Below are 45,161 nucleotides of genomic sequence, written 5' to 3' on the forward strand. Positions count from 1 at the left end.
AGCAGCCGGTCCAGCGGCTCGCCCTCGCCCAGCCCGCGGGCGTGCAGCAGCGTCTCGGCCTCGACGGCGTCGAGGCTCACCCCCCGCTCGGCACGGACCAGCGCACGGCGCAGCGCGGACTCCGTCGGCATCGGCGGCACGGGGGTGGACGTGGGACTCACGGTCGGTGACTTCAGATGTCGGTGACTCGGATGCCGGCGTGGGCCTTGTACCGGCGGTTGATCGACACGAGGTTGACGGTGAGGGCCTCGACCTGACGGGCGTTTCGCAGCCGGCCTGCGTAGATGCCGCGCATCCCGGGAAGGCGGTCGGCCAGGGCCTGAACGGTGTCGGTCGCCTCCCGCACGTCTCCGACGACCAGGACGTCGGTGTCGAGCGACGGCTTCGACTGGTCGAGAAGCAGCACAGCGGAGATGTGGTGAAAGGCGCCCACGACCTGGCTGTCCGGCAGGAGGGCGGCGGCCTGTTCGGTCACACTTCCTTCAGGGACGTCGAGCACGAAGGCGCCGAGCTCGTCGAAGCCCATCGGGACCACGCAGTCCACGACCACCTTGCCGGCCAACGGAGCCGCCAGCGGAGCCAGTGTGGCTGCGTGCCCCGCGAAGGGAACGGCAACGATCACCACGTCCGCGGCATCGGCGACCTCCGCGTTCGAGCCACCGCTCACGGACACATCGGCTCCGGGCGCCATCGACCGGCCTCGCGACGCCGTGTCGTCGGCCACCTCGATCGCACGATCAGCATCACGGGAGCCGAGCAGCACCCGCTGACCGATCGCGGCGAGCCGGACTGCCAATCCGCGGCCCTGGGGGCCGGTGCCGCCTAGCAGTCCGACTGTCAGGCGGGCGGTGTCCACGGTGGTGCCGCTGGCGGGCGCGGTCGGAGCAGGGGCGGGCTGTGCCATGACAGATCCGTTCGAGTCGTGGTCGTGGGGCCAGCCGGCGAAGTCAGCCGGCTGGACTGGGTCGATGGGGACGGTGCTGCAATGAGCAGCGGGCTGGCGATCTGCCCAGTTGGTGGACGCGGGATCTGCTGTCCACCCCGGAGGAACGGGTGTCTCGGTTGGTTGACCGCTGTGGCGTCGAGCGCGGTCGGCGTGCCCGATGTCGGGGGCGAGCGCTGACAGAGTCAGCCGGCCACGGTGCTCATGCAGCGCCGGATGTCCTCGAGAGAGCGCTCGACCTCACCGGGCTGCGCGGACGTCAAGCGGAACACGATGCGGTCGGCGCCGGCGCTCGCGTACTCGTCGATGGCGGCCGGTTCCGTCGGGACGCCGACGGCGATCACCGGGAGCCCGCTTCCCTCGGCCGTGAACTCGCGGATACGGGCCGGGATGCCGGGGAGGGCAAGGGGTGCCCAACCATCGCCGTACTCACGCGCGCGTTCCTCCGATCCCGGAGAGTTGCCGCCGAAGAAGAGGGGCACTCCGCCGGGCTGCACCGGCTTGGGCCAGGACAAGATCCTCTCGATGTTGACGAAGGCGCCGTGGAAACTCGCTTCGTCCTGTCCCCAGATCTCACGCATCGCGAGCATGCGCTCCCGTACCAGGTCAAAGCGCGTCTCGGGGTCCACGCCGTGGTTGCGCATCTCCTCGATGATCGTGCCGTGGCCGACGATGAGGTCGAGGCGGCCGCCGGAGAGGACGTCGATGCTCGACAGCTCCTTCGCGGTCGTGATGGGGTCACGTTGCGCGACCTGGATGATCCCTGACGACACGCGCAACCGTGTTGTGGCGAGCGCAGCGGCAGTCAATGCGATGAGCAGGTCGAACAGCCGGGCCCAATCGCGCGGCAGCTCCTGGCCGTCGGGCGGGAACGCTTCACTGGCCGGGATGTGGGAGTGCTCACCGAAGTGGAGCGCGTCGATTCCCGCTTGCTCGACGAGCACGGCGACCTCGTCCGGTCGCAGCGTCTCGTCGGTGCAGGACGCGTACACGCCGATCTGCATCGTGTCTCCTTCGGGATGGTGGTGGGCCGAGAGCCGCACGGTGCCGGTGGACGGGCGGGGTGATCCGTCAGGTACGGGGATGGCGTCGCCGGCACCGTCCGGATCTCACCTGTCTGTGACAGCTCCGATGAGGACGCAAGCGAGCTCGGCGGGCTGGTCGGTGCGGTTGCTCCAGCCGTGGTGGGTCGCGTTCTGGACGAGGACGTCGCCGGCCTCCAGCCGGGTCTCGGCGCCGTCGTCCAGCCGCAGGTAGACCTCGCCCTTGACGACGAAGATGTAGTCGATGGTGGGCGTCAGGTGCATGCCGTCGGCCTCGAAGGTCTCGGCCAGGCCGGGGGAGTGCGTGGCCTGCTCCGCGCCGTAGGTGGCTCCGTCGAAGTCGGGGCCGGCCATCGTGCTGTCCGGCGGAAGAGTGAGCAGGATCAGGCGGGTGCTCCCGGGCGCCGGGATCATCGTGTCGACCTTGTCCGTCGGGTCCTCACCGGTCCGGCTGACCGGCACGGAGGCCTCGGTGGCCCAGCCGAGCGACGAGACGAAGCCCGGCCAGCCGTCGAAGTGGTGGGTGCGGGGCGGGGTGCCGTCGCTGACGACGACCGAGCGGCCCTGAGCGTCGTGGCCGGTGACTACTCTGCGCATGACTTCCTCCGTTTGGTGGGAGTGGAGAGGGACGATCTGGTGGTGCGGCTCGGCGGGTGTCAGACCCTGCGGACCCACGCGACGACCTCGGCGAGCGCGTCCGTGAGCAGTTGCGGGGGGCCCTCGAAGTAGTGGCCGGAGCCCTTGACGGCGAGGAGCTTTCGGGCGGGATGGTGCGCCGCGTCGTACAGCGCCTGCGCCATGGACGGGAAGCAGCCCTTGTCGCCGGTGGCGTAGGCGACGAAGACCGGCACCGACACCTGCTGCAGGCAGTCCGGGCCGTGTGCGTTGGTGTCGGCCACCGACCACTGGGACAACCAGGACCGCAGAGTGCTGAAACTGCCCAGGGTGACCGGCCGGAGGTTGGCGGACTGCGGGTCGCCCCACAGCGTGCCCGGCTCGCGGTCCGACGGGTCGAGGCTGGTGTCCACGAATCGCGGATCCGCACAGGTTCCGTGGACGCGGAAAGGCAGGTCGGGCACCGCGCCGCCGAACCGGTCCTCGAGCTCGGCGAGCTGTGTTCGAACCCAGGCCGTGATTCGCTGCATCCGTGCGGCTTGCGCCGTGCGATAGTCGCTCACCCAGCCGCGGTCGAGCGGGAGGTCCCGTCCTGCGAACAGGTCCAGCTCGGGGTCCCGGCGGAACGGGTCGTCATCGTCGATGATGGCCGGGTCCAGCCACCCCGACAGCAGGTCGGCTCGCCCGGCGTGCGCGTTGAGCATGACGAGGGCGTCGACCGGTGGCAGGGTCGCCTGGGTCAGGTCGGTGCCGCCTCCACCGGGAGCGTCCTGCACGGTCGGTTTCTCCGCCTGGGACTGATAGAACGCCGACAACCCTCCGCCACCGGAATTGCCGACGAGGACGACCTTGCGATAACCCTCGACCTCGCGGAGGTGCTGGATCACCGACCCGAGGTCGGCGACGCAGTTCTCCAGCACGACCTGGGTGTCGTTGCCGGCATAACGGGTCACCGCGCCGACCGCGTCGACGCCGAGTGACGCTGTCGGAGCCAGTGCGTAGTGGCCGACGAAGTTCGAGCTCGGGTGGCAGTACACGAGCACCGTGTCGGTGATTCCGGCGTCGGGGTTCGCGCGTTCGCGGCCGCACCACAGCAGGCCGGAGGCGCGGGCGATACCGGAGTAGACGTCGCCTCCCATCTCGTCCTGCATGGGGACGGGCAGGAGCTCACGCACTGCCGTTCTCCTCCAGCGTGGCCCAGGTGAACGGGTACTCCGCGTCGAAGACGGAGCGGGCTGCTGCGGAGACGAGCAGTGGACGGTGCGTGTCGACCATGACCTGGTACTCGTCGGCGCGCTGGAGACCGATGGATCGCTCGACGTTGCCCGGGTGGGGCCCGTGGATGAAGCCGGCGGGATGGACGGTGATGGACCCGATCCCGACGCCCGTGCCCCGGCGGGTGTTGGCCGCGCCCTTGGCGTAGAAGAGGACCTCATCGCTGTCGACGTTGGAGTGGAACGGCGGGATCGGCACCGCCTCGGGGTGGTAGTCCAGCAGCCGCGGCACGAAGTTGCACATCACGAATCCGGGCGCCTCGAAGGTCTGGTGGGCCGGCGGGGGCTGGTGCAGGCTGCCGGTCACCGGTTCGAAGTCGAAGATCGAGAAGGCCCAGGGGTACATGCCGCCGTGCCACCCGACGACGTCGAACGGGTGGTGCTTGTGCACGTGCCGGGTGAGGCCGGTCCGCGTGCGGACCACGACGGGAATCTGGGTGCCCTCGCCCCGGACCAGCTCCTCGGGGCGACGGATGTCCAGCTCGCAGTACGGCGTCCCCTCCAGGAACTGCCCGCCGGCGGAGAGGTAGCGCGACGGCGGGTTGATGTGCCCGACCGCCTGCACGAACAGCAGGCGCAGCTCCTCACCGTCTGCGACCGTCCAGCGGTGGATGGTCGAGGTAGGAACGATCGCGTAATCGCCCTCGGAGAGGTCGAGCTTCCCGAAAGTGGTCTCGAGGACGCCACGGCCGCTCTCGACGTAGGCGAGCTCGTCCCCGACGCTGTTCTTGTACAGGGTGCTGTCCTGGGTCGCGACCGCGTAGTAGATGCGCACCTCGTCGTTGCCCAGGAGCAGAAACCGGTCGAGGACGGCGTCGCCCTTCCCCGGCAGTTGGTGCGGCTGCAGGTGCAGCGGGGTCATCGGGTCGTTGGGGACCAGTTCATCGTCCGGGGCGTCCACGCGCTCGATTGCGGTGATCGCGCTCGGCGGGTTGCGGTGGTACAGCAGTGAGGTGTCGCCGACGAAGCCCTCCTCCCCGATGAGCTCCTCCCAGTAGAGCGAGCCGTCCGGCTGCCTGAAGACGGTGTGGCGCTTGCGCGGGACCTCGCCGACACGGGTGAAGTAGGGCATCTCCGTAGGTCCTTCGTCTCTCGGTGCGAGTGGGTCAGGCGGGCTGGAGGGACGTGGTGGGCAGGTCGTGGCGCATCTCCGCGGCGCGGAGGAAGGTGCGGAGTTCGCGCGGGATGTCGGGCCCGGCGGGCTGGTACAGCACGGCGGTGGCTCCGGCGTCCTCCAGGCGGCGCAGGATGGCGGCGATCTCGGTCGCGGTGCCGGTCATCGTGCCTCGGCGGATCACCTCGGCGGTGAGGAAGCGACGATCGATCTCGTTGGGCTGCATCAGGTGGCCGCGGTACACCTCGAGGTGGCGGCGCTCCTCGGGGAACTCCGCGATGGCGGCGGTGTAGCCCTCCACCTCGGCCAGGCCGGCCAGCGGTCCGTACTGGCCCATGTGCAGCGCGAGGGACGCGCCAGGGCCGGCCGCCTCGACGGCCCGAAGGGAGTCGACGGGCTCGTCGTCCTCCAGGACCGTGCCGTAGTAGGTGAGCTGGCACGGCCCGGTGACGGGGACCGGGTTGTCGCCGTGGGTGGGGTTGGTGACCACGCCGGCGTTCTGGCGGGTGGCGCAGGCGAAGCCCTTGGGGCCGTGGGCGCCGATCCAGATGGGCACCTCGATCGGGAGGCTGATCCCGGACGCCGGACTGTGCATGAGGCTGACCAGCGTGCCGTCGACCTCGACCTCGCCGCCGGCGAGCAGGGTGCGGAAGTTCTCGACGTACTGCTCGAGCTCGGCCCACTTCGCGGGCTTCTTGCCGAGATACGCCGCACTGGTGAACCCGGCGCCGATGCCCGCGTCGATCCGTCCTGGTGCCACCGTCGCCAGGTGCGCGATGAGTGCGGCGTTCATCGTGATGTGCCGCAGGTGCGGCGTCATCACCGAGATCCCCAACCGGATGCGGCTGGTCCTGGCCGCGGCGAGGCCCAGGGTGATGCCGGTGTCGGCGTAGGACAGCGGCACGTCGTAGACCCAGGCGCGCTGGTAGCCGAGCTCCTCGGCGATGGCGATGTGGTCCGGTGTGTCGATGGCCGGAGCGAAGACAGCGTTGATCTCCATCACGGTTCTCCTCTGTGACTGCGGTGGGTGGAGGGGGATGCGGCGCTCAGGCGCGCCAGGTCACCGGAACTGAGAGCGGGCCGCGGAACACCCATCCGTGCAGCCGGACGGCATCCGCATCGGTCAGGGTCAAGCCCGGCAGTCGGTCGAACAGCGCCGGCAACCCCACCTCCCCGATCGAGGCGCGAGCGACCCAGGTGCCGAGGCAGAAGTGCGGCCCGCCACCGAACGCGAGATGGGGCTTCACCTCGCGGCGCGTGTCGAACTCGTCGGGCCGGTCGAAGATGCGTTCGTCCCGGTTGGCCGACGCGATCACCACGCCGAGCCGGTCACCGGCGTGGAGCGCGACGCCGCCGAGCTCGACGTCCTCGGTGACCTGCCGCGGGTACATGCCGATGGGCGAGACCCACCGGACGGCTTCCTCGAACACCGCCTTCCACGGCGTGGTCCCGCCGAGGACGTCGGTGAGCTGGTCGGGGTGTGAGAGCAGGGCGCAAGCCGCCACCGCGAGGACGTCGCGTGGCTCGTTCACCCCGCCGCCGATGAAGATCTTGACGTTGGTCCGGATCTCGTCCGGGTTAAGCCCCGCCTGGAGCATCGCCGAGATGACGCTCGAGTCGGGGTGCTCGCGCACGTAGGGGAGGACTTCGGTGATCGCGGCGTCGACGGCTTGCACGGCTCGGTCGTTGCGGGCCCAGACGGCCGGGGCGTCGGCGTAGTTGCCGCAGGCGTCGATGATCGCCTGGGACCACTGCAAGATGTCGGCCGCAGTCGCGTCCGGCAGCCCCAGGAGCGTCCCCAGGTTGGTCGCGGCGAGCGGCGCGGCGAAGTCGGCGACCAGGTCGGCCTCCCCGTGGTCGACGAACGCCGAGATCAACGCTTCGGTGTTCTGGCGGAACCTCGGCAGCCACTCGGTCTTGACCGCACGGGGCTTGACCGGGGTCTCGGCGGCCTTGCGCAGCCGCTGGTGCGCCTCCCCGTCCTGCCGCAGCAGGGCCAGCGGCCCGATCGCCCGGATCATCAGCGAGTCCTGCTCGACGGAGCTGAAGACCTGCTGGTCGCGCTCGACCGCCATCACGTCGTCGTAGCGGGTGACCAGGTACCGGTCCGCAGCCGGCACCCACGCCACCGGAGCGGTGTCGCGCAGATGCCGGTAGATCGGGTACGGGTCCCGAGCCAAGTCGGTCAGGTTGATCTCGCGTGCGACCGACGCAGTCGTCATCGGGACCTCCAGGGGTTGTTCAGCTGCGTGCCAGGCGGGGATGTCGCAAGACAGTGACAGCGGCCACATCGCTATGTAAATGTCAGGATTCCGATGGAGGTCATAAGGGAATCTGAACGCTCGGGCGTTGGGCCGACCTCCTCGAGGCGAGGATCCGTCAGTGGTTGTGCGCATCTCGTTCAGGCAGCTGGAGTACCTGGTGGCCGTCGCCGACGCGGGCTCCATCACCGGGGCAGCAGCCGTCTGTGGTGCGTCGCAGGCGGGAGTGTCGTTGAGCCTGAGCGACCTCGAGAAGCGCCTCGGCGTCCAATTGCTGATTCGGCAGAAGGCCAGAGGCGTGAAGCTGACGGCCGCGGGAGCGCGGGTGGTGGCGGAGGGTCGGCGCCTCGTCGAGGCGGCGGAGGAGCTGCAGGCCTCCGCCGCCGCGGCGGAACACGAAGTGAGCGGCACCCTGGGGATCGGCTGCTACACCAGCCTGTCCCCGTTCTTCATCCCGCCTCTCCTCGACGAGTTCGCGGGCCGCTTCCCGGCTCTCGACGTGCACGTCCTCGAAGGGACCGCGGATGACGTGCTCGCGGCCCTGCGCGACGGCCGGTGCGAGCTGGCCTTGCTCTACGCCGAGGACTGCGACGCCGGGCTCACGATGGTGCCCGTGCGGACGAGTCGCCCCTACCTCATTCTCGCCGCGGACCATCCACTGGCCGTCCGGGACGCGATCCACCTCGCCGACATCGCCGACGAGCCGCTGATCATGTTCGACGTGCCGAGCGCGCGGAACGCCGTCCGGATGCTCGAGGCCGTCGGCCTGACCGCCCGAGTCCGGCATCTGAGCTCGAACATCGAAGTCGTCAGAGGCCTCGTTGCCCGGGGGGTCGGCTACTCCATCCTGGTTCAGCGGTGGCCGGCCGACCTCAGCTTCGAGGGGCGCCCGATCGCCTGCAGATCCATCGCAGACCCCACACCCGAGCGCAAGGTCGTGCTGGCATGGCCGGACGGCGTGCGGCTGACTCGACGTGCCCATACCTTGATCGATTTCTGCCGCACGACCATGGGAAGCGCGAGCAGACTCACGCACACGGATTGAGCAGCTCGACCGGGACCAGCAGCCCCTTCCCGAACAGGATCTGGCCGTGCGGGGTCAAGAGGAATGCCCATGCCGGCATTGGAAACGCATTTCTGGCCGATGCGCCGCGCGCGTGGCACCTTGCCCAGACGTTGGGGCGCAGGCCCCTGACTCCCCTCACGGTGGCGAACGCCCCGTCGACGATGGCGTCCGGGTGGTCTCACTGTTGCTGGACCTGACGGTCAACACCGTGGTGAGCCGGATCGTCCTCGCGCGCGCAGGAACGTCCGGTCACCACGCCTGACCTCGCCGCCCACAGCGTCGGATCAGCGACCGCGACGGTCACGGAGTCCGGGCCGCCTGCTGGTCGAGAGGCTCGTCCGTCGGCGCGGCCACCTCCGGCGTCTCGTCCGCAGTTCGGTGGAGGCGCCTCGCGGTCGAGCGCAGGAAGGCGACCACGGCGGCCGCGCGGCGGCTCAGCTGATCCTGCTGCGGCCACGCGACGACGACGCGGTAATCGGGCACGTTGCTGTTGAGGGGCACGCACGCGAGGGGTAGCCCCTCGAGGCTGACGTCCATCGGCCAGCGCTGCAGCATGGTGGTGTACCCCAGGCCCCGCGCCACCAGAGAGCGGACCACCTCGATGTTCGGGGAACTGTGCACGATCCGGGGGGTGACACCGACCTCTCGCAACAGATGCTCCGCGTTGCTGGGGCTCGGTCCCAACGAGTACTGGATGAGCGGCTCGTCGCCGAGGTCCTGCAGCGTCACGCCGTCGCGATTCGCCAGTGGGTGGTCGGCGGCAAGCAGGACGTAAGGCCGCAAGGTCCGGATGGTCTCTGTAGCGAGTCCGGGGCCAAGGCCGGTGTCATACGTCAGCGCGAGCTCGCACATCCCGTTCATCAGCGCGCGGCGGAGGTCTTCCTGCGCTCCCTCCACCACAGACAGCTCAACCGCCGGGTGCTCGACCGCGAAGGCGCTGTAGAGCGACGGCAGGTACAGCGGCGCCATCGTCGTGTAGCAGCCCAGGGAGAGCGAGCCCCGAAGCTCCGCTCCGGGCTCCCGGGCACGGCTCTGTACGTCGGTCGCGGCCGCGAGCACTCGCCGCGCGTCGGCCACCACCCCGGCGCCGGCCTCGGTGAGGGAGACGCCGTGTCCTGGCCGCCGAGCCAGCAGCTGCACGCCGAGACGGCGCTCGAGGTCGAGGATCCCGATCGAGATCGCCGCCTGCGATACGTGCTCCGCATCCGCCGCGGCGGTCATCGAACCCGCATCGGCGACCGCCACGAGGTAGCCCAGCTGGCGCAGCGAGAAGTTGGGAACCATAAAGACCGCCTAAGCCAGGGTTCGGACAGTGTCGCTGGTCACCGGCCGTGGCCGGTGTCACCTTCGTAACAGGCGCCTGTGGTTCCCATCACGAATGTCCCGGCCGCCCCGATCCGTCCGCTCGTCCGTGTGCTTCTCGCCGCGGGTCCGTCAGGAGATGCCCATGCCCACGATCGGCTACGTCCAGCCCGACGGGTCCCGGCGCGAGGTGCAGGCCCCGGCCGGCACGAGCGTCATGAAGAACGCCATCCTGAACGACGTCCCGGGCATCGTTGCCGAGTGCGGCGGTTCGCTCATGTGCGCCACGTGCCACGTCTACGTCGATCCCGCTGACGCGGAGCGCCTCCCGGCCCTCAGCGACGACGAGGACGAGATGCTCGACGTCGCCGCGGCCGAGCGCCGCGAGACCAGCCGGCTGTCCTGCCAGCTGACGGTCGACGAGACGCTCGACGGCCTGACCGTCCACGTTCCCGAGGCGCAGGCATGACCCGGGTCGTCGTCATCGGAGCGGGCCAGGCCGGGATCGGCGTCACCGAAGCACTCCGGGCCAAGGGCAGCAGCTCCCACCTCACGGTCGTCGGGGGCGAGGACGAACTGCCTTACGAGCGCCCTCCGTTGTCGAAGGACGTGCTGCTCGGCAAGGTCACCGTCGACGACGTGCGGCTCCGCAGCCGGGACTGGTACCGGACGCACGACATCGATCTACGGTTGTCGACGTGGGTCGAGCGCATCGACCGCGACAGCCGCACCGTCCTCCTCGACGACGGCCGGACCCTGGAATACGACCACCTCGTGCTCGCCACCGGCAGCCGCCCTCGTCGTCTGCCGGTTCCGGGAGCCGACCTGGACGGCGTCCTGAACCTGGCGACGCCGAGCGACAGCGCGCAGTTGCGGGACCGGCTGTCCCGCGCGCACGACGTCGTCGTCATCGGCGCCGGGTTCATCGGCCTGGAGGTCGCCGCGGCCGTGACCGCGTCCGGTCTGCGACCCGTCGTCGTCGAACTCGCCGACCGTGTGCTGGCACGCGTGGCGGGCCCGGTCCTCAGCGCTCACGTTGCGGCCCGCCATGTCGACCGGGGGGTGGACCTGCGCCTCGGCACCGGTGTGACCGAGCTACGGGGCGCCGAGGGACAGGTGACCCATGTCGTGACGTCGACCGGGGAGGTCATCCCCGCTGATCTGGTAGTCGTCGGGGTGGGGTCGGTGCCGGCGGACGGTCTGGCCGCCGACGCCGGCTTGGAGTGCGGCGACGGCGTGGTGGTCGACGAGACCCTGCGCACCAGTGATCCGGCGATCTCAGCCATCGGCGACTGCTGCCGGTTCCCGCTGGGGGATCAGCCGACCCGCCTGGAGTCCGTGCAGAACGCCGCCGATCAAGCTCGCCACGTGGCCGCCAGGCTGGCGAGCGCCGCTCCCTTCTGGGCGCCCTACCGGGAGGTGCCGTGGTTCTGGAGCACCCAGGGAGATCTGAAGCTGCAGATGGTCGGGGTGCCGGAGAGTCAGGACGACGAAGTGGTGCGCGGTGATCCCGGCGGCGGACGGTTCTCGGTCTTCCGCTACAGCGGCGACGACCTCACCTGCGTGGAATCGGTGAATCACGCGGCGGGTCACCTGATCGGCAGGCGTCTACTCGCCTCGGGCCACTCGCCCACCCGCGAGCAGGCCGCGGATCCCGGCTTCGATCTCAAGGCCTTCGCCGCCGCTGCCAAGCCCCCGGCGCGGACTCACGAGAGCGCGGTGACCTGGTGATCGATCCGACGAGGAGCGACCGATGAGCACGACGACCCAACCTCCGGCCCGGGAAGCCAGCGCAGATCCCGACCTGGCGGCACTCGTGACCCGCACCCGGCAGTTCGTACGCGACGTCGTCTTGCCGGTGGAGGACCAGCACGACGGTGACGTGACCTCCGCGGGCGGCGACGTCCTGCGCCGGCGACTGCAGGAGGGAGCGCGGGAGCGCGGATTGCTCGCCCCCCACGCACCCGTGGAGTACGGGGGCCTGGGACTGTCGATGACTCAGCGGGCGCGGGTGTTCGAGGCCGCTGGGTACTCGCTGTTCGGCGCCCTGGCGATCAATGCGGCTGCCCCGGACGAGGGCAACATGCACCTGCTCGCCCACGTGGCCACCTCCGACCAACGGGAGCAGTACCTCGCCCCACTGGTGAGCGGCGAGGTCCGGTCGGCCTTCGCGATGACCGAGCCCGCGCCCGGGGCCGGCTCGGATCCGACGGCGTTGGCGACGACGGCCACCCGAGTGACGGCAGGGTGGCGCATCGACGGTCGGAAGACCTTCATCACCGGCGCGGACGGAGCCGGCTTCTTCATCATCATGGCGCGCACCGGGGGAGAGGTGGGCGACCGAGGCGGCGGCACGATGTTCTTGGCACCCGCCGGTACACCGGGTCTGCATGTGGGCCGCCACGTCCCGACCATGGACCGCTCGATGGTCGGTGGGCACTGTGAGGTCGCCTTCGACGGGCTGGTCGTGCCTGACGAGGCAGTGCTCGGAGAGGTCGACGAGGGTTTCCGCTACGCCCAGGTACGGCTGGGGCCCGCCCGGATGACCCATGTGATGCGCTGGCTCGGCGCCGCCGTCCGTGCGCACGAGGTCGCCGTTGAGTACGCCGCCGCCCGCCGCGGCTTCGGCAGCGCCGTCGCCGACCTCGGCATGGCTCAGCAGATGATCGCCGACAACGAGATCGACCTCGCCGCCACCCGTGCGCTGCTCGATGGCGCTTGTACCGCACTCGACGCCGGTTCCTCGGCGTCCCAGGAGACCTCGATTGCGAAGGTGTTCGGTGGCGAGGCCATCGATCGGGTGGTTGATCGGGCGATGCAGCTGTGCGGGGGACTGGGGGTGTCCGCCGATCTGCCGGTGGCCCGGATCGCCCGGGAGATCCGCCCCTTCCGCGTGTACGACGGCCCGTCGGAGGTGCACCGCTTCGCGATCGCCAAGCGCGCGGTGAAGGCCGCACGGTTGCGGGCGTCGTCATGACCGGGACCGCAGGCCTGGACCTGGCTCAGTTGCACGCCCACCTCGCCGCTCGAGGAGTCGAGCCGTCGGGAACGCTGCGGGCGGACCTGATCGCGGGAGGCCGGTCCAACCTCACGTACGCCGTGACCGACGGGACGTCACGCTGGGTGGTGCGCCGGCCCCCGAGGGCGGGGGTGACCGCGTCGGCGCACGACATGGCGCGGGAGTTCCGGGTGACCAGTGCCCTGCACTCGACCGCGGTCCCGGTCGCCCGCTCCATCAGCCTGTGCGAGGACGAGAGCGTGCTCGGGGCGCCGTTCACCGTCGTCGAGTGGGTGGACGGCGTGGTGATCCGCGACCGCGAGGATCTGACAGCCCTCTCCGACGACGAGGTGCAGCGGACCACTGCTGCGCTGGTCGAGGTGCTCGTCAACCTCCATGCGGTGGACGTGGCCGCGGTCGGCCTCGAGGACTTCGGGCGCCCGGCGGGCTTTCTGGCGCGGCAGGTGGCCCTCTGGCGTCGGCAGTGGGACCGGACCCGGACCCGCGACTTCCCCGACCTGGAGCGCTTGCACGCTCGGCTGGCCGACAGCGTGCCGGCAACCTCCGAGGCCACCGTCGTGCACGGGGACTACCGCATCGACAACGTCATCCTCGACCGGAATGACACCGGCACGGTGCGGGCCGTCGTCGACTGGGAGCTGTCGACGCTGGGCGACCCCCTGACCGACGTCGCGCTGATGTGCGTCTATCGCCATCCGGCACTGGACGTCATCCTCGGCATCCCCGCGGCCTGGACCAGCCCCCGCCTGCCGTCCCCGGATGCGCTGGCCGAGAGCTACGCGCACGGCTCCGGACGCGACCTCGGCAACTGGCCGTTCTACCTTGCCCTCGCCCACTTGAAGCTCGCGGTGATCGCCGAGGGCATCGCACACAGGGCCCACGCCGGCGCCGACGCCGGCCGGGACGCGAGGGGTGCCGCGGAGGCGGTGCCCGAGCTCGTCGCCGCAGGGCTCCGCGCCCTCGACACACGCCGCAGCATCCAGCGGAGCGTTCCTGCTCCGGAAGTTCCTGACCGCTTCGCCGACGACCCGGCGTTCGCGGTCCACGAGGGCGGCAAGCTGAGCGTGCGCGGAACGCGGCCGATCACCTCGATCGCCGACCTGGCGCTCACCTACACCCCCGGCGTGGCCCGGGTGTCCAGCGCCATCGCCGCCGAGCCCGAGCTCGCCCGCCGGTTCACGTGGGCTCCGCGGGTGGTCGCCGTCGTCTCCGACGGGACCGCGGTGCTGGGCCTCGGCGACATCGGGCCGTCCGCCTCGTTGCCCGTCATGGAGGGCAAGGCCTGCCTGTTCAACGAGTTCGCCGGGCTGGACGCCGTCCCCATCGTGCTCGACACCAAGGACCCCGACCTGATCGTGGAGGTCGTGGCCGCGCTGGCGCCGTCGTTCGGTGGGATCAACCTGGAGGACATCAGCGCGCCCCGCTGCTTCGAGATCGAGGCCCGGCTGCGCGAACGGCTGGACATCCCGGTCATGCACGATGATCAGCACGGGACGGCGATCGTCGTCCTCGCCGCGCTGCGCAACGCCGCGCGGGTCACCGGCCGGACGCTGGCCGATCTGCGGGTCGTAGTCGCCGGCGCCGGCGCGGCGGGGATCGCCTGCACCAAGATCCTGCTGGAGGCAGGCGTGGGCGACATCTCCGTCGCCGACTCCCGCGGGGTGTTGCACACCGGGCGCGAGGACCTCACCGAGATGAAGCGGTGGGCCGCGGAGAGCACCAACACCTCCCGGCTCGCCGGGACGATGGTCGGTGCGCTGGGCGGTGCCGACGTCTACATCGGCTTGTCCGGCGGGACGGTGCCGGAGTCGGCGATCGCCTCGATGGCGGAGGGCTGCATCGTCTTCTCGCTGGCCAACCCGATCCCCGAGGTCGACCCCGAGATGGCCGCCCGGTACGCCGCCGTCGTCGCCACCGGGCGCAGCGACCTGCCCAACCAGATCAACAACGTGCTCGCCTTCCCTGGCGTCTTCCGCGGGGCCATCGACGCGGGCGCGACCAGCATCACCGAGGAGATGAAGCTGGCGGCGGCCACCGCGATCGCCGACGTCGTCGGCGACGACCTGCGTCCGGACTACGTCGTGCCGAGCCCACTCGACCGCCGGGTGGCCACTGCCGTGGCCCAGGCCGTGGCCGCCTGCTCTCGCGAGCAGGCCGTCACCCCCTGAGCGGTGCCGGAGTCGCAACGGCAGGTCACGGGCCGCGTCGGCTCCAGCCACACCTTCGATCAACTCAGGAGAGAGGACACCACGATGTCGGAGCGCTCGAGGATCGTGATCCTGGGCGGTGCCCGGACACCGGTGGGCAGCTTCGGCGGCGCGCTGAAGGAGGTACCGGCGCACGAGCTGGGTGCGGCGGCCACCCGGGCGGCGCTGGAGCGCACGTCGGTGGCCCCCGATGACGTCGACGAGGTCGTCATGGGCTGCATCGGCCAGGTCGGCGCGGACGCCTACAACGCCCGGCGGGTCGCGCTGGCCGCCGGGCTGCCGACCCGGACACCGGCGCACTCCGTCAACCGGCTGTGCGGCTCCGGCCTGCAGGCGGTGTGGTCGGCGGCGATGCAGCTCCGCTGGGGCGCGGCCGGCATCGCCGTGGCCGGCGGGGACGAGTCGATGTCGCGGATGCCGTTCTACGACTTCGGCGCGCGCACCGGCTGGCGGCTGGGGGACCGGACCCTGGTCGACGGCACGGTCATGATGCTCACCGACCCGTTCTCCGAGGTGCACATGGGCGTGACCGCCGAGCGGGTCGCGGAGAGGTACGGCGTCAGCCGCGCCGAGCAGGACGAGTTCGCGCTGGAGTCCCAGCGCCGGGCCGCCACCGTCGAGGCGAAGGCCGCCTTCGACGAGGAGATCGTGCCGGTGACCACCGGCGGGCGCCGGCCGACGACCGTCGCGGCCGACGAGCACCCCAAGCCCGGCACCACCGCCGAGGCGCTGGCCGCGCTGCGGCCGGCGTTCGAGAAGGGCGGCACGGTGACGGCGGGCAACTCCTCGGGCATCAACGACGGCGCCGCCGCCCTGGTGCTGACCACCGAGGAGGTCGCCCGGGAGCGGGGGGCGACCGGGCTGGTCGCGCTGGAGGCGGTGACCACCGCCGCGCTGGAGCCGGAGCTGATGGGTTACGCCCCGGTGCTGGCGCTGCGGGCGCTGTTCGAGCAGACCGGGACCACCCCGGCCGACATCGGCACCGTGGAGCTCAACGAGGCCTTCGCGGCGCAGGCCGTCGCCTGCATCCGGGACGCCGGTCTGGACCCCGAGCGCACCAACCCCTACGGCGGGGCCATCGCCCTAGGCCACCCGGTCGGCGCCACCGGGGCGATCCTGACCCTGCGGGTGGTGCAGGACCTGCTGCGCCGCGACCTCGAGCTCGGCGTCGTGTCGATGTGCATCGGTGGCGGCCAGGCGCTGGCCGCGCTCGTCCGCCGAGTTGCCTGACCGCCCTTCAGCGGTCGGGGCACTGGCCGATCGGCGGGGGCCACATGGCCCGTCGCACGCCCGTCGTCCCTCCCACCTTTCGCAGAGGAGCTCCCGGTGACCATCGCAAGCAGGACCCGCCCGCAGTCGACACACACGGGCATCCGCGTCCATGACCTCCAGGACGTGGAGGCGCACTACACCGGCGACGGCACCTCCGGCCTCGAGGGGGCCACCTTGGGATCGCGGATTCCGGTGCGTTGCCTCCGGCTGTCGACGAGTCTCCGGAGGCCGGCATGACGGTGGCCGCGCAGCCCGTCGGGCAGCCCACGACGGAGGGCGCCTGGCCCATCGCCACGGTGGGCGTCGTCGGGTGTGGCCTGATGGGATCGGGCATTGCCGAGATCTTCGCCGGGTCTGGCCGCCGGGTCGTGGTCACCGAGGTGGACGCACGTGCGGCACAGGTCGGGCTGGGGCGCATCGAGGCATCCCTCGATCGTGCCGTGGCAGCGGGCAAGCTCGACCCGGAGGCCGCCGGCCGCACGCGCTCTCGCGTCAGCGTGGAGAACGACCTCGATGCGCTCTCTGGTGCCGACCTGGTCGTCGAGGCGGCCAGCGAGAACGAGGATGTGAAGACCTCGCTGTTCCGTCGCCTTGATCGGGTCGTGACAAGCGAGCGGGCCGTCTTCGCGTCCAACACGTCCTCCGTGCCGATCACGAGGCTGGGATCGGTCACCGGGCGGCCCAGTCACGTTGTGGGGCTGCACTTCTTCAACCCTGTGCCGGTCATGCCGCTGGTGGAGGTCGTGCCGTCCCTGCTGACCGCGGCGGACGTGATCGACCGGGTCACCGCGCTCGCGGGGGAGCTGGGCAAGATCGTGATCCGATCCCAGGACCGGGCCGGGTTCATCGTCAACGCGCTGCTCGTGCCGTACCTCCTGTCAGCGATCCGGATGGTCGATTCGGGGTTCGCCACCGCAGACGACATCGACGCCGGCATGGTGCGTGGATGTGCCCATCCCATGGGGCCGCTGCGGTTGTGTGACTTCATCGGGCTGGACACCGTCGCGTCCGTGGCGGTGTCCATGTACCGCGAGTTCCGTGAGCCGCTGTTCTCACCACCGCCCCTGCTCTCCCGGATGGTCGAGGCCGGGCTCTTGGGGCGCAAGAGCGGGCGAGGGTTCTTCGAGTACCGCACCTGAGCCGGACTGAGGTGCACGATCCGGCTGCGGCAACCCACACAAGAGGATGGACAACCCCGCCCGGAGCGTCGCCCGCAACGTACTCAGGGGCGGTGTCCAAGTCGGCCCGTTGGCTGCGGTGATCTGACCAGAGTCCTCCTGAGGCGCTCCAACCGGCCGGGGTCACCGCGTTGATCAGCTGCCCCTCCCGCACGCTGGCGGGCTCGCCCAGTTGCACCAGCACGCCGCCGAGCGGCAGCAGGGCGTCGAGCAGTGTTGATCGCTCGGTCGACGTCAACGATCCCACCGCAACGGCGCGCACGGCCGCGCCTGTCACATCGTCCAGCCTGCCGGCGAGACGGCCCGCGTGCACCAAAGGCTGCGGCAAGATGGCACCGGCCTGCGGGCTGGTGACATCGATCAGTCCACCCGTCAATCCCGGTATCAGATCCTGGCGCATGACGGTCTTGACCGCGCCGCCCTGTTCGGCCAGCAGCCGGGCATCGCGTTCGGCCGCGCGCACGGGGTCGCGCTGCAGATCACCCGTCCGGCTGGCACCGGAACTCCACGGTCCCCTCGCCCACTGAGACCGCGGTCATGGCCATCAGTCCGCCGATGGGTGCTGGGGGCAGCCGGCCGTCGATCATCGCCTGCAGGTACTCGCGGCCACTGAGGTCGTGCATCGCGCGGGCGCCGATCATCGGGTCCCACCAGGTGACGGTCTCGACCGGGATTCGCCCCAGCCGTCGGGGGGGGTGAGTCTTCGTCCGGTCTCATGCCGTTTCCTGCGGTCGGAGCTGCGGAAGCGTCGCGGCAACGGCGGCCGCCGGTCGGAGGCGCCGGGCTAGAACGGCGACACACACGACCCCGGCCGCGACGAAGAAGGCGATGGCCTACGAGCTCCCCGGGCTCCTGGGGACGCCGCTCGAGGACACCCTCGTCTACTGCTGCGGTCCCGAGCCGCTGCTGGCAGCCGTCGAGCAGCACTGCGCCGCCTGGCCCGCCGGGAGCCTGCGCGTGGAGCGCTTCGCGCCCAAGGCGCTCGAGGCGCCGGTGCGGCAGACCTCGTTCGAGGTGGAGCTCGCCCAGACCGGCACGACCGTCGTCGTCCCGCCAGGCACGAGCGTGCTCCAGGCCGTCGAGGACGCCGGCGTGGCCGTGATGTCCTCGTGCGCGGAAGGCACGTGCGGCACCTGCGAGACCGACGTCCTCGCGGGGGAGGTCGACCACCGGGACTCGATCCTCACGGCCGAGGAGCGCGCCGCGAACGACACGATGATGATCTGTGTGTCCCGGGCCCATTGCCCCCGACTGGTCCTTGACCTGGGAGCCGCAGCGTCTACCTCGGGGCCATTGGCCCCGCCGGCTCGATGCGCCGGACCTGAGTCGACAGCTCCCACCGCAGCGGGCCGACCCGGCCGCCGAGCGTTGGAACTGCGACAACTGCGGACATCGCAACCTCGCTCGCGGCAAGCGATGCGCGGACTGCAAGACAAGTCGGGTCAGGCCCTCGTGTCCTTCAACTGGGGGTAGACCGTTTCGACGGGGAGGCTGAGTCCGGCCTTGGCCCGAACGGAGCCTTCGTCGGCGAGGACCTCGTACCGTCCGGCTTCGACTGCGTCGAAGACGGTGCGCACGAGGTCAGCAGGCTGCGTCTTCGGCTGGGGCGCGTGCGCCGCCATGGGAGTGTCGACGTAGCCGACGTGGACGCCGACCACGTGCACGCCGTGCGGGGCGAGTTCCAGGCGCAGCGAGTTGGTCGCCGACCACAGCGCCGCCTTGGTGGCGCTGTAGATCCCTGCGACGGCGTACCAGCTCAGGAGCGAGTGCACGTGGACGAGGGTCGACTCGTCGTTGCTCGTCAGGATCGGGGCGAAGGCGCGGGCCAGGAACAGCGGGCCGAGGAAGTTGGTCTCAACGCTGGTGCGGATCTCCTCGTCGGTCTGGGTGAGGATTCGGGCGCTGGACGTGGAGACGCCCGCGTTGTTGATCAGAACCGTCACGTCCGGGGCAGCCGCGACAGCGGCCTGTATGGACGCGGGGCTCGTGACGTCCAGTGGCAGCGGCACGATGCGATCGTCGTCCCACGTGCGGGGACTACGGGCGGTGGCGTAGACCTTCGCGGCGCCACGAGCCAGGGCCTCGTGGACGAAGTGGGTTCCGATGCCGCCGTTGGCTCCAGTGACGAGGACCACGGCTTCATTCAGTGAGGGCATGTCGCGCTCTTCCTGTGCGGGTCGGGGCTGTGCACGAGGCTGTGTCCGTGGTCCAGTTCGGCGAGCGAGCAGTCGATCCAGCCGTGGCGAGCGGTGTAGCGGGGGAGAGGCGTAGGTCAACCCCCCGGCGCCGAACTCCTCCGCACTCCTTGGGGCCCTCGACCACCAACCGGGACCGTTCTCCACCGACCCGCCATGAACGTCCGGTCCCGGGATCGGCGGCAGAAACACAACGGGCACTCCGACGCCGGTCCCGACTGCGCGGTGGGCGAAGCTCGTCCAGCGCACTCGATGCTCACGGTCGGGACGGTGTCAGCGCTCCCGGGCGAGTTGCCCTCGCTCAACGCGTGACGACGATCTTGCCGTTGGCGCGGCCCTGTTCGACGTACGCCATCGCGTCGAGTGTCTCCTCGAACGAGAACGTGCGGTCGAGTACGGGCCGCAGCACGCCGTTGTCGTAGAGCGCCGCCAACTGCTTGAGCTGGGATCCGCTCGCCTCCATGAAGAGGAACGAGTAGCGGACCCCGAGCTTCTTCGCCTGCTTGCGTACCTTGCGGCTCATCAGGGCCATCACCGGGGCCAGGATGGGCTGACCGAGCTGCGCCGCGAAGGAGGGGTCGGGCGGGCCGACGACGCTGATCGCGAGTCCACCCCGCCTCAACACGGTCAGGGACTTCTCCACGTTGGTCCCGCCGAGCGAGTCGAGTACGACGTCGTAACCGGCCAGGACATCGGCGAAGTTCTGCTGTGTGTAGTCGATGACCTCGTCGGCGCCGAGGTCGTGGACCTTGTCGACGTCCTTGGTGCCTGCGGTGGTCGCCACGTAGGCGCCGAGGTGCTTGGCGACCTGCACGACCGTCGAGCCGAGGCCGCCGGCACCCGCGTGGATGAGCACCTTCTGGCCCGGCTGCACCCTGGCCACGTCGACGAGTGCCTGCCACGCGGCGAGCGCGACCAGCGGCACGGCGGCTGCCTGCTCGAACGGCAGCGACGTGGGCTTGAGTGCGACGTCAGCCTGATCGATGGCGATGAACTCGGCGAACGTGCCGATGCGCAGGTCCCGGGGCCGGGAGTAGATCTCGTCACCGACTTTGAACTCCACCACGCGTTCGCCCACTCTCCTGACGACACCGGCGACGTCGTGACCGAGCGGGAAAGGGAGCTCGTACTTCAGAAGCCTCTTGAACTCACCATTGCGGACCATCTTGTCCAGCGGGTTGATACTCGCCGCGCGGACCTCGACGAGGACGTCATTGCTCCCGAGGCTGGGGGTGGGCACGTCGGCGAGTTGGAGCCCGTCCTCGCCGTACTTGGTCACCACAAATGCCCTCATCTGTGTTCCTGCCTCTTCGGGCCCCCTGGTTGTCGCTGGGCTGTGAACCACCCACCGGCGGAGCCGAGGACGGCGAGCGACTGCCGGTCAGGAGCTGGTGGGGAATCGCCTGGCGGTGTCCGCGGGATCCACCACCTCTCCGCAGGCCTGGCAGGAGACCTGCGGGATCAGGCGGTGCCCGCAGTGGTGGTCGAGGATCAGGGGTGGTCCGTCGGAGCCGGCGAGGTGCTCGTCACCCCAGCGCAGCAGGGTCAGGATGACCGGGTAGAGGTCCTGGCCGGCCGCGGTGAGGTGGTACTCGAAGCGCGGCGGGTGGTCGCTGTACTGGCGACGCTGCAGGATGCCGGCGTCGACCAGCGTGCGGAGCCGCGCGGTCAGCGTGTCCCGCGGTGCTCCGGTGCTCCGGATCATCTCGTCGAAGCGGCGGTTGCCGAGGAACACCTCGCGCACGGCCAGTAGTGCCCATTTCTCGCCCACCACGTCGAGCGTGCGCGCAACGGAGCAGACGCGGGGTTCGGCCGGTGCTGCCATGCCGCAAGCATAACGCAGTGAGTCCGATATCTGGACGAACTCACCCCGGCGGGGATACCGTGCGTCCAGAATCCGAACTGACCCCTGGGGGCCACCCATGGCGCTTGGCAAGAGGCCGCCCGCATCCGCGGTCGCCGGACCCGAGCCGAAGGGCGGGACGGCGGCGGTCGTGGCGGTGCTGGCCATCGCGGTGTTCATGTCCAGCCTCGACCTGTTCATCGTCAACCTGGCGTTCCCCTCCATCGGGCAGGAGTACCCGGGGGCCGGCCTGGGCTCGCTGTCGTGGATCCTCAACGCGTACACGATCGTGTTCGCGGCGGTGCTGGTCCCGGCCGGGCGGTGGGCCGACCGGGTCGGGCGCCGGCGCGCCCTGGTCGTGGGGCTGGCCGTGTTCACGGTCGGGTCGCTGCTCTGCGGCCTGGCCCCGGGGGTGGAGTGGCTCGTGGCCGCCAGGACGGTGCAGGCGGTCGGTGCCGGTGTGATGGTGCCCGCGTCGTTGTCGCTGCTGCTGGCCGTCGTCCCGGAGCAGCAGCGCGCCCGCGCGCTCGGGTCCTGGTCGGCGCTCGGTGCCCTGGGTGCGGCTCTGGGGCCGGTGATCGGTGGTGGCCTGGTCGAGATCGGCTGGCGCTGGGTGTTCTGGGTGAACCTGCCGGTGGGGGTCGTCGCGATCCTGCTCGCCCTCCGCCTGGTGCCCGAGAGCCGGGACGAGACGCAGAGGCGCCGCCCCGACCTGCTCGGCGCGCTGTTCCTCGCGCTCGCCGTCGGCCTCGTCGCCGCGGCACTGATCGAGACGGCGGACCGGGGCTGGGCGTCGGCCAGGGTCTGGGGTCTGCTGTTGGCGGCGGTCCTGTGCGCGGGAGCGGTCGTGGTCGGCTCGTTCCGTCACCCGGCGCCGGTGCTGGAGCCGGGCCTGTTCCGGTCCCGGACGTTCTCCGGCTCAGCAGCGGCGTCGGTTCTCTACTACGCGGCCTTCGGCGCGTTCCTCCTCAACACCGTCGAGTTCCTCACCGAGGTCTGGCGCTACTCGCCACTGCAGGCGGGGTTGGCGATCGCCCCGGGGCCGCTCATGGTGCTCCCGTTCGCGCGGCTCGTCGCGCCCCGGTTGATCCCCCTGCTGGGCGGGGTGGGGCGGGTCGCCGCACTGGGCTGCGGAGTCGGCGCCGTCGCCCAGGTGGTGTGGCTGGTGCTCATCCAGGCCGAACCGGCCTATGTGACGCACCTGCTGCCGGCGCAGCTGCTCGGCGGGGCCGGCGTGGGGCTGGCCATCCCCTCCCTGCTGGGAGCCGGTAGCGCCGGGTTGCCGACGGCGCACCTGGGCACCGGCAGCGGAATCCTGAACATGGCCCGACAGGTCGGCACGGTGCTGGGCGTGGCCGCGCTCGTCGCCACGCTCACCGCGGCGGCTGCCGATCCCCTCACCGCTTCCCGACACGGCATCGCCCTGACCATCGCCTTCTTCGTCGCCGCCGGGGCCGTGTGCCTCGCCGTCCTGGTTCGACGCAGCCGACCGGCCACGGTCGCCGCGGCGCTTCCGCAGCCCCGACCGCAGGAGGCGGCATGAGACCGCCGCAGACCCCACCCTCCGACGGCTGGGGGGAACTCCGGACGAGGACCGTCACCTGGTGGGGCCCGATGATCGGCGCCCGCGCGATGCGCGGTCTCAGCGGGTCGGGAGTACCTGCAGGCGATGATCGACGGCCGACTGCCCCCGGCACCGATCGGCGGCCTGATGGCCATGACCGCGGTCTCGGTGGACGAGGGGACGGTGGAGTTCCGGTGCCTGCCGGACGAGTCGGCGTACAACCCGATCGGCGTGGTGCACGGGGGGCTCGTCTGCACCCTGCTCGACTCCGTCGCCGGTTGCGCGGTGCACAGCACGCTGCCGTCGGGCGTGGGCTACACGAGCTTGGAGATCGAGGTCAGCTGTCTGCGCCCGGTCCGGAATGGTGGAGGCGAGCTGACCGCGATCGGGCGGGTCACCAAACCAGGACGTCGAGCCGCCTTCGCCGACGGCGAGGTGCGCGACGGCGACGGCAGGTTGATCGCCACCGCGTCGAGCACCTGCCTGGTCTTCCCACTCGGGGATGAGTGACGCGGCGACCGTCGCTCCCTGTTCCTCCACAGATTGCGGCTCCGGCACCCGGAGGCTTTCGGTCGGGAGTAGGCCGGGGTGGGACTCGACTCCCACGACCGGCGAAGCCCGGGGCGGCGACGCAACAGGTCCTTCGATGGCACCTGTCGGCAGAGGCGCCAGGACCCCGGATTCCACCCGACCGGAATCCGCGTGTCGTGAGGTCAGGTCGCTCGAGGAGCCCGGTGACGGGAGGTACGTGCGTGCCCGAGCCACGGCGACGCCAGGCAGGTGAGGGCAGCATCAGCGAGTACGCGACCAACGCCGGCCCGCGCTTCCTGATCAAGTACTCCGCTCCGCGGGAGGACGGCACGAGGCGCGTGGTCCTGAAGCGTGGCTTTCGGACGAGGAGGGACGCCGCCGCGGCGCTGCGGGCGGAGATCAGGAAGTCCGAGGTGGGGGACTGGGTCGAGCCGTCGAAGCAGCGCCTCGACGCCTATCTGGCCGAGTGGATCCAGACCCAGCGGCTGAGCCCCGCTACGCTGTCGTCCTACCGGAAGAACATCCGGCTGCACATCGATCCCCATCTGGGTGCGCAGTCGGTCGCTCACCGGCTCCGCGGTGGACGCCTGGATGCGGAAGCTCGAGGCGTCCGGTCGGGCCGACGGTCAGGGCGGGCTGTCGGCGCGGACGGTCCGGTACGTGTTCACCATCCTGCGGTCGGCCCTGGGCGATGCGGTCAAGCAGGGGCGGCTCGCGGTCAACCCGACCGACCGGTCCACGGCCCCGAGCCCCTCGGAGGCCCGGCCGCCGGAGATGCAGGCCTGGACCGCACCGGAGCTCGCCCGGTTCCTCCGCTGGGCCGACGCGCAGGACCCGGACCTCGCCATGGGCTGGCGGCTGCTCGCGGCCACCGGGATGCGCCGGGGTGAGGCGCTGGCCCTGCGGTGGCGCGACGTCGACCTGGACGCCGGCCGCCTCTCGGTTCGCCGCAGCGTCGGCGTGGTGAAGGACAAGGGCGCCGGCGAGCGCCTCGTCGAGGGGCCGACCAAGACCGGCCGGTCCCGGGTGGTCGACCTGGACGCGGGCACCGTGGCCGCGCTGCGCGCCTACCGGGCAGTCCGCGGAGGACTCGCCCTGGACCTCGTTCGCGACTCGGCGCTGGTGCTCGGCACCCTCGACGGCACCCACCGGCACCCGGAGCGGTTCTCCCGCCGCTTCGCCGACCAGGTCGTCCGGGCCCGCAAGGCGCTGGGGGGAGGAGCAGCTGCCGAGGATCCGGCTGCACGACCTCCGGCACACCCACGCCATCCTGCTGCTCGCCGACGGCGTGCCGGTGGAGGTCGTCTCCGAGCGCCTCGGCCACGCCAGCGCCACCATCACGCTCACCGTCTACCAGCACGTGCACCCCGGCATGGGCCGCGAGGCCGCGGACCGCTTCGCCGCCCTGCTCGAGAGCTGATCCCGGCGCGCAGTATCACCCAGTTGTCACGAGGGCCTTCGAGGCCCCAAATCGGAAGCGCCCCGGCCCCTGACCTAGAGGAACACCGGGGCGATGCTGTGTCCGAGGGGCGACACGCTACATACGCACACGACTCGTGCTGGTGGCTGAAGGATGCCGATGAGGTGCCCTGCTGTGGTCAGCCGCAGGGGGCGCCCGATACGACATCGCACGAAGCGAAGGCTGTGCCGGGTCCGAGGCGGGTCATCGGCGCCCCGACCGGACCCCTCTGCCCGCTCAGAACGGCGTGGGGATGGACCGGGGCGCGGTGTTCGGTCGCCGGTACTGCCCGGGCTTCTGCCGCTTGGGCAGGGTGACGTGCGCCTTCGGCATCGGTTCGTACGGAACCTGGCTGAGCAGGTGGCTGATGATGTTCAGGCGTCCCCGCTTCTTGTCGTCGGTCGACGCGACGAACCACGGTGCCCAGGCCGTGTCGGTGGCCGCGAACATGTCGTCCCGGGCCCGGGAGTAGTCGAACCAGCGGCTGTAGGACAGCAGGTCCATGTCCGAGAGCTTCCAAACCTTGCGAGGGTCGTCGATACGACTCTCGAGCCGCCGGGTCTGCTCCTCGGGACTGACCTCCAGCCAGTACTTGATCAGGATGATCCCGGAATCGACCATTGCCTTCTCGAAGGCCGGAGTCATCTCCAGGAATCGAGCCGTCTGCTCGGGCGCGCAGAAGCCCATCACCTTCTCGACGCCGGCGCGGTTGTACCAGCTGCGATCGAAGATGATCACTTCGCCGGCAGCCGGGAAGTGCGGCACGTATCGCTGGAGGTACATCTGCGACTTCTCCCGCTCAGTCGGAGCCGGCAGGGCCACGACACGGAAGACGCGAGGGCTGACCCGCTCCACGATCCGTTTGATCGTGCCGCCCTTGCCCGCGGTGTCACGCCCTTCGAAGACCACGCAGATCTTCGCGCCGCTGGCCTTGACCCACTGCTGCATCGCGACGAGTCCGCTCTGCAGCTTCGCCAGCTCGGCCTCGTACTCCTTGCGGCCCATCCGTTTCCGGAGCGCGGCAGCCACTTGCCCGTCTCCGTCCCCACTCGGCACGTCGGCGGCTACGACGTGTTCCGCGCCTTCGGTCTTCCCCTTCTTGGACATCTCGTCTCCTCCCGCGCGGCGGACAACATCGTCAGGTGAGCCTGCTCGACGTCGCGCCGGCCTGCATCGCGCACGCGGGATGGTCATGACTTCCGACGGACGTACCCGGCACGTGACCGAGAGGCCTGGCGCAGACGCGATCCGGTGCGGGTACGGCGCGGCGACACAGACGGCGTCCGCAGCGGGTTCGCCGTCGGCCGTCTGTGGCTCGGCCGAGCGGATCTCTGCCACGGCCGACCGTCGGTCCGGATCAACGCCGGGCGGTCAGAGGTGCCGACCTCGAGACGTGCCGCGCAGCGGGCACCGTCGTGTGGTCGCTGGCAGTGTGGGCAGCATGGTCACTCTGTCTCCCATCGTCGTGGTGACCGGTGCGAACGGATTGGTGGGCAGCGCGGTGTGCCGGGCGCTCGTCGAGCGGTCGGCTCAGGTGCGCGCCGTCGTCCGCCGTGCCGGCAGCGCGCCTGCGCTCGACGGAGTCACCGACATGTCGGCGACTTCGCCGACGAGTCCTTCGCCGGTGCGGTGACCCACGGCGCCGACGCGCTGGTCACGACCGTCCACCCGATGGGCGCGTCCCGGGACGTGCAGCACCGGGTGGGCGTCGAGGGGACGCCGGTCCTCGCCCGGGCTGCCCGGGATGCCGGCGTCGCCCGGCTCGTACACGTGTCCACGACCGGTGTCTACGACCGCTCGGCCGGCGTCGGGGACGTGGCCGAGAACGGTGTCCTCCTGGCCGAGGGGAGCGGCGCCTACCCCGACACCAAGAACGCCACCGACGCCGCGCTCGTGCAGGTGAGCGGGCTCACAACCGTGCTGGTTCGGCCGCCGGCGGTCATGGGGGTCGGCGATACGTCGGTCTGGAACACGTTGCGATCGCAGCGGTCCGCGCGGGGGAGCGCCGGGCGAACCCGGAGGAAACCTGGGCCCGGTGCGCGTGGATGACCTCGCGGCCTTGATCGCGGACGTCGCCGCGGGCACCGTCGCGACCGCCGACGACGCGGAACGAGGACCGGTGGCCGGTGGCACTACTCCGGTCATCGTCGCGGGCAAGCTGGCGACGTGGCGGGACTACCTGGGCACGGTGATCGATGCGTTGGGTGTCGCGCCGGAGTGGACCGATGAGCCGGCCTGGACCGGCCGGCTGCTCACCGACCGCGCGCGGGCGTGGGGCTGGGCGCCGCGGGTGAGCCTCGCGCAGGCCATGGACGAACTGCGGAGCAGCCTGGCCGCCGGGAGCTGACCGACCACACCGGGTCCAGGAGCGACGAAAGGCGCGCGGTCGCGGACCGCAGGCCCTTCTGTCTGTGTCCGAGGGGGTGTCCTAGGGCGACACGCTGCATACGCACACGGCTCTCAGATGTCGTTGGCTTGTCCTCTGCCGGCTCCCAAATGCCGGCCGCAGCCCGGGGACGGAGGGAAACCGCCCCCCGGGGTGCCGACGTCAGTGCACGAGCGCCCGGACCAGGGCTCTGCCGCCGACGACGGCGGCGCCCGCCGCAGCCACCCAGGGACCGGCCACGATGACGGGGTCCAGGGGCTGGTGCACCAGGTCGGTGCGCTTGCGTCCTATCCGTGACGAGAGCCCGTGGTGGGTGAACTCGGCCTTGATCCCGGTCTGGGTGATCGGGTTGTCCGGGCGCAGGGTGGCGAAGGACTTCACGTGCTCCTCGACGGCGTCCACGCGGTCGGCCAGCATGAGCAGGAGCCAGTGCGCGGCCCGGCCCTCGCTGTAGCGGGCGTAGGAGAACCTCCGGATGACTCCGGACAGCCCCTTCGGCGGCTGCGCCGTGCCGAAGACCGGCGTGAGGAACTTGTGCTCGATCGAGCGTTCCCGTGGCCACTTCTCGGGCTGGCGGTCGGGGAACTCCCAGTGCGCGCCGGTCAGGTCCTTCTGGAACTGGAGCTTCGGCACGGAGGGCCGGTCGGACGGGTCGCTGTCCACCCCCCAGCCGGGGATGCGCGCCCGCAACTGATCGGGCGACTCGGCGATCGGCGGCTTGTGCGGTGTGTAGGTCATCGTCTCTCCCTCAGGCGGCGCTCGGGATCACGAGCGGCTTGATGCAGTCGTCGAGCTTGGCCGAGAAGATGTGGTAGCCCTCCGCGATGTCGTCGAGCGGGATCCGGTGCGTGACCAGCTCGCTGGGCTTCAGATAGCCGTTGCGCACGTGCTCGAACAGGCGGGGCCACTGCCGCTTCACCGGGCACTGGTTCATCTGCAGGGTGAGCCCCTTGTTCATGGCGTCGCCGAACTTCACGGCGCTGAACAGGGGACCGTAGGCGCCCACCACGGAGATCGTGGCGCCCTTGCGGACGGAGTCGATCGCCCAGTTGAGCGCGACCGGCGACCCGCCCTGCAGCTTGAACTTGGCCGTCGTCACGTGCTGCAGGAAGTTCCCGTCGGCCTCCGCGCCGACCGCGTCGATGGCGACGTCCGCGCCCAGGAAGTCGGTCTGCTTCTTCATCTCGAGCACGATGTCGCCGTACTCGGTGAAGTTGAAGGTCTCGGCGTGGGCCCAGGTCCGGGCCTTCTCCAGCCGGTACTCGAGGTGGTCGACGACGATCACGCGGCCGGCCCCCATGAGCCAGGCGGACCGGGCCGCCACCAGGCCGACCGGACCGGCGCCGAACACGACGACCACGTCACCCTCGACGATGTCGCCGAGCTGCGCGCCGAAGTAGCCGGTCGGGACGGCGTCGGTGAGCAGGACGGCGTCCTCGTCGGCCATCCAGTCCGGGATCTTCGCCGGTCCGACGTCGGCGAAGGGGACGCGGACGAACTGCGACTGCCCGCCGTCGTAGCCGCCCGTGGTGTGCGAGTAGCCGTAGATGCCGCCCACAGCGGTGGCGTTCGGGTTCACGTTGTGGCAGTTGGAGTACAGGCCGCGGGCGCAGTACCAGCACGAGCCGCAGAAGATGTTGAAGGGCACCATGACCCGGTCGCCGACCTGCAGGTTCTGCACCGACGAGCCGACCTCGTCGACGACGCCGATGAACTCGTGCCCGAAGGTGTGGCCGATCCGGGTGTCCGGCATGAGCCCGTGGTACAGGTGCAGGTCCGAGCCGCAGATCGCGGCGAGAGTCACCCGTACGATCGCGTCGTTCGGGTGCTCGATGGCCGGCCGTTCCTTCTCCTCGACCCTCACCTTGTAGGGCCCTCGATAGGTCATCGCACGCATCCGGTCGGCCTCCCGATCTCTTCGTCCCGACGCTCCTCACCGGTGCCCTGAGCCTTGGTCACCCGCCGGCGGCAGGCCACTCGAGGCAGCGGAAATCGGCAGTTCTGCCCATACGCGGCAATGTCGTGCTCTCGGACGTCCGGGTCGTGGTCCAGCCGGACGACAGCGGGGAGGAGATGAGCCCAGGACGCCTCGAGGCCGCCGTCCTCCCCGGTTCGCCCGTGCTTCCCTGCCCACCAGGTGCTCACCATGCTGTGGGCCGACACCGTGGCCGACTGCGCCGGTGTGCAGACCGTCGAGGTCGAGCGAGTGAGCGTGGCCCCGCCACGGACCACCGGCGACGGGGCCCGAGATGGGCAAGTCTGCCGATGGCCCCCGACCTGCTGCCTGGCTGGGCCGGAACGTGGCGAAGCCGGCGCCGGCGTCTCGGGCCGCAGGCTCGTGCAGATCACCGGTCTGCGGCAGGCCGGGAACGGTGGAGGACCAGGCGCAGAACGGTGGGGCGTCGTCCGACACTGCCGCGCCCGACGCCACGGCGTCCATCCGGAGACCTGCCGATGTCGACGAGACGCTTGCTGGAGGACCATCGGCCCGCGGCGCCGCGAACCGGTGGCACCGGGAAGGTGAGGAGAACGGCATGCGAGTCGAGGACCTCAGCGGGGACGACGCCACCGTCTACGGAGCCGTGGCCGAACTCGAAGACGCAGCCAGCGCGCCGCACCTGAACGACATCTCGCGCCGCACCGGCCTGGACCTGGAGCGCACCCGGTCCGCCGTCCACCGTCTGCTGCACACCGAGCCCAAGATCCTGCACGAGGTGCCCGACACCAGCGGGACCGACCTGGGGCCTGTCTACGAGCTGGCCCCGCGCATCTGAACGGCGCGACGGCAGGCGCTCTTCCTGCCGCGAGCGCACGGACGTCAGGACCGTAGCGCGCCGCGGCCCGGCTCTCCGGAGGAGTAGCGGGAGACTGCTGGGACGTAGAGACCCTCCCGCTCGGCGCGCACCGCCGCGAGCGTCCTCGTCGGCGCGCCGAGCTTCACGAGCAGGTGCTCGAGGTGTGCGGCGACGGTTCGTGGGGCCACGACCAGCGTCCGGGCGATCTCGTGGTTCGAGTACCCGTCGACCAAGAGGCCGAGCACCTCCAGCTCGCGTGGCGTGAGCCCGTGCAGGTCGGACACCGGCGACAGCAGTACCACGCCACACAGGACCGCCGGCACGTCGTCGGGCGCGGCGAGGGCGGTGACCCGCACGTGGCCGCGGGGGGGCGTGCGAGCCGCCCAGTGGCCACAGGAAGGACGCGTACACCTGCCCGTCCGCGATCCGCGCGCACGCTGCGGCCAGGATCGGGGAGCCGACGGCGAGCAGCAGGTCGCCGTCCAGGCCCGGCAACGGCTCCGTCCGTCCATCCCTGCGGAGAACCGTCCCGGCAGTCGCCCCGCGGACCAACCGCGCGGCGGTGAGGAGGGAGCGCATCGGGTCGATGCCCCGTGCGAGCACCGGCGCCATCGAGGTGAGGCGACGGCGTACCGCAGTGGTGGGCGGTTCCCGGTCGCCGGACAGCAGCGCCAGGAAGCCGACGTGCCGCCCCGCGGGTGCGAACAAGGCGACGGCCAGCGCCTCGTAGATGCCGGCCGGCATCAGGCACTCGGCCCAGGTCGACAGCTCCTCGGCCGGATAGGGCAGGTCCGACGGGCTCAGGGGCGGACGTGCCCGGTCGGTGCCGGTGACCTCGATGTCACGCGCCATCAGCGGTCCCGAGAGGAACTCCACGGTCGGGACGTCCAGGCCGACGCTCGCCAGGGAGTGGTAGCCCTGACCCAGCGGGTCGGCGAGCGCCAGCCATGCACCGTCGAAGGGGACGACCCCGCGGAGGACCTCGAGCAGGGCCTGCGCGCGCTCGGACGTGGTGCCGGCCGAGGTGGCGCTCTCGGCCAGCAGTAGTTCGGTTGCCTGACGCGAGCGCATGCGTGCTCCCAGAGAGTTCAGCGGTCGCGGACCTGATCCGGCCACGACCGAGCCGACTGCTCGACGGGGGGCACGGACGAGGTGGTCATACCGCGGGAAGCAGTATCACTACTGTCGGCGGCGCCTGAAAACTGACCCCCTGGCGGCAGGGTCGTCGCAGCCCGAGGTCAACTCCGAGGGGGACGACCCGACTGCCCGTGCAACTCCACCCCGCGGCGAAATGCGGCGGCGGAGGCGGGCGTGCTCTGGACGCGCCAGTCGGCTTCCTTGTCGTACTGGAACCAGATCAACCCACGGACGTCTTCTTGCGCGGCCAGGTCGAACAGCTCGCGAATCCAGGTCGCCTTGGAACCACCGTGCTCGGCGGCGCCCACCTCGGTGAGGACGACGGGGCGCTCGGACAGCGCGTGGAGGTCGGTCAGTGACCTACCGAAGAGCTCCCGCGGACTCCGCCATCCTCCCCAGGGCAGTGCCGTGCCGCCGTTGTAGCCGTCGAGCCCGACCCAGTCGACGACGTCGTCACCGGGGTACAGCTCGGCGAAGGGAGCCGTGCCGTCGGCGTGGACGTTCACGCACCAGATCCAGACGGCGTCCATCACGCCCTCGGCCGCGAACACCCGGCGCACGTGCTGCCATGCCGCGACCGCTCCAGCGGGCGTGTTGCCGTTGACGCCGGCACCCCAGGGGTAGTGGGTGGCGTTCAACTCGTGCAGGAAGCGGATGCCCAGCCGGCCGCCCCACTGGCGCACCTGTCGGGCGAAGGCGGCGATGTAGGCGTCGTGCGTGCCGTCGGCGATGCGGGCCAGCGAGTACGCCGGCTGGTCGACCCCGGCTCCCGGTGACCACGGCTCCCAGGTCAGCACCGGCAGCGCCCCGCGGGCCGCCGCGGCCTCGGCACGGGCGGCGTCGAAGGGCGCCTGTCCCTCCCAGGCCCGGTACCACTCGTACAGCGACACGGAGGCACCGGTCGTCCGGGCGAAGTCGTCGACCTCCCGGACGTCGTCCGCCGCCACCCCGAGCGCCAGCGGCTCCGGCGTCGAGCAGGTGGGCACCAGCAGCAGCACAGCCAGGCAGGATGCCAGAGCGCGGCGGGCGCGAGCCGGGTCGGGGCATGCCACGCCGAGATCGGCCGCCTCTCACCCCGGCTGCCGTAGCACAGTCCCCGCTGGTCCGCTGGACGAGCGCAGCGACACGCCGTGTACGAAGATCTCGGAGCCCGCGCTGAGACAGAGGCACGACGGAGGACCGGCGATCGACGTGGTGGTGACAGATCCAGCGACAGCAGTGCACGCGCGGCCCGGGGCTGACCAGGATGCCGCACGAGTTCGCGCCCTGGAGGAGCTGGACGTCCTCCACACCGGACCGGAACGACGCTTCGACCGCATCACCCGGCTTGCCCAGCGGGTGTTCGGCGTCGCCAACGCCTCGATCACGTTGATCGACGAGGACCGGCAGCACGTCAAGTCCCAGCAGGCCACCGGCCTGACCTTCGAGGACGGTGCGCGGGCGGACGCGTTCTGCGACCACACGATCCGACGACCGGACACGCTCGTCGTCGAGGACGCCACCGCTGACGACCGGTTCGCCGACAACCCCCTGGTCGCCGGGCCGTCCCACCTCCGGTTCTACGCCGGGCACCCGCTGCAGGCGCCCGGCGGACAGCGGGTCGGCGCACTGTGCCTGCTGGACGACCAGCCGCGACGGCTCAGCGCGCCGGAGCGTGAGCTGCTGCAGGACCTCGCGGCCTGGGTCGAGGACGAGCTGGCCAACTCCACCGAGCTCGAGCACGCCGCCGAGGCCCAGCGCGCGCTGTTGCCGCGCACGTCGCCCGAGCTGCCCGGACACGAGGTCGCCGGTATGTGCCTGCCCTCCCGCGCGGTGGGCGGCGACTTCTACGACTGGGAGGCGCTCCCCGACGGCGACCTGGCCCTGACCGTGGCCGACGTGATGGGGAAGGGCTTCGCCGCCGCCCTGACCACGGCCGGCGTGCGAGCCGTCTTCCGCTCGGCGGTCCGGACGGCCGGGACGGCGCAGGCGCTGCGGGAGGCGGCCGCAACCCTGTACGAGGACCTGGAGCGGACGAGCACGCTCGTCACCGTCTGGCACGGCCGGCTGTCACCCGCCACCGGCCTGCTGCGCTACACCGATGCGGGCCACAGCCTCATGGTGGTGGTGCGCGCCGACGGCAGCGTGTGGCGCCCCCGGTCCGGCGGTCTGCCGCTCGGTGTCTTCCTCGACGCCGACTGGGCCGAGGAGGTGGTGCAGCTGCAGCCCGGGGACTCGGTGCTGGTGTTCAGTGACGGGCTGCTCGACCTCTACGACGGGACCCTCTCGTCGTTGGACCGCGTCGCCGCCGCCGTCCGGGACGGGGTGGACGTCCAGCACGTGATCGACCGGTTCGCCGTCCTCTCCCGACGAGTGGGCGTCCGGGACGACGTGACCGCGGTGGCGATCCGGCGGACGGCGTGACCAGTCATCGGCCGAACGGACCCCGGGCCGGCTTCTGGAGCCGCCGGACCCTGCTCCGCGTCCTGATCGTCCTGACGCTGGTGTCCGGGACGAACTACCTGGTGTGGCGCTGGCTGGACTCGGTGAACTGGAACTACTGGTGGATCGCCGTCCCGCTCGTGCTCGCCGAGACCTACAGCCTGATCGACGCGTTCCTCTTCGGGACCACCATGTGGCGGCTCCGCGAGCGTGGCGAACCGCCGCCGCCGGTCGAGGCGACCGTCGACGTGTTCATCACGACCTACAACGAGCCGATCGACCTGGTGATGGCCACCGCTCGCGCCGCCCTGGCCATCGACCGTCCGCACCGGACGTGGGTGCTGGACGACGGTGCCCGGGACGAGCTGCGGCAGGCGGCCGAGGCCGCCGGGGTCGGCTACCTGACCCGCAGCACGGACTGGGCAGATCGCCCCCGCCACGCCAAGGCCGGCAACCTGAACAACGCGCTCTTCGCCACCGACGGCGAGTTCCTGCTGATCCTGGACGCGGACCAGGTGCCCGACCCGGCGATCCTGGACCGTACCCTCGGGTACTTCCGTGATCCGAAGGTGGCGTTGGTCCAGACCCCGCAGTGGTTCGTGAACGTCGACGACTCCGATCCGCTCGGCAGTCAGGCGCCGCTGTTCTACGGGCCGATCCAGCAGGGCAAGGACGGCTGGAACGCGGCGTTCTTCTGCGGGTCGAACGCTGTGTTGCGTCGCGAGGCGCTCATGCAGATCGGCGTCGTGGGGTACGTGCGCGAGGTGGGCCGCGCGGTGCGGGTGGCTCTGGACGCCGCCGGCCGGGTGGTACGGGAGGCCCGCAGGACGGCGGCCGAGCACAGCCCCGCGGTCGTCCGGGCACTCGACGAGGTCGACGCCGCGGTCGGACGGGCACGGGCGGAACTGAAGCAGGGCGAGCCGTTGTCCGAGGTCACCTATCGGTTCCAGCAGCGGGTGGACGAGGCGGGACGCGGCGTGGTGGCCGCGGACGCCGAGTCCCTCCGGGCGGACCTCGCGGCGATCGAAGCCCTCCCGATCGCCAGCGACGATGAACTGGGCGCCGTGATCGTGGACGACGTCGCACTGCAGCGGCTGGCGGCGCGGGACTGGTCGCCCCTCGGCGCGCTGGAGTCGGTGAAGGCGCTGGTCCGGGCGGTCGACGTCGACCTCGTCGCGGAGGCTCAGCCGGTGATGCCGATGGCCACCATCTCGGTCACCGAGGACATGGCCACCGCCATGCGTCTGCACGGGGCCGGCTGGCGGACCATGTACCACCATGAGGTGCTGGCGCGCGGCCTGGCACCGGAGGACCTGAGCTCGATGCTGCACCAACGGCTGCGCTGGTCGCAGGGCACCCTGCAGGTGATGCTGAAGGAGAACCCGCTGACGCAGCCGGGACTGAGCCTCGGCCAGCGGCTCATGTACTTCGCGACCATGTGGAGCTACCTGTCCGGCTTCGCCGCGGTCGTGTACATCGCCGCGCCGGTGCTGTACCTGTTCTTCGGGATCCGGCCGGTCCAGACCTTCGGCGGGGAGTTCCTCGCCCGCCTGCTGCCCTACCTGATCATCACGCAGGTGCTCTTCTCCGTCGTCGGCTACGGGATCAAGACCTGGCGGGGACAGCAGTACAGCCTCGCCCTGTTCCCGCTGTGGATCCGGGCGTGCACGACAGCCGTGGGCAACGTCTTCTTCGGGCGGAGCCTCGGGTTCGTCGTCACGCCGAAGGAGCGCCAGCAGGGCGGCGGGATCCCCTGGCGGCTCATCCGCCCGCAGGTCGTCGCCATGGTGGTCCTCGTGGCGGCGGCGGTGGTGGGGCTGATCCGGCTGGGGTTGGGTCTGGCGCCGACGGCGCAAGGGACGTGGGTGAACCTGGTGTGGGTGGTCTACGACCTGGTGGTGCTGAGCGTCGTCATCGAGGCGGCGCGGTACCGCGGGCCGGTGAGCGTGGAGGAGCGAGCGACGTGATCGACCTGGACACCGACGTGGACACGGACGGGGCGGTCATCCGACTGCGCGGCCGGCTGACCATGGTCAACGCAGCGGCGCTCCGGTCGACCGTGGCCGATGCCCTGGACGCTGGGCGGACACGCATCGTGCTGGACCTCAGCGACTGCGAGTTCATGGACAGTTCGGGTCTCGGCGCCGTGATCGGAGGGCTGAAGACGGCCCGACAGGCCGGTGGGGACCTGCGCATCGCCTCGCTGACCCCACAGGTCGCCACCGTGCTGCAGCTGACCAACCTCGACCGCGTGCTGCGGCCGTACGACAGCGTCGGCGGGGCCCTCGGTGGCAGCTGAGCCCGGGGCATCACTGACCGCGGCGCCCGAGCCGGCGTCCCTGGACCGGGTCCACACCCTGCTGGAGGCCGTCTGGGCCGCGCACCCGGACGTCGAACCTGCCGATCGCATGTCCTTCGCGATCGCGGTCACCGAGGTCGCCGGGAACATCGTCGCGCACTCTGGCGACGAACAGGGCCGCGAGTTCTCCGTCCGGGTCCGCGTCGATCCCGGACAGCTGGAGGCCGAGTTCGAGGACTCCGGGCAACGGGTGGACGTGGACCTGTCGACGGTCCGGATGCCGGACGAGGTCGCGGAGTTCGGCCGTGGGCTGGCGCTCGCCGTCAGTTGCGTGGACAACCTCGAGTACCGGCGCGAGGAGGAGACGAACCACTGGCGGCTGGTCCGGCGACGCGCCGGAGCGTGACGTCGGCGGGCGCGGCGGCGTCGGGCGGCGCCACCGGACTCAGCGTCTGTCCTTCGCCGACGTGGAAATGCCGGCGTTGTCGGGGCCCGCTGGACCTCGAGGTCCACGTCGATCGGGACGGTCGAGACGGGTGGCGCACGGCGCGCCCTGCCCGCTGAACCGCACGGTGGCCCGCGTCTGCGGCAGCGTTGATGCCCGCTGGCAGCGCGGTCGAGCCCGCGCTCTGCAGCCAGATTCCACCCCGGTCGTCGTGGTGACCGGTGCGAACGGACTGGTGGGCACCGCGGTGTGCCGGGCGCTCGTCGAGCGGTCGGCGCAGGTGCGCGCCGTCGTCCGCTGCGCCGGTAGCGCGCCTGGGCTCGACGGAGTCACCGAGCTCGTCGGTGAGTCGCCGACGAGGGCCTCGCCCGCGAGGTGACCCAGGGCGCCGACGCGGTCGTCACGACAGTCCACCCGATGGGCGCGCCACGGGACGGACCTTCGACGTGCAGGCCATGCGCGACCACCCCAACGCCCGGCGCCACCTCGACGAGCTCGTGCGACTCTGCGAGGGCCGGACGAAGGGCGGTCCGGGTCGTCGCCACCGGCTGACGTCGTGGTCACCGCGCGGGCCCCCGGTCGCGACCGGGACCCGGCCTCCCCGTGCCACGGGTGGCACGCTTCGCCTGGGACCTGATGCCCTGTTCACGCCCCCGGGAGCGTTCTACCTTCGCGGGTGCCGGGTCTCCCGTCGGGGGCGGTGCGACATGACCAAGCGCCCGTATGACGTCATCGTCGTGGGAGCCCGCTGTGCGGGCTCCACTACCGCGATGCTGCTGGCCCGCCACGGTCACCGGGTCCTGGTCGTCGACCGGGCCACCTTTCCCAGCGACACGGTCTCCACCCATCTGGTCCATCCCCCGGGAGTGGCGGCGCTGCGGCGCTGGGGTCTGCTCGACCGGGTGGCCGCCTCGGGGTGCCCGCCGATCGACACCTACGCGTTCGACTTCGGGTCCTTCGCCCTCGCCGGGGCGCCCGGAACGCCAGAATCCCCGGTTGCGTACGCCCCGCGGCGGACCGTGCTGGACGAGCTGCTGGTCGAGGCGGCGGCCGGGGCCGGTGCCGAGGTCCGGCAGGGCTTCACGGTCGACAAGTTGCTCACCGAGGACGGTTCGGTCGTCGGTGTCCGCGGCCACGGCAGGGACGACCGCCGCACGGTGGACGAGTACGCCCAGGTCGTCGTCGGCGCGGACGGACTGCACTCGTTCGTGGCTCGGGCCGTGCGGCCGGAGCAGTACCGCGACCATTCGCCGCTGTTGTGCGGCTACTACTCCTACTGGAGCGACCTGCCGATGCACGGCCGCTGGGAGGCGTACGACCGTCCGGAGCGCGCCTTCGCCGCGTGGGCCACGAACGACGACCTGACGCTGGTCATCGCCGGGTGGCCGTATCGGGAGTTCCAGGCCAGGAAGGAGGACCTCGAGGGCAGCTACTTGCAGACGCTCGAGCTGGACCCGTCGTTCGCCGAGCGGATCCGCGTCGCCACCCGCGAGGCCCGCCTCGTCGGGGCCGTCGTGCCCAACTACTTCCGCAAGCCCTACGGGCCCGGCTGGGTCCTGGTGGGCGACGCCGGCTACAACAAGGACTTCGTCACGGCACAGGGCATCCAGGACGCCTTCCTGGATGCGGAGCTGTGTGCCACCGCGGTGCACGAGACCCTCTCCGGCGGACGTCCGTTCGACGCCGCCCTTGGCGAGTACCACTCCCGGCGGGACGAGCGCGTCCTGCCGATGTACGAGTTCACGCTGGAGTTCGCGTCCCTCGAGCCGCCGCCGCCCGAGCTCCAGCGCCTGCTCGCGGCCGCCTCCGGCAACCAGGAGGCGATGAACCAGTTCGCGCGGGTCAACGCGGGGGTGGAGTCGCCGGCGAACTTCTTCGCACCGGACAACGTCGCGCGCATCCTGGCCTCGGCCGAGCGGCCGACGGGTTCGCGGGAACCGGACGGCCCGGTCGCGGTCGGCTGATCGGCCTGCGGGCGGTAGCGGGCGCACGGGGGAGGTCCCCTCGCCTCGGGCGCCGTCGGCGTGCGGGGCAGGGCCCCGAACCCGGCGAAGGAGGCAGGCAGGCCGGGCGGCGCCGGGGACGGCGACACGGATGAGGCGCGCAGCGACGCGATCGGCACGGAGGCGGTCTTGGAGGACGGCGGCGAGGCCGGGCCCGGCGTGCGGCCGCGGGCTTCGGGGAGCGGCGGTGGGCATTGCCCGGACCGTCCGTGCCGCCGCCTGCTCGGTAGTCGCGCCCGGAACGCGTCGCAGCGCCGCCTCCTCGGAGGCGGTCGCGGACGGCATCGCGAAGGGCTGGTTGCCGATGGCGCTTCGGCGGGGACCGTGACGGCCATCGATGCAGTGCCGGGCTCCGGCCCGAGCAGGTGGGCAGAAATCCCACTTCGAAGTGTCCGAGGGGGGAGTCGCTACATACGCACACGGTTACGGCCGTGATCGGCAGGCGAGTCGACGGACTCAAGCCCACGACCCGCAGCTACGAGTGTCCGAGGGGCGGCAACACGCCAGATACGCACACGGCTCAACAGAGTTGCATCACCGCCGCTCAGAACGTCGGTCCTGAAGGGCGTGCCGGTGAGCTAGGGAACGGTGATGACCGGGCTGCCACCGCGGGACGTGCGCGGACGAGCTCGCGGTGCTCCCGCGACCTGGCAGAGTCGGATCCCGTGTCGGGTGACCTGCCCCTGCTCGGGTTCGGACTTCCGGTGTCGGGGGGCTGGGCGACCCCGGACACGATGCGTCGCACCGCCCGTCGCGCCGAGGAGCTCGGGTACGCGTCGCTGTGGACCTTCCAACGCGTGCTCTACCCCGCCGACGGCGAGCTCGACCGGTCGCACCGCGAGGTGCACGATCCGGTCATCCCGCTCGCGTACGTCGCCGGGCACACCGACCGGATCGGGCTAGGGACGGCGACCGTCTGCGCGCCGTTCACCGCACCCGCGCTGCTCGCGAAGACACTGACGTCGCTGGATGTGCTGTCCGGCGGTCGGCTCACCGTCGGCCTCGGGATCGGCTGGCTGCGGCAGGAGTACGCCGCCGCGGGCGTGCCCTTCGAGCGCCGGGGCGCTCGGATGGACGAGTACGTGCGCTGCCTGGAGGCGTTGTGGACGCAGGACCCGGTCGAGTTCGCCGGCGAGTTCTTCATGGTTCCGCGCTCCCACGTGGGCCCGCGGCCCGTGCAGCGACCGCACCCCGCGGTGCTGCTCGGAGGCGCGGCCGCGCCGGCACTGCGCCGCGCCGGGCGGCTCGCCCAGGGCTGGATCAGCAGCAGCCGGCAGAACCTCACCCGGATCGGCGAGTGTGTCGAGACGGTGCGCGACGGCGCGCGCGAGGCTGGACGTGACCCGGAGGCCGTGCGGATCCTCGTGCGCGGCCTCGTAGACCTCGTCGACGAGGACCCTGGCGCGCAGCGCCGGCCACTCCAGGGGACGCGCGAGCAGGTGCTCGACGACCTTGGAGCACTGCGCGCGCAGGGCGTCACCGAGGTCTTCTTCGACCTCAACTTCTCACCCCGGGCCGGTTTCCCGGGCGTCGACGCCGCCGCGGCACTCGCGTATGCGGATCGCGTGCTCGACACTTTCGCGCCCGCGAACGGATCGAGCTGACCCACGGTCTCCGAGGCCGGCCCGAGGGGAGCTCGGTGCCCACGAGCGCCCGACCCGGAGCGCGCAAGCGCTTACCGACCGAGCCGTCGTCCGGCCAGCCGCCGCGGGCCGATCGCGTCGCTCTACCCGGCGTCGACCTTCGGCATGATCTCCTCCTTGAGACGCTTGAGGTCATCGAGCGTCTTCGAAACCGGCACGTCCTGGAACGGAGGCCAGAGGAGAGGCATCGTCAGCCCCACCTCCTTGTAGCGCTTGAGCGTGTCGGTGATCTGCGCGGCAGTCCCAGCCAGCAGGTTGGTGGCCTTGCCCCGCGGCGTCTGGTCGGTCTCCTCGTCGGTGATGACGAACCAGATCATGCTGGAGACCTCGAGGTCGTCGATCGACTTCCCTCGCTCGTCGAGCTCGCGCGAGATGGCGCCCCGCCACTGCTGGAGTTCGTCGGGGGTGTCCTGAATGCCGATCCAGCCCGCCAGGTTGTACTTCGCGACGCGGTTGGCTGCGCGCTTCGGGTCCTTCAGCCCGCTGAAGAAGATCGGCGGGTGCGGCTTCTGCACCGGCTTCGCGCCGAAGCCGCACACGGGGAAGTCGGCGAACTCGCCGTGGTACTCGAACAGGTCGTTGGTCCAGATGCCCTGCATGATCTCGATCGTCTCGCGCACGTGGGTGTGCCGCTTCGGGAAGATGTGCGAGGCGCTCGCCGCCGCGAACTCCTCGGGCATCCAGCCCGCCCCCACGCCGACGTTGACCCGGCCGTTCGAGAGGTGGTCGACGGTGGCGATCTCGGCGGCGAGGACGCCGGGCGCCCGGTACGGGGTGTCGGTGATGCTCATCCCGATCCGCACCTTCGTCGTCTTGGCCGCGAGCCAGGGGATGAGCGGCCAGCCCTGGTACCACTGGCCGCGGGACGAGACCGGGAGCGCCTTCGGGAACTCGTCCATCATGCCGAACGAGTGCTGCAGCTCGGCGCGGTCGGAGGCTTCCGGGACGACGATCCGGTCGAGGGTCCAGACCGAGTCGAAGTCGAGCTCCTCGGCCAGGCTGGTGAGGTCCTCGAGCTCCTTGACGGTCACCTTGTCGCGGAAGTTCGGCAGGTAGAGAGCGAGCTTCATGCGAGACGTCCTTCCCGATCGGTCACGCATTTCGACGGGCGGGGCGGGTCGGGCGGCGCCTGCGAGTATCCAGACGGCTTGCCTGCCTGCAGGGACGGTAACGTTGCTGGCGGGGCCGTAACAGGTCCCTCGACCTGCCGTCGCCGCCTTCACCCATCGCGGCCATGCGTCAGCTCGACGCGACCTCCGGAGCGTCGGCCCGGAGCCGGTCGCGCAGCTCCCGCTTGAGGACCTTGCCGTAGTTGTTCGTCGGCAGGGCGTCGACGAACCGGTAGTCCTTGGGACGTTTGTACCGGGCGATGTGCTCGAGGCACGCCTGGTCGAGGTCCTCGACCGGCGGCGGGGCGGCGCCGTCGGCGGCCACCACGAAGGCGACCACCGCCTCGCCCCACTGCGGGTCGAGCCGGCCGACCACGGCAGCGGCCCGGACCCCGGGGTGGCGGAGCAGCGCCTCCTCCACCTCGCGGGGGTAGATGTTCATCCCGCCGCTGATGATCAGGTCCTTGGACCGGTCCCGCAGTGCGAGGAACCCGTCGGCGTCGAAGCTGCCGAGGTCGCCGGTGTGCAGCCAGCCGCCACGCAGCGTCTCGGCGGTGGCATCGGGCTGGTTCCAGTACCCGGCCATGACGACGTCGCCCCGGACCACCACCTCGCCGACCTCACCGGCAGGCAGCTCTCGGTCCGCGTCGTCGACGACCCGGACCTCGACGTCGGTGCGCGGGAAGCCGACACTCTGCAGGCGCTCCCGCCACCGGGGATGGTCCCGCTCGGCGTGGTCCGCCTTGGACAGGGCGGTGATCGTCATCGGCGTCTCGCCCTGCCCGTAGATCTGGGCCAGGCGGGGACCGAAGACGTCCAGGGCGTCCTCCAGGTCGGCCAGGTACATCGGCGCGCCGCCGTAGACGATCGTCTTCAGGTGGGTCAGATCAGCGGCGGCGACGGCACGGTCGCCGGCCAGCCGCTTCACCATGGTGGGAGCGGCGAACAGCGATATGCCCGGCCAGCGACTCAGGAGGGCGGCGATCTCGTCGCCGTCGACGCCGCCGGAGTGCGGCACGACGCTCACCGCTCCCCGTGCCACGTGAGGCAGTCCGTACAGCCCCGAGCCGTGCGACAGCGGCGCGGCGTGCAGGATGCAGTCCTGCGGCATCACCTGGTCGATGTCGGCGAAGTAGCTGAGCGACGCCATGAGCAGGTTGCGGTGCGTGAGCGTCGCTCCCTTGGGCCGTCCGGTGGTGCCGCTCGTGTAGAACAGCCAGGCCGCATCTCCCGGCTGCCGGTCGACGAGCGGCGCCGGCGCCGACCCGGTGAGCCGGTCCCACCGCGGTCCGGGCGCCAGCACCGCCGCCCGCAGCGCATCGACGGTGCCGACCAGCGGCTCGACGTCCTGCGCGTGCTCGTCGTCGGTCACCACGACCGCCGATCCGCTGTGGTCGAGGATGTAGGCGATCTCGTCCGGGTGGAGCCGGGCGTTGACCGGCACGGCGACCAGACCGGCGTGCCAGATGGCGAACAGCGCCTCGAGGTACTCGGGCCGGTTGCGCATCACGAGGGCGACCCGATCCCCCGGCGACAGCCCGACGCTCTCGCGCAGGCCGGCCGCGGCGGCGGCCGCCCGGGCGGCGAACCCGCCCCAGCTCGCGTGCACCCGGTCGCCGTCTGCCAGGGCCGGGTCGTCCGACCGCCGGCGGCCGTGGCGCTCCACCCACACTGCCACGTTCATCCCACCACCCGGCCTGTGGAGGTGAAGGTAAGTCCCGGCGCCTCGGCCAGAGTATGCCCGGTCCCGGCCGGTGCCGGGCTCCTGCGCTGTCTCCGGTTCAGGGGCGTCCGATTGCTGTCCGGCGGAGTCGACGGACGCGTCGAGCCGGCCGTCCGACCCCTTACCCTCGCACCGTCGGGACCCGCTCTCCCACCACGCCGCGAGGCTCCACTGTCCATGCCCATTGGCCGAGTGCGATGAGGCTCACCGCGACCGAGGCGCGTGCGCGACTGGCCGCGCAGTACCACGGAGTCCTGTGCACGGTGCACCCCGAGCGTGGCGTCGACGCCGTGCCCGTCGTGTACGTGGTGGACGACGACGGCTACGTGGGCATACCCGTCGACCGGGTGAAGCCGAAGTCGTCCTCGCGGCTGCAGCGGGAGCGGAACCTGGAGGCCGACCCGCGGGCCGCGCTGCTGGTGGAGCACTGGGACCGCCGCGACTGGTCACGGCTGTGGTGGGTGCGGGCGGAGCTGCGTTGGCAGCGCGACGCCGCGACCGGCCGGGCGGCGGACCTCGCCGCCCGGCTGTCGCGGGCCTACCCGCAGTACCGGGACCAGCCCTTCACCCGGGTGCTGGTGCTCCGCGTCGTCGGCGTGACCGGATGGGCGGCCGGCGTTCAGTGACCGCGCCTGTCCCCCTCGACGCCGCGCAGCCGGCCTGTTGCCGCTGCCTGCATGCGGACGCGTCGTCATGGGGGAGGAGGCCGCGGCGGGCCTGACCGGATGCCGCCGGCGCGTCGGATGTGCTGCGTCGAGCCGCGGAGGGAGTGACCACGGGTGCCAGGTGTCACAGCCGATATCACGAACCGGTCGTCAGCCCGTCACCGTCGTGATGCGCGGATTCAGCGGATTCGCAGATGCCGGACGCGGATGGGTGGTACGTGCCGACGCCGGTGCGCCACTCTGCATGTCATCGACTCCCGTCCGGGAGTCGTGGGCCGGGTCGATGGCGGTGGGCCCTGGTCCGACGCTGGAGGTAAGGAGCGTCCGGTGGCCGACACGATGCGTGCTTTCGTCATGACCGAGGTGGGCAAGACGGCAGTGGTCGAGAAGCCCATTCCCACGCCCGGACCGGAGGAAGCCGTCGTCCGGACGACGACGGCCCTGATCTGCACGTCGGATGTGCACACCGTCCGGGGTGCCCTTCCCGTCGAGAACGGCCGGACGCTCGGTCACGAATCCGTCGGTGTCGTCCATGCGCTGGGATCGGCGGTATCCGGGTTCAGTGAGGGGCAGCGGGTTGCGGTGAACGCCGTCACACCCTGCTTCCGCTGCGGCTACTGCCAGCGCGGGTTCACCAGCCAGTGCGGGGGCGCACTCGGGGGGTACAGGTATACCGCGCAGATCGACGGCAACATGGCGGAGTACTTCATCGTGCCCGCGGCCGCCGCAAACCTGACGCCGATCCCGGAAGACGTGACCGACGAGCAGGCCGTCTACACCTGCGACATGCTGTCCACCGGATTCATGGGTGCCGAGCATGCCCGCATCCAGCTCGGCGAAACCGTGGCGGTCTTCGCGCAGGGGCCGGTCGGGCTCTGTGCCACGATCGGGGCCAACCTGCTCGGGGCCGGGCGTGTGATCGCCGTGGAGTCCCGGCCCGAACGAAAGGCGCTCGCCACGAAGTTCGGTGCCGACGACGTCGTCGACTTCACCGAGGGCGACCCCGTCGACCAGATCATGGACCTCACCGGTGGCGAGGGCGTGGACGCAGCCATCGAGGCGTTCGGCTTCCCGGCAACCTTCGACGGCTGTGTCCGGGTGACCAAGGCCGGAGGTCGGGTCTCCAACATCGGCTACCACGGGGAGAACCCGGCCCCACTCCAGCTGCCGTTGGACGCGATCGGGCTCGGTATGAACGACAAGGCGATCTACACAGGACTGTGCCCCGGGGGGAGTGAGCGGATGGGTCGCCTGCTCCGGCTGCTGCAGACGGACCGGATCGATCCCACGCCGATGACGACCCACCGCTTCGGCTTCGGCGACGTGGAGCGAGCCTTCCAGATGATGGCGGACAAGGAGGACGGCATCCTCAAGCCACTCATCAGCTTCACCTGACGCGTTCCGGCATACGACCGAGCCGGCACCGGACCAGGCCGTCGACCGGTGTCCCCCATGGGGCTCCACGGCGAGCGGCGGTGAGCTCAGGGTGTCACCGGGTCAGAACGGTGCCACCATGCAGGGCTTCAGGGAGCGACAAGAGAACCCCAAGGCTCTGGAGCCGTGAGGGTTCGACTCGGTGTCCGAGGGGGTGTCTGAGTTCAGGACATCGTGCACACCTGTCTCGGGACATCGTTCACAGCCTGAGTCCG

39 protein-coding genes and 3 pseudogenes are annotated in these 45,161 nt (G+C 71.1%); 23 read left to right on the top strand and 19 right to left on the bottom strand.

Annotation, left to right across the window (positions count from 1 at the left end; translation table 11 throughout):
- Positions 1-172: 172 nt before the first annotated feature.
- From npdG to MY526_RS21305, 7 genes are all read right to left on the bottom strand, one after another.
- Positions 173-904, bottom strand: coding sequence for an NADPH-dependent F420 reductase (gene npdG, locus MY526_RS21275; RefSeq protein ID WP_436705005.1), 732 nt, complete (start codon positions 902-904; stop codon positions 173-175).
- Positions 905-1,128: 224 nt separating this feature from the next.
- A complete protein-coding gene (locus MY526_RS21280; RefSeq protein WP_436705006.1) occupies positions 1,129-1,947 on the bottom strand; it encodes a TIGR03619 family F420-dependent LLM class oxidoreductase in 819 nt (272 codons plus the stop codon).
- Between the two features lie 105 nt (positions 1,948-2,052).
- Positions 2,053-2,583, bottom strand: coding sequence for a cupin domain-containing protein (locus tag MY526_RS21285; RefSeq protein ID WP_436695524.1), 531 nt, complete (start codon positions 2,581-2,583; stop codon positions 2,053-2,055).
- Positions 2,584-2,642: 59 nt separating this feature from the next.
- Entirely contained in the window at positions 2,643-3,776 is a 1,134-nt protein-coding gene (locus MY526_RS21290) for a hypothetical protein (RefSeq protein WP_436695523.1), read from the bottom strand.
- Entirely contained in the window at positions 3,769-4,947 is a 1,179-nt protein-coding gene (locus MY526_RS21295) for a homogentisate 1,2-dioxygenase (RefSeq protein ID WP_436705007.1), read from the bottom strand. Before MY526_RS21295 ends, MY526_RS21290 begins: the two co-directional genes overlap by 8 nt.
- A 34-nt stretch (positions 4,948-4,981) precedes the next feature.
- Complete coding sequence (locus tag MY526_RS21300) at positions 4,982-5,989, bottom strand: LLM class flavin-dependent oxidoreductase (protein WP_436705008.1); 1,008 nt, start codon at positions 5,987-5,989, stop codon at positions 4,982-4,984.
- 46 nt (positions 5,990-6,035) lie between these two features.
- Entirely contained in the window at positions 6,036-7,211 is a 1,176-nt protein-coding gene (locus MY526_RS21305; protein WP_436705009.1) for a cytochrome P450, read from the bottom strand.
- A gap of 166 nt (positions 7,212-7,377) precedes the next feature.
- Between MY526_RS21305 and MY526_RS21310 the strand changes: the two genes are divergently transcribed.
- Complete coding sequence (locus MY526_RS21310) at positions 7,378-8,295, top strand: LysR family transcriptional regulator (RefSeq protein WP_436695519.1); 918 nt, start codon at positions 7,378-7,380, stop codon at positions 8,293-8,295.
- Positions 8,296-8,616: 321 nt separating this feature from the next.
- On the opposite strand, the gene MY526_RS21315 is transcribed toward MY526_RS21310, so the two are convergent.
- A complete protein-coding gene (locus MY526_RS21315; RefSeq protein ID WP_436705010.1) occupies positions 8,617-9,600 on the bottom strand; it encodes a LysR family transcriptional regulator in 984 nt (327 codons plus the stop codon).
- 163 nt (positions 9,601-9,763) lie between these two features.
- Here MY526_RS21315 and MY526_RS21320 point away from each other — a divergent pair, with 163 nt between their 5' ends.
- The 6 genes from MY526_RS21320 to MY526_RS21345 all read left to right on the top strand — a co-directional run bounded on the left by MY526_RS21320 (position 9,764) and on the right by MY526_RS21345 (position 17,255).
- Positions 9,764-10,087 (top strand): 2Fe-2S iron-sulfur cluster-binding protein, encoded by a 324-nt coding sequence (locus MY526_RS21320; protein WP_436695517.1) that lies wholly within the window; start codon positions 9,764-9,766, stop codon positions 10,085-10,087.
- A complete protein-coding gene (locus tag MY526_RS21325) occupies positions 10,084-11,349 on the top strand; it encodes an NAD(P)/FAD-dependent oxidoreductase (RefSeq protein WP_436695516.1) in 1,266 nt (421 codons plus the stop codon). Before MY526_RS21320 ends, MY526_RS21325 begins: the two co-directional genes overlap by 4 nt.
- 22 nt (positions 11,350-11,371) lie before the next feature.
- Positions 11,372-12,595, top strand: coding sequence for an acyl-CoA dehydrogenase family protein (locus MY526_RS21330; protein ID WP_436695515.1), 1,224 nt, complete (start codon positions 11,372-11,374; stop codon positions 12,593-12,595).
- A complete protein-coding gene (locus MY526_RS21335) occupies positions 12,592-14,805 on the top strand; it encodes a phosphotransferase (protein ID WP_436705011.1) in 2,214 nt (737 codons plus the stop codon). The genes MY526_RS21330 and MY526_RS21335 overlap by 4 nt, the downstream gene beginning before the upstream one ends.
- Positions 14,806-14,889: 84 nt before the next feature.
- The gene (locus MY526_RS21340) at positions 14,890-16,074 is read left to right on the top strand and encodes a thiolase family protein (RefSeq protein ID WP_436695513.1); all 1,185 of its coding nucleotides are present in this window, start codon (positions 14,890-14,892) and stop codon (positions 16,072-16,074) included.
- Between the two features lie 275 nt (positions 16,075-16,349).
- The gene (locus MY526_RS21345) at positions 16,350-17,255 is read left to right on the top strand and encodes a 3-hydroxybutyryl-CoA dehydrogenase (RefSeq protein WP_436695512.1); all 906 of its coding nucleotides are present in this window, start codon (positions 16,350-16,352) and stop codon (positions 17,253-17,255) included.
- Positions 17,256-17,773: 518 nt separating this feature from the next.
- Here the strand turns inward: MY526_RS21345 and MY526_RS21350 are convergent.
- Positions 17,774-17,935 (bottom strand): hypothetical protein, encoded by a 162-nt coding sequence (locus MY526_RS21350; protein WP_436705012.1) that lies wholly within the window; start codon positions 17,933-17,935, stop codon positions 17,774-17,776.
- 187 nt (positions 17,936-18,122) lie between these two features.
- Here MY526_RS21350 and MY526_RS21355 point away from each other — a divergent pair, with 187 nt between their 5' ends.
- Positions 18,123-18,767, top strand: a complete 645-nt coding sequence (locus tag MY526_RS21355) for a flavin reductase family protein (protein WP_436705013.1) — start codon at positions 18,123-18,125, stop codon at positions 18,765-18,767.
- On the opposite strand, the gene MY526_RS21360 is transcribed toward MY526_RS21355, so the two are convergent.
- The 3 genes from MY526_RS21360 to MY526_RS21370 all read right to left on the bottom strand — a co-directional run bounded on the left by MY526_RS21360 (position 18,737) and on the right by MY526_RS21370 (position 21,314).
- Positions 18,737-19,450, bottom strand: coding sequence for an SDR family oxidoreductase (locus MY526_RS21360; protein ID WP_436695509.1), 714 nt, complete (start codon positions 19,448-19,450; stop codon positions 18,737-18,739). The two genes, MY526_RS21355 and MY526_RS21360, sit on opposite strands and share 31 nt — an antisense overlap.
- Before the next feature lie 340 nt (positions 19,451-19,790).
- Positions 19,791-20,771 (bottom strand): NADP-dependent oxidoreductase, encoded by a 981-nt coding sequence (locus tag MY526_RS21365; protein WP_436705014.1) that lies wholly within the window; start codon positions 20,769-20,771, stop codon positions 19,791-19,793.
- 99 nt (positions 20,772-20,870) lie between these two features.
- Positions 20,871-21,314: a winged helix-turn-helix transcriptional regulator gene (locus MY526_RS21370; protein ID WP_436705015.1), complete on the bottom strand. Its 444-nt coding sequence runs from the start codon at positions 21,312-21,314 to the stop codon at positions 20,871-20,873.
- A 97-nt stretch (positions 21,315-21,411) separates the two neighbouring features.
- On the opposite strand from MY526_RS21370, the gene MY526_RS21375 reads away from it, so the two are divergent.
- The 4 genes and pseudogenes from MY526_RS21375 to MY526_RS21390 all read left to right on the top strand — a co-directional run.
- On the top strand, positions 21,412-22,875 hold the full coding sequence (locus tag MY526_RS21375) for an MFS transporter (RefSeq protein WP_436705016.1): 1,464 nt from the start codon (positions 21,412-21,414) through the stop codon (positions 22,873-22,875).
- 126 nt (positions 22,876-23,001) lie between these two features.
- The gene (locus MY526_RS21380; protein WP_436705017.1) at positions 23,002-23,406 is read left to right on the top strand and encodes a PaaI family thioesterase; all 405 of its coding nucleotides are present in this window, start codon (positions 23,002-23,004) and stop codon (positions 23,404-23,406) included.
- A gap of 867 nt (positions 23,407-24,273) precedes the next feature.
- Positions 24,274-24,498 (top strand): annotated as a pseudogene (locus tag MY526_RS21385) (tyrosine-type recombinase/integrase); the annotation flags it as partial.
- Positions 24,499-24,649: 151 nt separating this feature from the next.
- Positions 24,650-24,847, top strand: a pseudogene (locus tag MY526_RS21390) (tyrosine-type recombinase/integrase); the annotation flags it as partial.
- 276 nt (positions 24,848-25,123) lie between these two features.
- Here MY526_RS21390 and ppk2 read toward each other — a convergent pair.
- Positions 25,124-25,993 (bottom strand): polyphosphate kinase 2, encoded by an 870-nt coding sequence (ppk2, locus tag MY526_RS21395; protein ID WP_436695637.1) that lies wholly within the window; start codon positions 25,991-25,993, stop codon positions 25,124-25,126.
- A 334-nt stretch (positions 25,994-26,327) separates the two neighbouring features.
- On the opposite strand from ppk2, the pseudogene MY526_RS21400 reads away from it, so the two are divergent.
- Together MY526_RS21400 and MY526_RS21405 are read left to right on the top strand one after the other, a co-directional pair.
- A pseudogene (locus MY526_RS21400) lies at positions 26,328-26,935 on the top strand (NAD-dependent epimerase/dehydratase family protein).
- Positions 26,928-27,233 (top strand): hypothetical protein, encoded by a 306-nt coding sequence (locus tag MY526_RS21405; RefSeq protein WP_436705018.1) that lies wholly within the window; start codon positions 26,928-26,930, stop codon positions 27,231-27,233. Before MY526_RS21400 ends, MY526_RS21405 begins: the two are co-directional and overlap by 8 nt.
- A gap of 201 nt (positions 27,234-27,434) precedes the next feature.
- Here the strand turns inward: MY526_RS21405 and MY526_RS21410 are convergent, their stop codons facing one another.
- Positions 27,435-28,010, bottom strand: a complete 576-nt coding sequence (locus MY526_RS21410) for a hypothetical protein (protein WP_436705019.1) — start codon at positions 28,008-28,010, stop codon at positions 27,435-27,437.
- Positions 28,011-28,020: 10 nt separating this feature from the next.
- Complete coding sequence (locus tag MY526_RS21415) at positions 28,021-29,160, bottom strand: zinc-dependent alcohol dehydrogenase (RefSeq protein WP_436695640.1); 1,140 nt, start codon at positions 29,158-29,160, stop codon at positions 28,021-28,023.
- A 646-nt stretch (positions 29,161-29,806) separates the two neighbouring features.
- On the opposite strand from MY526_RS21415, the gene MY526_RS21420 reads away from it, so the two are divergent.
- Positions 29,807-30,046 carry a hypothetical protein gene (locus tag MY526_RS21420; protein ID WP_436695641.1) on the top strand — a complete coding sequence of 80 codons (240 nt, stop codon included), beginning with the start codon at positions 29,807-29,809 and terminating at the stop codon, positions 30,044-30,046.
- Between the two features lie 44 nt (positions 30,047-30,090).
- Here MY526_RS21420 and MY526_RS21425 read toward each other — a convergent pair whose 3' ends face one another.
- Positions 30,091-30,423, bottom strand: a complete 333-nt coding sequence (locus MY526_RS21425; protein WP_436705020.1) for a response regulator transcription factor — start codon at positions 30,421-30,423, stop codon at positions 30,091-30,093.
- An 882-nt stretch (positions 30,424-31,305) separates the two neighbouring features.
- Positions 31,306-32,202: a glycoside hydrolase family 26 protein gene (locus MY526_RS21430; RefSeq protein WP_436705021.1), complete on the bottom strand. Its 897-nt coding sequence runs from the start codon at positions 32,200-32,202 to the stop codon at positions 31,306-31,308.
- Between the two features lie 220 nt (positions 32,203-32,422).
- Here MY526_RS21430 and MY526_RS21435 point away from each other — a divergent pair, with 220 nt between their 5' ends.
- The 6 genes from MY526_RS21435 to MY526_RS21460 all read left to right on the top strand — a co-directional run bounded on the left by MY526_RS21435 (position 32,423) and on the right by MY526_RS21460 (position 39,976).
- Entirely contained in the window at positions 32,423-33,607 is a 1,185-nt protein-coding gene (locus MY526_RS21435; RefSeq protein WP_436705022.1) for a PP2C family protein-serine/threonine phosphatase, read from the top strand.
- Complete coding sequence (locus MY526_RS21440; protein ID WP_436705023.1) at positions 33,604-35,592, top strand: glycosyltransferase; 1,989 nt, start codon at positions 33,604-33,606, stop codon at positions 35,590-35,592. The genes MY526_RS21435 and MY526_RS21440 overlap by 4 nt, the downstream gene beginning before the upstream one ends.
- The gene (locus tag MY526_RS21445) at positions 35,589-35,924 is read left to right on the top strand and encodes an STAS domain-containing protein (protein ID WP_436695646.1); all 336 of its coding nucleotides are present in this window, start codon (positions 35,589-35,591) and stop codon (positions 35,922-35,924) included. The genes MY526_RS21440 and MY526_RS21445 overlap by 4 nt, the downstream gene beginning before the upstream one ends.
- A complete protein-coding gene (locus MY526_RS21450; protein WP_436695647.1) occupies positions 35,914-36,330 on the top strand; it encodes an ATP-binding protein in 417 nt (138 codons plus the stop codon). The genes MY526_RS21445 and MY526_RS21450 overlap by 11 nt, the downstream gene beginning before the upstream one ends.
- Before the next feature lie 746 nt (positions 36,331-37,076).
- Positions 37,077-38,333: an NAD(P)/FAD-dependent oxidoreductase gene (locus MY526_RS21455; RefSeq protein ID WP_436695648.1), complete on the top strand. Its 1,257-nt coding sequence runs from the start codon at positions 37,077-37,079 to the stop codon at positions 38,331-38,333.
- A gap of 743 nt (positions 38,334-39,076) precedes the next feature.
- Complete coding sequence (locus MY526_RS21460; RefSeq protein ID WP_436705025.1) at positions 39,077-39,976, top strand: TIGR03619 family F420-dependent LLM class oxidoreductase; 900 nt, start codon at positions 39,077-39,079, stop codon at positions 39,974-39,976.
- Between the two features lie 122 nt (positions 39,977-40,098).
- Here the strand turns inward: MY526_RS21460 and MY526_RS21465 are convergent, their stop codons facing one another.
- Together MY526_RS21465 and MY526_RS21470 are read right to left on the bottom strand one after the other, a co-directional pair.
- On the bottom strand, positions 40,099-41,085 hold the full coding sequence (locus MY526_RS21465; RefSeq protein WP_436705024.1) for an LLM class flavin-dependent oxidoreductase: 987 nt from the start codon (positions 41,083-41,085) through the stop codon (positions 40,099-40,101).
- A 169-nt stretch (positions 41,086-41,254) separates the two neighbouring features.
- Positions 41,255-42,808 carry an AMP-binding protein gene (locus MY526_RS21470; protein ID WP_436695651.1) on the bottom strand — a complete coding sequence of 518 codons (1,554 nt, stop codon included), beginning with the start codon at positions 42,806-42,808 and terminating at the stop codon, positions 41,255-41,257.
- Between the two features lie 236 nt (positions 42,809-43,044).
- On the opposite strand from MY526_RS21470, the gene MY526_RS21475 reads away from it, so the two are divergent.
- Entirely contained in the window at positions 43,045-43,473 is a 429-nt protein-coding gene (locus tag MY526_RS21475) for a pyridoxamine 5'-phosphate oxidase family protein (RefSeq protein ID WP_436695652.1), read from the top strand.
- A gap of 366 nt (positions 43,474-43,839) precedes the next feature.
- On the top strand, positions 43,840-44,907 hold the full coding sequence (locus MY526_RS21480; RefSeq protein WP_436695653.1) for an NAD(P)-dependent alcohol dehydrogenase: 1,068 nt from the start codon (positions 43,840-43,842) through the stop codon (positions 44,905-44,907).
- Positions 44,908-45,161 lie beyond the last annotated feature (254 nt).

Origin of the sequence: Geodermatophilus sp. CPCC 205761 (assembly GCF_051383655.1) — a bacterium.
Lineage (GTDB): Bacteria > Actinomycetota > Actinomycetes > Mycobacteriales > Geodermatophilaceae > Geodermatophilus.

Excerpts from the sequence above, each read along its gene's own strand:
- MY526_RS21415 (WP_436695640.1), bottom strand. The coding sequence starts at position 29,160 with ATGACCTATCGAGGGCCCTACAAGGTGAGGGTCGAGGAGAAGGAACGG.
- MY526_RS21380 (WP_436705017.1), top strand. The coding sequence starts at position 23,002 with ATGATCGACGGCCGACTGCCCCCGGCACCGATCGGCGGCCTGATGGCC.
- MY526_RS21330 (WP_436695515.1), top strand. The coding sequence starts at position 11,372 with ATGAGCACGACGACCCAACCTCCGGCCCGGGAAGCCAGCGCAGATCCC.
- MY526_RS21280 (WP_436705006.1), bottom strand. The coding sequence starts at position 1,947 with ATGCAGATCGGCGTGTACGCGTCCTGCACCGACGAGACGCTGCGACCG.
- MY526_RS21305 (WP_436705009.1), bottom strand. The coding sequence starts at position 7,211 with ATGACGACTGCGTCGGTCGCACGCGAGATCAACCTGACCGACTTGGCT.
- MY526_RS21285 (WP_436695524.1), bottom strand. The coding sequence starts at position 2,583 with ATGCGCAGAGTAGTCACCGGCCACGACGCTCAGGGCCGCTCGGTCGTC.
- MY526_RS21370 (WP_436705015.1), bottom strand. The coding sequence starts at position 21,314 with ATGGCAGCACCGGCCGAACCCCGCGTCTGCTCCGTTGCGCGCACGCTC.
- MY526_RS21340 (WP_436695513.1), top strand. The coding sequence starts at position 14,890 with ATGTCGGAGCGCTCGAGGATCGTGATCCTGGGCGGTGCCCGGACACCG.
- MY526_RS21345 (WP_436695512.1), top strand. The coding sequence starts at position 16,350 with ATGACGGTGGCCGCGCAGCCCGTCGGGCAGCCCACGACGGAGGGCGCC.
- ppk2 (WP_436695637.1), bottom strand. The coding sequence starts at position 25,993 with ATGTCCAAGAAGGGGAAGACCGAAGGCGCGGAACACGTCGTAGCCGCC.
- MY526_RS21375 (WP_436705016.1), top strand. The coding sequence starts at position 21,412 with ATGGCGCTTGGCAAGAGGCCGCCCGCATCCGCGGTCGCCGGACCCGAG.
- MY526_RS21320 (WP_436695517.1), top strand. The coding sequence starts at position 9,764 with ATGCCCACGATCGGCTACGTCCAGCCCGACGGGTCCCGGCGCGAGGTG.
- MY526_RS21350 (WP_436705012.1), bottom strand. The coding sequence starts at position 17,935 with ATGATCGGCGCCCGCGCGATGCACGACCTCAGTGGCCGCGAGTACCTG.
- MY526_RS21475 (WP_436695652.1), top strand. The coding sequence starts at position 43,045 with ATGAGGCTCACCGCGACCGAGGCGCGTGCGCGACTGGCCGCGCAGTAC.
- MY526_RS21295 (WP_436705007.1), bottom strand. The coding sequence starts at position 4,947 with ATGCCCTACTTCACCCGTGTCGGCGAGGTCCCGCGCAAGCGCCACACC.
- MY526_RS21410 (WP_436705019.1), bottom strand. The coding sequence starts at position 28,010 with ATGACCTACACACCGCACAAGCCGCCGATCGCCGAGTCGCCCGATCAG.
- MY526_RS21355 (WP_436705013.1), top strand. The coding sequence starts at position 18,123 with ATGGCCTACGAGCTCCCCGGGCTCCTGGGGACGCCGCTCGAGGACACC.
- MY526_RS21315 (WP_436705010.1), bottom strand. The coding sequence starts at position 9,600 with ATGGTTCCCAACTTCTCGCTGCGCCAGCTGGGCTACCTCGTGGCGGTC.
- MY526_RS21300 (WP_436705008.1), bottom strand. The coding sequence starts at position 5,989 with ATGGAGATCAACGCTGTCTTCGCTCCGGCCATCGACACACCGGACCAC.
- MY526_RS21360 (WP_436695509.1), bottom strand. The coding sequence starts at position 19,450 with ATGCCCTCACTGAATGAAGCCGTGGTCCTCGTCACTGGAGCCAACGGC.
- MY526_RS21455 (WP_436695648.1), top strand. The coding sequence starts at position 37,077 with ATGACCAAGCGCCCGTATGACGTCATCGTCGTGGGAGCCCGCTGTGCG.
- MY526_RS21470 (WP_436695651.1), bottom strand. The coding sequence starts at position 42,808 with ATGAACGTGGCAGTGTGGGTGGAGCGCCACGGCCGCCGGCGGTCGGAC.
- MY526_RS21335 (WP_436705011.1), top strand. The coding sequence starts at position 12,592 with ATGACCGGGACCGCAGGCCTGGACCTGGCTCAGTTGCACGCCCACCTC.
- MY526_RS21420 (WP_436695641.1), top strand. The coding sequence starts at position 29,807 with ATGCGAGTCGAGGACCTCAGCGGGGACGACGCCACCGTCTACGGAGCC.
- MY526_RS21465 (WP_436705024.1), bottom strand. The coding sequence starts at position 41,085 with ATGAAGCTCGCTCTCTACCTGCCGAACTTCCGCGACAAGGTGACCGTC.
- MY526_RS21325 (WP_436695516.1), top strand. The coding sequence starts at position 10,084 with ATGACCCGGGTCGTCGTCATCGGAGCGGGCCAGGCCGGGATCGGCGTC.
- npdG (WP_436705005.1), bottom strand. The coding sequence starts at position 904 with ATGGCACAGCCCGCCCCTGCTCCGACCGCGCCCGCCAGCGGCACCACC.